General features: G+C 32.6%; 50 protein-coding genes and 1 tRNA gene (2 of these 51 running past the window's edge). 25 read left to right on the top strand and 26 right to left on the bottom strand.

The genetic code is table 11. The features are described from left to right. The 3 genes from ACQ654_RS09875 to ACQ654_RS09885 form a co-directional block, all read left to right on the top strand. A protein-coding gene (locus ACQ654_RS09875) for a lysylphosphatidylglycerol synthase domain-containing protein (RefSeq protein WP_430410164.1) crosses the window boundary here: on the top strand, window positions 1-955 show its 3' portion. Its footprint begins 29 nt before the window's first position; only the last 955 of its 984 coding nucleotides appear in the window; the start codon falls outside the window, past its left edge; it ends in the stop codon at window positions 953-955. A 41-nt stretch (window positions 956-996) separates the two neighbouring features. Continuing rightward, window positions 997-2,085 carry a glycosyltransferase family 2 protein gene (locus ACQ654_RS09880; protein ID WP_430410165.1) on the top strand — a complete coding sequence of 363 codons (1,089 nt, stop codon included), beginning with the start codon at window positions 997-999 and terminating at the stop codon, window positions 2,083-2,085. 95 nt (window positions 2,086-2,180) lie between these two features. After that, entirely contained in the window at window positions 2,181-3,458 is a 1,278-nt protein-coding gene (locus tag ACQ654_RS09885; protein WP_430410166.1) for a hypothetical protein, read from the top strand. A 5-nt stretch (window positions 3,459-3,463) separates the two neighbouring features. Here ACQ654_RS09885 and ACQ654_RS09890 read toward each other — a convergent pair whose 3' ends face one another. Further along, the gene (locus ACQ654_RS09890) at window positions 3,464-3,928 is read right to left on the bottom strand and encodes an RES family NAD+ phosphorylase (protein ID WP_430410167.1); all 465 of its coding nucleotides are present in this window, start codon (window positions 3,926-3,928) and stop codon (window positions 3,464-3,466) included. Next, on the bottom strand, window positions 3,928-4,341 hold the full coding sequence (gene parS / locus ACQ654_RS09895; protein ID WP_430410168.1) for a type II RES/Xre toxin-antitoxin system antitoxin: 414 nt from the start codon (window positions 4,339-4,341) through the stop codon (window positions 3,928-3,930). Before parS ends, ACQ654_RS09890 begins: the two co-directional genes overlap by 1 nt. 102 nt (window positions 4,342-4,443) lie before the next feature. Between parS and ACQ654_RS09900 the strand changes: the two genes are divergently transcribed. Continuing rightward, on the top strand, window positions 4,444-5,190 hold the full coding sequence (locus ACQ654_RS09900) for a Bax inhibitor-1/YccA family protein (RefSeq protein WP_430410169.1): 747 nt from the start codon (window positions 4,444-4,446) through the stop codon (window positions 5,188-5,190). Window positions 5,191-5,195: 5 nt separating this feature from the next. Here the strand turns inward: ACQ654_RS09900 and ACQ654_RS09905 are convergent, their stop codons facing one another. From ACQ654_RS09905 to ACQ654_RS09920, 4 genes are read right to left on the bottom strand one after another with little or no spacing between them, the layout of a single operon-like run. Continuing rightward, complete coding sequence (locus tag ACQ654_RS09905) at window positions 5,196-5,675, bottom strand: hypothetical protein (protein ID WP_430410170.1); 480 nt, start codon at window positions 5,673-5,675, stop codon at window positions 5,196-5,198. Window positions 5,676-5,734: 59 nt separating this feature from the next. Further along, a complete protein-coding gene (locus ACQ654_RS09910; RefSeq protein ID WP_430410171.1) occupies window positions 5,735-6,883 on the bottom strand; it encodes a tetratricopeptide repeat protein in 1,149 nt (382 codons plus the stop codon). A 9-nt stretch (window positions 6,884-6,892) separates the two neighbouring features. Next, on the bottom strand, window positions 6,893-8,371 hold the full coding sequence (locus tag ACQ654_RS09915; RefSeq protein WP_430410172.1) for a M56 family metallopeptidase: 1,479 nt from the start codon (window positions 8,369-8,371) through the stop codon (window positions 6,893-6,895). Further along, complete coding sequence (locus ACQ654_RS09920; protein ID WP_430410173.1) at window positions 8,368-8,736, bottom strand: BlaI/MecI/CopY family transcriptional regulator; 369 nt, start codon at window positions 8,734-8,736, stop codon at window positions 8,368-8,370. Before ACQ654_RS09920 ends, ACQ654_RS09915 begins: the two co-directional genes overlap by 4 nt. A 134-nt stretch (window positions 8,737-8,870) precedes the next feature. Here ACQ654_RS09920 and ACQ654_RS09925 point away from each other — a divergent pair, with 134 nt between their 5' ends. Then, on the top strand, window positions 8,871-9,371 hold the full coding sequence (locus tag ACQ654_RS09925) for a DUF456 domain-containing protein (RefSeq protein WP_430410174.1): 501 nt from the start codon (window positions 8,871-8,873) through the stop codon (window positions 9,369-9,371). A gap of 78 nt (window positions 9,372-9,449) precedes the next feature. Here the strand turns inward: ACQ654_RS09925 and ACQ654_RS09930 are convergent, their stop codons facing one another. Then, a complete protein-coding gene (locus ACQ654_RS09930) occupies window positions 9,450-9,749 on the bottom strand; it encodes a hypothetical protein (RefSeq protein WP_430410175.1) in 300 nt (99 codons plus the stop codon). A 166-nt stretch (window positions 9,750-9,915) separates the two neighbouring features. Here ACQ654_RS09930 and ACQ654_RS09935 point away from each other — a divergent pair, with 166 nt between their 5' ends. Beyond that, window positions 9,916-12,771 carry a histidine kinase gene (locus tag ACQ654_RS09935; RefSeq protein ID WP_430410176.1) on the top strand — a complete coding sequence of 952 codons (2,856 nt, stop codon included), beginning with the start codon at window positions 9,916-9,918 and terminating at the stop codon, window positions 12,769-12,771. Beyond that, entirely contained in the window at window positions 12,761-13,480 is a 720-nt protein-coding gene (locus ACQ654_RS09940; protein ID WP_430410177.1) for a LytR/AlgR family response regulator transcription factor, read from the top strand. The genes ACQ654_RS09935 and ACQ654_RS09940 overlap by 11 nt, the downstream gene beginning before the upstream one ends. Before the next feature lie 3 nt (window positions 13,481-13,483). Here the strand turns inward: ACQ654_RS09940 and ACQ654_RS09945 are convergent, their stop codons facing one another. The 6 genes from ACQ654_RS09945 to ACQ654_RS09970 all read right to left on the bottom strand — a co-directional run bounded on the left by ACQ654_RS09945 (window position 13,484) and on the right by ACQ654_RS09970 (window position 17,420). Beyond that, on the bottom strand, window positions 13,484-13,783 hold the full coding sequence (locus ACQ654_RS09945) for a hypothetical protein (RefSeq protein WP_430410178.1): 300 nt from the start codon (window positions 13,781-13,783) through the stop codon (window positions 13,484-13,486). Window positions 13,784-14,235: 452 nt separating this feature from the next. After that, a tRNA-Asp gene (locus ACQ654_RS09950) sits at window positions 14,236-14,309 on the bottom strand. An 86-nt stretch (window positions 14,310-14,395) separates the two neighbouring features. Further along, window positions 14,396-15,325 (bottom strand): DUF58 domain-containing protein, encoded by a 930-nt coding sequence (locus tag ACQ654_RS09955; RefSeq protein ID WP_430410179.1) that lies wholly within the window; start codon window positions 15,323-15,325, stop codon window positions 14,396-14,398. Window positions 15,326-15,477: 152 nt separating this feature from the next. Continuing rightward, window positions 15,478-15,798, bottom strand: coding sequence for a thioredoxin (trxA, locus tag ACQ654_RS09960; protein ID WP_430410180.1), 321 nt, complete (start codon window positions 15,796-15,798; stop codon window positions 15,478-15,480). Between the two features lie 171 nt (window positions 15,799-15,969). Next, window positions 15,970-16,989 (bottom strand): transglutaminase domain-containing protein, encoded by a 1,020-nt coding sequence (locus ACQ654_RS09965; protein WP_430410181.1) that lies wholly within the window; start codon window positions 16,987-16,989, stop codon window positions 15,970-15,972. 26 nt (window positions 16,990-17,015) lie between these two features. Next, window positions 17,016-17,420, bottom strand: coding sequence for a carboxypeptidase-like regulatory domain-containing protein (locus ACQ654_RS09970; protein WP_430410182.1), 405 nt, complete (start codon window positions 17,418-17,420; stop codon window positions 17,016-17,018). A 255-nt stretch (window positions 17,421-17,675) separates the two neighbouring features. Between ACQ654_RS09970 and ACQ654_RS09975 the strand changes: the two genes are divergently transcribed. After that, window positions 17,676-18,101, top strand: a complete 426-nt coding sequence (locus tag ACQ654_RS09975) for an SRPBCC family protein (RefSeq protein ID WP_430410183.1) — start codon at window positions 17,676-17,678, stop codon at window positions 18,099-18,101. Next, a complete protein-coding gene (locus ACQ654_RS09980; RefSeq protein WP_430410184.1) occupies window positions 18,091-18,417 on the top strand; it encodes an ArsR/SmtB family transcription factor in 327 nt (108 codons plus the stop codon). The genes ACQ654_RS09975 and ACQ654_RS09980 overlap by 11 nt, the downstream gene beginning before the upstream one ends. 16 nt (window positions 18,418-18,433) lie before the next feature. Here the strand turns inward: ACQ654_RS09980 and ACQ654_RS09985 are convergent, their stop codons facing one another. Together ACQ654_RS09985 and dnaE are read right to left on the bottom strand one after the other, a co-directional pair. Further along, window positions 18,434-19,090: an HAD family hydrolase gene (locus ACQ654_RS09985; RefSeq protein ID WP_430410185.1), complete on the bottom strand. Its 657-nt coding sequence runs from the start codon at window positions 19,088-19,090 to the stop codon at window positions 18,434-18,436. A 291-nt stretch (window positions 19,091-19,381) separates the two neighbouring features. After that, window positions 19,382-23,764, bottom strand: a complete 4,383-nt coding sequence (gene dnaE, locus ACQ654_RS09990) for a DNA polymerase III subunit alpha (RefSeq protein WP_430410186.1) — start codon at window positions 23,762-23,764, stop codon at window positions 19,382-19,384. 325 nt (window positions 23,765-24,089) lie between these two features. On the opposite strand from dnaE, the gene ACQ654_RS09995 reads away from it, so the two are divergent. Beyond that, entirely contained in the window at window positions 24,090-24,593 is a 504-nt protein-coding gene (locus ACQ654_RS09995) for a 30S ribosomal protein S16 (RefSeq protein ID WP_430410187.1), read from the top strand. Between the two features lie 68 nt (window positions 24,594-24,661). Next, window positions 24,662-25,189, top strand: a complete 528-nt coding sequence (gene rimM, locus ACQ654_RS10000; protein WP_430413020.1) for a ribosome maturation factor RimM — start codon at window positions 24,662-24,664, stop codon at window positions 25,187-25,189. 64 nt (window positions 25,190-25,253) lie between these two features. Here rimM and ACQ654_RS10005 read toward each other — a convergent pair whose 3' ends face one another. The 7 genes from ACQ654_RS10005 to ACQ654_RS10035 form a co-directional block, all read right to left on the bottom strand. After that, window positions 25,254-25,448 (bottom strand): hypothetical protein, encoded by a 195-nt coding sequence (locus ACQ654_RS10005; RefSeq protein WP_430410188.1) that lies wholly within the window; start codon window positions 25,446-25,448, stop codon window positions 25,254-25,256. A 275-nt stretch (window positions 25,449-25,723) separates the two neighbouring features. Next, on the bottom strand, window positions 25,724-26,089 hold the full coding sequence (locus tag ACQ654_RS10010) for a hypothetical protein (protein ID WP_430410189.1): 366 nt from the start codon (window positions 26,087-26,089) through the stop codon (window positions 25,724-25,726). A 125-nt stretch (window positions 26,090-26,214) separates the two neighbouring features. Then, window positions 26,215-28,410: a peptidase domain-containing ABC transporter gene (locus tag ACQ654_RS10015; protein ID WP_430410190.1), complete on the bottom strand. Its 2,196-nt coding sequence runs from the start codon at window positions 28,408-28,410 to the stop codon at window positions 26,215-26,217. Continuing rightward, window positions 28,407-30,818 carry a DUF5916 domain-containing protein gene (locus ACQ654_RS10020; RefSeq protein WP_430410191.1) on the bottom strand — a complete coding sequence of 804 codons (2,412 nt, stop codon included), beginning with the start codon at window positions 30,816-30,818 and terminating at the stop codon, window positions 28,407-28,409. Before ACQ654_RS10020 ends, ACQ654_RS10015 begins: the two co-directional genes overlap by 4 nt. A gap of 128 nt (window positions 30,819-30,946) precedes the next feature. Continuing rightward, window positions 30,947-31,111 carry a hypothetical protein gene (locus ACQ654_RS10025; protein WP_430410192.1) on the bottom strand — a complete coding sequence of 55 codons (165 nt, stop codon included), beginning with the start codon at window positions 31,109-31,111 and terminating at the stop codon, window positions 30,947-30,949. Window positions 31,112-31,168: 57 nt separating this feature from the next. Beyond that, on the bottom strand, window positions 31,169-32,485 hold the full coding sequence (locus ACQ654_RS10030; RefSeq protein WP_430410193.1) for a hypothetical protein: 1,317 nt from the start codon (window positions 32,483-32,485) through the stop codon (window positions 31,169-31,171). Window positions 32,486-32,488: 3 nt separating this feature from the next. Beyond that, window positions 32,489-33,763: a hypothetical protein gene (locus tag ACQ654_RS10035; protein ID WP_430410194.1), complete on the bottom strand. Its 1,275-nt coding sequence runs from the start codon at window positions 33,761-33,763 to the stop codon at window positions 32,489-32,491. Between the two features lie 357 nt (window positions 33,764-34,120). Here ACQ654_RS10035 and ACQ654_RS10040 point away from each other — a divergent pair, with 357 nt between their 5' ends. Together ACQ654_RS10040 and ACQ654_RS10045 are read left to right on the top strand one after the other, a co-directional pair. Next, on the top strand, window positions 34,121-34,834 hold the full coding sequence (locus ACQ654_RS10040; RefSeq protein WP_430410195.1) for a tRNA1(Val) (adenine(37)-N6)-methyltransferase: 714 nt from the start codon (window positions 34,121-34,123) through the stop codon (window positions 34,832-34,834). A 104-nt stretch (window positions 34,835-34,938) separates the two neighbouring features. Continuing rightward, entirely contained in the window at window positions 34,939-36,117 is a 1,179-nt protein-coding gene (locus ACQ654_RS10045) for an acyl-CoA dehydrogenase family protein (RefSeq protein ID WP_430410196.1), read from the top strand. Window positions 36,118-36,931: 814 nt separating this feature from the next. On the opposite strand, the gene ACQ654_RS10050 is transcribed toward ACQ654_RS10045, so the two are convergent. The 4 genes from ACQ654_RS10050 to ACQ654_RS10065 all read right to left on the bottom strand — a co-directional run bounded on the left by ACQ654_RS10050 (window position 36,932) and on the right by ACQ654_RS10065 (window position 39,856). After that, window positions 36,932-37,195, bottom strand: a complete 264-nt coding sequence (locus tag ACQ654_RS10050) for a hypothetical protein (RefSeq protein ID WP_430410197.1) — start codon at window positions 37,193-37,195, stop codon at window positions 36,932-36,934. 283 nt (window positions 37,196-37,478) lie between these two features. Next, entirely contained in the window at window positions 37,479-37,670 is a 192-nt protein-coding gene (locus tag ACQ654_RS10055) for a hypothetical protein (RefSeq protein WP_430410198.1), read from the bottom strand. Window positions 37,671-37,736: 66 nt separating this feature from the next. Beyond that, window positions 37,737-39,392 carry a helix-turn-helix domain-containing protein gene (locus ACQ654_RS10060; RefSeq protein ID WP_430410199.1) on the bottom strand — a complete coding sequence of 552 codons (1,656 nt, stop codon included), beginning with the start codon at window positions 39,390-39,392 and terminating at the stop codon, window positions 37,737-37,739. A 221-nt stretch (window positions 39,393-39,613) separates the two neighbouring features. Continuing rightward, window positions 39,614-39,856, bottom strand: coding sequence for a hypothetical protein (locus ACQ654_RS10065; protein ID WP_430410200.1), 243 nt, complete (start codon window positions 39,854-39,856; stop codon window positions 39,614-39,616). Window positions 39,857-40,292: 436 nt separating this feature from the next. Between ACQ654_RS10065 and ACQ654_RS10070 the strand changes: the two genes are divergently transcribed. The 12 genes from ACQ654_RS10070 to ACQ654_RS10125 all read left to right on the top strand — a co-directional run. Then, window positions 40,293-41,252, top strand: coding sequence for a polysaccharide lyase family 7 protein (locus tag ACQ654_RS10070; protein ID WP_430410201.1), 960 nt, complete (start codon window positions 40,293-40,295; stop codon window positions 41,250-41,252). A gap of 11 nt (window positions 41,253-41,263) precedes the next feature. Next, window positions 41,264-43,096 (top strand): T9SS type A sorting domain-containing protein, encoded by a 1,833-nt coding sequence (locus tag ACQ654_RS10075; protein WP_430410202.1) that lies wholly within the window; start codon window positions 41,264-41,266, stop codon window positions 43,094-43,096. A gap of 81 nt (window positions 43,097-43,177) precedes the next feature. Further along, on the top strand, window positions 43,178-45,487 hold the full coding sequence (locus ACQ654_RS10080) for a chondroitinase-B domain-containing protein (protein ID WP_430410203.1): 2,310 nt from the start codon (window positions 43,178-43,180) through the stop codon (window positions 45,485-45,487). A 12-nt stretch (window positions 45,488-45,499) separates the two neighbouring features. Then, on the top strand, window positions 45,500-47,767 hold the full coding sequence (locus ACQ654_RS10085) for an alginate lyase family protein (RefSeq protein ID WP_430410204.1): 2,268 nt from the start codon (window positions 45,500-45,502) through the stop codon (window positions 47,765-47,767). A 4-nt stretch (window positions 47,768-47,771) separates the two neighbouring features. Beyond that, complete coding sequence (locus ACQ654_RS10090; protein WP_430410205.1) at window positions 47,772-48,119, top strand: cupin domain-containing protein; 348 nt, start codon at window positions 47,772-47,774, stop codon at window positions 48,117-48,119. A 256-nt stretch (window positions 48,120-48,375) separates the two neighbouring features. Then, window positions 48,376-51,453, top strand: coding sequence for a SusC/RagA family TonB-linked outer membrane protein (locus ACQ654_RS10095; RefSeq protein ID WP_430410206.1), 3,078 nt, complete (start codon window positions 48,376-48,378; stop codon window positions 51,451-51,453). A gap of 29 nt (window positions 51,454-51,482) precedes the next feature. Beyond that, window positions 51,483-52,910, top strand: a complete 1,428-nt coding sequence (locus tag ACQ654_RS10100; RefSeq protein WP_430410207.1) for a RagB/SusD family nutrient uptake outer membrane protein — start codon at window positions 51,483-51,485, stop codon at window positions 52,908-52,910. A gap of 15 nt (window positions 52,911-52,925) precedes the next feature. Beyond that, entirely contained in the window at window positions 52,926-53,930 is a 1,005-nt protein-coding gene (locus ACQ654_RS10105; protein WP_430410208.1) for a PKD domain-containing protein, read from the top strand. Window positions 53,931-53,939: 9 nt separating this feature from the next. After that, window positions 53,940-54,839, top strand: a complete 900-nt coding sequence (locus ACQ654_RS10110) for a polysaccharide lyase family 7 protein (RefSeq protein ID WP_430410209.1) — start codon at window positions 53,940-53,942, stop codon at window positions 54,837-54,839. A 169-nt stretch (window positions 54,840-55,008) separates the two neighbouring features. After that, the gene (locus ACQ654_RS10115; RefSeq protein WP_430410210.1) at window positions 55,009-55,710 is read left to right on the top strand and encodes a FadR/GntR family transcriptional regulator; all 702 of its coding nucleotides are present in this window, start codon (window positions 55,009-55,011) and stop codon (window positions 55,708-55,710) included. Between the two features lie 200 nt (window positions 55,711-55,910). Then, on the top strand, window positions 55,911-57,200 hold the full coding sequence (locus ACQ654_RS10120; RefSeq protein ID WP_430410211.1) for an MFS transporter: 1,290 nt from the start codon (window positions 55,911-55,913) through the stop codon (window positions 57,198-57,200). A 37-nt stretch (window positions 57,201-57,237) separates the two neighbouring features. After that, on the top strand, window positions 57,238-57,671 hold the 5' portion of the coding sequence (locus ACQ654_RS10125) for an SDR family NAD(P)-dependent oxidoreductase (RefSeq protein WP_430410212.1). 331 nt of this gene lie beyond the right edge of the window; 434 of the gene's 765 nt are visible here — the first part of the coding sequence; it begins with the start codon at window positions 57,238-57,240; its stop codon lies beyond the right edge, outside the window.

The raw sequence follows: 57,671 nt of genomic DNA on the forward strand, positions 1-57,671 counted from the left end.
GCAATTCTTAGCTTTGGTCATAAAACTCGCTATTGTTATTGGAGCAGCTTATTTTATATATAATAAGTTGAATTATAACGAACAATTAGATTTTGAGACGTTTGTTGCGCAACTGAAAGCCATAAAACTTACTAATATACTTGTTATTTTGACACTTTTTTTAGCAACATTTTGCAATTGGTTTTTAGAAATTTTAAAATGGAAAACACTTGTTTCTCATTGCAAACAAATTTCTATTTGGGAAAGTACCGCACAATCGTTGGGCGGACTTACCGCTTCACTTTTGACACCCAATAGAGTTGGCGAATATGGCGCTAAAGCATTGTATTTTAAAAAATCTGAACGCAAATATATTGTTGGGTTAAATTTTCTTGGAAATACAGCCCAACTCATTACTACATTACTTTTTGGTGTGCTTGGATTTTCTTTTTTTGTGTATCAATTTCATATTGAATTGCCTTGGACTAAAATTGCTCGCATGAGTGGATTTTTAGGAATATTTGGACTCTTATTTTTCTTGGTCACAAAACAGAAGCGTTTTCAAATAAAAGGATATTCTTGGAAAAACTTGAAGAATTTTGTTCAAAATATTTCAACAAGTATTCATCTTAAAAACCTTAGTTTTTCCATACTTAGATATTTAATTTTTTCGCATCAATTTTACTTTTTAGTACTCCTTTTTGGAACTGAAATTTCTTATGTAACTATGATGAGCGCAATTATTGCTATGTATTTGATTACTTCGATTATTCCAATGCTTTTTATTTTTGATGTCATTGTAAAAGGAAGTGTTGCCGTTTGGCTATTTGGCTATTTACAAATTCCCGAATTACATACTTTAAGTGTTGTAGCATTGATGTGGGTTTTAAATTTTGTGATTCCAAGTATCGTTGGAAGTTATTTTGTATTGAGTTTTAATCCTTCGAAAAAAGAAGATAATGTAGCATCAGTATGATAGATATTTTTTTGTGTACTATTATCACGCTATACATAATTATGATTGGTAGTTTTGTATTTGGTTTTTGGAAGCAACCAACTATTAAACAACAACAACATATAAATCCAGTTGTAGATTTCTCAGTGATTATTCCTTTTCGGAATGAAGCAACATATTTGCCAACATTGTTAAATTCAATAACACAATTACAGTATCCTAAAACGAAGGTTTCTTTTTGGTTTATTGATGATGATTCAGAAGATAACTCAAGTGAAATTATTCAACAATTTAGCGAACAACATCCAAGCATTACGATTACAATTCTAAAAAATAAACGCGTTTCAAGTTCTCCAAAAAAAGATGCAATTCGTACAGCAATTAAAGAAATTAAAAGTCATTGGATTATTACTACAGATGCAGATTGTTTGTTTCCACCAAATTGGTTGCAACTATTCAATCAAGAGATATTTTTAAAACGTCCAAGAATGATTGCGGCGCCTGTTACATATACAAATATTACATCATTTTTTACATATTTTCAATTACTTGATTTTTTAAGTTTACAAGGTGCAACTATTGGAAGTTATGGTTTGCGAACGCCTTTTATGTGCAATGGAGCCAATTTAGCGTATCAAAAAGAAGCTTTTTTAGAAGTACAAGGGTTTGCCGGAAACGACACAATAGCAAGTGGTGATGATATTTTTTTATTTGAAAAATTTATCAAAAAATGGCCTAATAGAGTACATTATTTAAAATCTAAAGACGCTATCATTCACACGTTTCCTGTAAGTTCGTTTCAAGAATTAGTTGCGCAACGTGTTCGTTGGGCTTCCAAAAGTGCCAAATATAATTTGGTGCGAGGAAAGTTTGTTGGAGTTATCGTAATGTTGATGAATGTTGTGTTTTGTTTGCTTCCTATTTTATTGTTTCTCACAACTATTTCTTGGAAATTAATCGTATTCGTAGTGCTTTCAAAATTTATTATTGATGGTATTTTACTATATCAAACTTTTCAATTTACTGAACAAAAATTTCGTCTTCATTATTTTATAGTAAGCACAATCATATATCCGTTTTTTACTGTATTCATATTCTTCAATTCGCTATTCAAGTCATACACTTGGAAAAATAGAGAGTTTACGATGTAACCTAAAAAAGTTAATTCTACATAAAAACAGCAATACCCTACCGATCTTTACAAAAAACATATTATTTTTAAAGTAATAACCAATCAATTTACCACATGCAAACTACTACCACTTGGTCTTTTATAGAAAAAATTGGCTTTAGACTGTTCTTTGTTTACTGCTTACTATTTATACTTCCTTTTCCACTAAACACGTTTGATTTTTTATCAGATATCACACTATTTTACGATGATGTTACCTGGAAAAAAATTGTTTCTCTAGTCAGTGAAAACGTCTTTAATATTCCGTTTGATAGCTTAGCAATGCCGCGCGGAAGTGGCGACACAACTTATAATTATATTCAACTATTTTGTTTTGTAATAATCTCGGTTTTAATAACAGTAATTTGGTCTATTCTTGATCGAAAACGAAAAAATTACAGTCGATTACTTCAATTTTTCATCATATTTATAGCCTATTACTTGATATTTATCATGTTTACCTACGGATTTATTAAGGTGTATAAACTTCAATTTCCAGATCCATATTTGGCACGATTAATTCAACCTTACGGAGAATCATCTCCTATGGGAATTGCTTGGACCTTTATGGGCGCTTCCAAAGCGTACACATTTTTCTCTGGACTTTCCGAAATTATTGCAGGTTTATTGTTAATCTTTAGACGTACACGAACACTTGGCGGATTGGTTTGTTTTGGTGTCATGCTCAATATTTTTATGATGAATATGTGTTATGATATTCCTGTAAAAATCTTCTCTTTTCACTTAATGTTATTTGCGTTTTTCATTTTTATGCAAGACTGGAAACGCCTGTTTAGTGTTTTCTTTACGGCTTCTTCAGTTCCACCTAAAAGTTTTCCTAGTTATTTTGAAAAGCCCGAATTTAATATTGCAGCTATCGTGATTAAATTTCTTGTTATCGCCTTCTTTTTATATTCAAATATTTCAAGTGCAATCATACGAAACAAAGCTCGTGGACCATATGCCAAAAAAACAGCTCTATATGGAATATATAATGTAAATACTATTGTAAAAAATCAGGATACAATTCCATTACTCGTTACTGATGAGAATTTGTGGAAGAGAATTTTGATACAAAGAGCTAATTACATTTCAATCTATAATTTTAAAGATAAACGTACTCGATTTAAACTAAAATTAGATACTTTAACTAATACAATGAATTTTGAAAAACGTGAGGATTCTACAGATATTTATAATTTCACATATACATTAAAAGATAGTATTCTTACACTAAAAGGAACACATTTAAATGACACACTTCTTATTGAAGCAAAACAATTTGATTTGAAAAAGTTTAAGTTAATGAACAGAGGTTTTCATTGGATTAACGAACATCCATACAATCGATAAAAGTGTTATCCATCATGATATAAGCGTGAATCAAATGTGAATTTTTGAACCTTTATCACTTTAATCTGATGAAAATCAATATGTCTTGGATTCAAAATATAATTACATTCATCTCTAACAATTGCGGAAGGAACTTTTAAAACTGCATGGTTATTTTCTTCAACAAACTTTGTGAAAATTTCTTGCGTTTTACTGTTATAAGGAAAGGTATTCCAGTTTTTGGGTAGTTTTTTTAATTCATACACCGAAATTTCATCTGGTATTTCTACATGAACTAAAATTCGATCACTTGGTAAATCTTCAGTAATGTCTAAGTGCATTACAACTTCTAAATAGGAAAGGGAAATGTGTTGTGAAGTATATATGGCGCGCGTTCCGATTTCATTCCATCGACCGCCAATTTTTTCTGCGCCAATTCCTGAAAGCAAATCATTTTTACGCTTTGCTCTGTCTATTCTGTATACAATCATTAGGCAAAAATTCCGTAATCAATACGTCTAATTTCGTCAATAACTAATTTTACACCGTAACTTGTATCGAGTAATGAAAAAGGTGTTTGACTGCCTAAAACTTTGCTTTTTTTATTGAGCCATCGTGTAAATTTTTTTTCATCACCAAAAACTTCAAATCCTTTTGAATATACTTCGGCAATTTCAAATAAACGTTCGCTAACTTCTTTGTCATAACTATTTTTTTTAGATAATGTTGAGTACGAAGCAGGAACTATTTCTGATATCTTTGTCAAAGGTAAAGCGACTCGCAAGCTAAATTTTTTTAATTGTGAACGCGTAACGCCTGTGCGTGTTGCATGAATGATTTTTAGCTTATTTTGCGGGGAATCATTTCTATTATTTATATAGCTAGTTAAGGTTAGCGCTTCCATATTTTGAGTTATTTTACCTATAAGTATACGTAAATTTACGAATATTTTTTCGGAGTGTCGCCATTTGCTACATTTTTTTATTATTTTTAACAAAATTAACATATGAGTTTATTTGGGCTATCTACTTCAAATCCTGCTTTTACAGGTTATTTCTGGAATAATTCCGAAACGAAAAAAACTCAAGGAAAAATGACGCTTATTGGTGTTGTATTGAAGTCTGTATTTTGTTTACTACTTGTTTCCGGAGCTGCCGCCATTACTTGGAAACTCTATTTTTCTGGTGTCGATATTAAATGGTATACTACTGGCGGAATTATTGTTGCAATTATCTGTAGTATTTTAATTTCTGTGCGCCGTAAATGGATTGCTTGGCTTACAATTATATATGCCTTCGCAAAAGGACTATTTATTGGTGGATTTAGTGCTTATATGCACAAGAGCTATCCAAATTTACCAATACAGGCTATCATAATTACCTTCGTCACATTTATAACGATGTTGTTACTTTTTGTCTCTAAAATTATAAAAGTTACTCAAAAGTTTAGAAGTGTTGTCATTACAGTTACCACAACAATTTTCATTATTTACATTGTATCGTTTATTTTAACCTTTTTTGGAATTCAAATTTCGTTTATATACAATACATCTTGGTTTGCAATTGCATTTAATATTGTTGCCGCAATTTTTGCCGCGTTGAGCTTACTGCTCGATTTTGATTATATAAATCGTTACATGGGAAAAGCACACAAATCATATGAATGGTTTGCAACTTGGGGATTGTTAGTGACGATTATTTGGTTGTATGTAGAAGTATTACGCTTGTTGCGAAAACTTGCAATTCGATTCTAAAAAAATTACTCTTCAACATTTAAAATAATTGGCAACATAAACTTTGTTGCTACAGGAATGCCGCGTTTATTAGCGGGAGAAGCTTTTGGCAAACTGTTAATACTTGCATGAAGCAAACTATCTAACAACGGTAATTGTGCAGAAGTCAATTTATTTTTTTGAATAGCTTCAATTTTAATAATTCCTAATGTATCAATATATAAAGAAACTTGAATTGTATCACGAATAGTTTTGGAAACTACTAAATCATTTGTAGATAAACGCTCGTAAATTTGATCTGTAAGTGTTTGAAAAAAACAGTTTTTCTGTGCTTCTTTCTCTAAATAATCACAACTTTCAAACGAAGGGAATTCATCAACAGTATCCAAATTGATACTCTTCTTTTCTTCTGCTACAATAGTTTCTTCTTTTACAATAGAACCATTGATGTATTCACATGAAACACACACAAACAACAGTAGACAATATTTCCAAAGGTTTTTCATTCGTACAAATATCATGAAAAATACAACTTTTAGATATTTTGCAATAATTTTCTATTGGATTATTCTGATTTTAAGTGAATTTCCTCCTTCAACTCACGAATTCGAGTCTTTACAATTTTGATCATGTCTGTTTTTGCGTTGGGAAACTTCTTTAAAAAACGTTCATACATTTTAAGTTTTTCTTTTAAATCCGAATACAAATTATCTGCACATAAAGCCATCTGAAATTGTGCCGCATCGTAATCTGGATTTTCTTTTAAAGCTATTTTAAAATACTTCATCGCTGATTTATGATCTTTCTCATCAAAAGCTACCAAACCTAAAATATAATAATCGCCAGACGTATCTAACATTTTTGCCGCAATTGCTTGTGATGCGTGATGTGCAGCCTTTTTAATAACACCATCTTGATAGTATAACTTTGCCAATTGCGAATGATGAAAATAGTTGCCAGGATCACGCTTTAATGCTTCATTATAATAAGCAATTGCTTTTAAAATTTTTCTAACTCTGTACGCCGCAAAAGCAGCTTTTTCATATACATATTGAGTTGCTTTATTGCGCTTGATAATTTTTTCAAACCAAAATAACGCTTTCTTATATTTTTTTAATGCGTAATACAATTGTGCATTAAACCCTATAATTTTTAAATCTTCCGAATTATTTTTTAAACCAACATTGATAATATCTTCAACTTTTTCAAAATCTTTTTGCTGTAAATGATATACAATCAATTTATAAATACTTTTTTGATGTTGTGAATCGAGTTGAAAAGCCGTTTTATACGAATCAACATAATCATCAATATTAAGAGCTTCTTTTGACAAACCAATTTGATAATGAAAATTAGGATTGAGCGTATCTTTAGCTTTTAATTTTTCAAAAATTGTTAACGATTGTTCGTACTTACTCGTTGTAAAAAGTAATTTTCCATAATCGTACAATACAAGTGTGTTTAACGAATCAGTATGCAATGATTTTTCATAATTTTCAATTGCTTTTTTACTATTTCCTAACGCTTTATACGCTTTTGCAATTTGTATGGTTGCATACACTTTATTGTTTGATTGCTCGTAGACTTTTATTGCTTTTGAATAATTTCCAACACGATACAAACTATCAGCTACCGATACAGACAAAGTCGAAGATTGCGCTCCGACTTTGCTTGTTATTATACATGTGATGAATATAATAAGTACTCTATTCATAGTGTAAACTTATTGTACTTTAAATACGATTGGTAACATATATTTTATACTTACAGGACTTCCATCTTTCTCTCCTGGAGTAACTTGCGGTAACAATCTAAGTACACGTGTTGTTTCTTTTTCCAAATCTGGATGTGGTGCTCTTACCAAAACTTCTGATACGTTACCATTTTGATCAATGATAAATTTTGCGTAAATTTTATTGACACCAGTAAGTTTTAAATCTACCGCCAACTTTGTATTAAAGTTTTTATTCACATGTTTTTGCACATTTAGGTTGAAACAATTTTTTGAGTCTTCAAATGTTCCCGAATTTTCACAGCCTGGATACACTGGAGATGTATCAAGCATTTTAAAATCTACAGCTTCTTTTTCCAGTTCGCCCATAGCTATTACTTCTTCTTTACTTTTCTTTACCGAAGCTACATAATCCTCATAAGATTGTTGGACAATCTTACTTTCTTTATTCTGATCAAATAATTTTGAAGCTTCTTCATACAACGCTGATTGTCTATTAAATTGATCTTCTGTCAATATCCCATTTGGTTTCTTTTCTTCATGAATGGCGCTTATTTTATCCATAATGATTTTAAACTGCTTCTCCTTACCAAGTTCACTTACGGCTTCCGTTTTATCTTCAGAATCGACAATGGTAGTATCTTCACAAGACGTATAAAGCAGTGAAAGGACTAGTACTGGTACTAAAATTAAATACTTTAGTTTTAAAATTTGACGGGATTTTTGTTTTGTTAACATAATGATTCGTTTTTTAATTAATGAATGTTTAAAGAATTGATTGGTAAACGAAAAATGTTGTGTTTGAAAAACTTCAGCCAACAATTTTTCATAATAATCGGAGTTGTTATTTTCGTTTGCTACAGAAGCATCAGCAATATATTCATGCACTTCTGAAATTCGTTTTTGATAGATATATACTAACGGATTGAACCAACACAGAATGCGTAAAAGTTCAAAATATAATAAGTCAAGAGAATGTTTTTCACGAATGTGAACCAATTCGTGCGAAAGAATATCTTGTAGTTTTTCTTCGTTAATGTCATTTCCAATAAATACATATTTGAAAATTGAAAATGCCGCGCTACTATTCGGAATTTTGATAATTTTATAATTTCCTTGGTGCACAATAATTCCTTTTAATTTTAATCGAATTAATTGTACTATTTTATAAATAAACAATGTACTACTCACTGCAATTCCTATAATTAAATACCAATTCCAAGATGGTGCAATAACTTCAACCGCTTTTTCAGGAGTTAACACAATTTCTGGTAATAGAATGATATATTCTTGCGGAACAGCATTTTGAAAGCTTTCAATTTTAACAAAAGGCAATAAAAAAGAAATCAATGAAGAAAAAATTAAGTACATCCTGTTCCATTGAAAAAAGGTTTCTTTCTTAAGAAATAAATCGTAGGCCACTAAAAATAGCAACTGAAACGCAACAACTTGTATGAGATATTGTATCATGATTTCTTGTTATTTTTTTCAACTTCTTTGAGAATATCCTCTAATTCGGAAGTACTGATATCATTTTTTTCCATAAAAAACGAAACCATACTTTTAAACGATCCTTGAAAATAACCATTGACCAACTTTGAAATGGATTGGTTGCTATATTCCGATTGTGCAAGCAATGGAAAATACACATGTCCTTTTCCAACTTTTTCATAGCCTACAAATCCTTTACTTTCTAAAATCCGTACAATTGTAGAAACCGTATTATATGCAGGTTTTGAGCCTTTAAAGTTTTCTATGATGGTTTTTACATTTGCCTTTTCTAGTTTCCACAGAATTTGCATAATCTCTTCTTCTGCCTTCGTTAATTGCTTCATTTTTCAACTGTGTTTTTTCAACTAAACTCTTAGTTCTACGGAACAAATATAACTAAAATTTTAGTTTAAACTAATTTATTAGTTATAAAATTGTAACATTTTCCAATTGCTTGCGTCTTACAAAAAAAATAGCAATGGATATTTTATTTACCGTTATTGGCTTCTTTTTAATGCTTTTGGGAATTATTGGTAGCTTCTTACCTATCATCCCTGGACCCGTTACGAGTTGGTTCGGATTGCTATTTTTATATCTTACTGATGCTGTTCCAAATAATTGGACATTTTTAGGAATTACATTTGCAATCGCAATTATTGTTTTTGTGATGGATTATATCATACCAGCAATAGGAACTAAACGTTTTGGCGGAAGTAAGTACGGAATTTACGGAACCACAATTGGCTTGATCATAGGCTTGATATTTATGGGGCCTTTCGGAATTATTATTGGTCCGTTTCTGGGCGCTTTGATTGGTGAGTTGGCATTTGCAGATAAAGATGCTGATAGCGCCTTAAAAGCCGCTTTTGGTTCTTTCTTAGGCTTCTTATTCTCTACGTTATTGAAGTTTATTGTAGCAATTATTTACTTAGGATTTTTTATGCGTGATTTCTGGGAATATAAGAGTGTTATTTTTTAAATCTTAGCTTATAAAAATAAAAGCCAACAACCATAAGGTCATTGACTTTAACGTAAAAACTAAATATGTACTATTATATTATCCTTGTCCGTGATACATTCCGCTTGGTTCATCGCCATACGCACACGTATTGTATAAAACTACAGATGCGCATGAATCGCTGCAATCTCTAGAATAATTACAATCGGCAAATCCTTCGGGCATGCTTAACTGCCTAATGGTTTCTTTAGGATCAAACGGATTAATGCTTGCATTAACAGGCAAACACGTTGTTCCGCAAGTATGCGTTGCCCAAATTCCACCTTTAACGCTATCTAAATTTGCAATATTCTTTTTGCGTAGACTCAGTTTTTTTAGTGTCAGGTTTTTTTTCTTCATGGTATTGATTGTTTTTAAAGGTTTAGTGCTATGAAATTCATTCACTACACTTTCAAAAACAAGCTAAAAAGAGAATTCGCTTCACTTTACTGAGAATTTGCACACTACATTTACAATTAACAAAAGAGTTGTATCTTCTTACATTAAATTTCATTGTATTACCAATATGCTTCGTAAACTTCTTTTTTTACTTCTTCCATTAAGCCTTTGTGCGCAATTATCTGGTGTAAAAAATTATTATCATGATGAAGGACTATTTTGCAAAACTGTGTACAATTTGGCGCAAGATGCAAATGGAATTATTTGGATAGGAACTGATAACGGATTGTATGCTTTTGATGGTAAAACATTTGAACCATATGACGGAAGTTCAGCACTAAAAGACACAGAAATATTAACCAATTTTTCAATAGATGATGAAATATTTGTCATGACTTTGAATGAAAACTATGCCTATTTAAAAGATGGAAAATTTATTACTAAAAAAGAAAATCCTGAATTAAGAAAAATTCTAGTTAATGGCATTTCAGGCATTATACATGATACTATTTCTAATAAAGTAGCACTGTTTAAAAGCCATAATACGAAACATATATATACGTACGAAAAAGGAATTATTGAAAAAAGGCACTTTACAGATTCTGTAAAAATAATTAACTATCATGATGATATTGTATGTTTTTTTAATTCCGAAAATGATATTATCAAGCTTAACTTAAAAAATAATACACGTACAAAAGTAGCAACTCCCGTAAAACCGAATTCAGCTTCAGAAATTGTTTCTTTTGGTGAAAAAAATGTGGCTTTTGCGTTGGGAAATGAAATGGCGATCTATAAAATACAAAACGATTCATCTTTGGTATTTCTTGATCATAAAAAAACATCAAAAATCATTAAAAACATCTATTTTCTAAATGATAATGAAATTTGGTTGACAAACCATATCGGAGGCATTACATGTTATAACATTGATTCTAAAAAAGAAAAGGAGGTTTTTAGCGATTTCATTATTAACGATTTTTTTAAAGATAAAGATCAAAATGTATGGTTTTCCACAAGAAATCATGGATTGTTTTTTTGGAGTAAATCCAAGTTTCAACGTTTTCTAAAAAAAAGTATAACAACGACAGAAGGTGAAAATATTCAAAGTATTGATGGGCGAAAAGACAGTATTTATTTTGGAATGAATGCTTCAAAAGTTGGAAAGATACTCAACAAGTTGCAATACAAATTTATCGCGTTAGACGGAATCATACGTGTACATGCGTCAAAGAATCAATTATTTTTCGCAACGATAGGTACCATAGACACGTACGATAATCAATTCAATTTTATTGATAAAATAAAGATCGCTGGTGCTTTAAAAAATATATCAGAATTTGACACAGAATATCTTATTATCACTGCTTCTGGATCTGCAAATTTATTGCACAAAAAAACACTTAGCATCACACCCATTTTTTCAGAAAGATCATACGATGCAATCCCAATTGACGAAAATCATGCTTTTATCTGTTCCGCGAAAGGCTTGTTTAAAATAAACATTAACAATTGCGAGTATACATCACTAATTTCTGAGTATCTATTTTTTAGTGGTAGCAAAGCCTCAGACAATTGTTATGCTTTTGGCACAAATGCTGGAGGAATTTTTATTTTACACAATAATGAGCAACAACGATTGACAAAAGATAATGGCTTGTTGAGTAATTCAATCACCAAAGTAATTTTTGAATCGCCAACGGTACTTTGGGCAATAGGAAATAGAGGAATCAACCGAATTGCATTTAAAGATAATTATAAAACATACACAATTGACTCTTTTACAGAAGCTGACGGAATTCCGCTAGCTACATTAAACGATTTTTACCTGTACAATGGTTTTATGTATCTCGCAACTTCAAAAGGATTGGAGATTTTTAAAACAACGGATTTATTAGTACAAAAACAACTAGAGGAAAACACAAAACTTGTTTTAAATCATATTCAATACCAAGATTCTATTTTCAAAAACACACAAATAAAAATTCCGTATACCAAAAATTCGATAACCATAAATGTGAGCTATCCTGATTATAATTCGTACGGAAACACGTCATTGAAGTATAAACTTGACAATCAAGAACACTATTCGGTGACGAAAGCTTCTGATATAATTTTGTCTTCGTTACAGCCTGGAAAACACACCTTGTCTATTTACGGACTCAACAGTAGTTATACTGCTAGCAAAGATAATTTGATCATTTCCATAGATGTGATTCCGCTATTTTGGCAAACTTTATGGTTCAAAATGGTTGCTTTTGCGGTATTGATTACGTTAATTTATACAATTCTGATACGTATCTATATCAATAGAAAAAAACGCATACAGGAGAAAATTCAAACTAAAAAAAAGCTTACCGAATTAGAAGTGGAAGTAATAAAATCACAAATGAATCCGCATTTTATTTCAAATTGTTTGAATTCTATCAAGTTATTAAATTACAAAAAAGATTATGCCAATTCACAACTATATATTGATCGTTTTAACAGAATGTTGCGTTTCAATTTGATGTATTCCAACAATACATTTGTGAAAATTAAAGATGAAATTACATATTTGAACGATTACTTAGAATTAGAAAAATTACGCTTTGGAGAACTATTCGATTATATAATTACACACGATTCAACAATTGAAAATCTTAAAATTCCATCATTTTTAGTGCAACCTTTTGTCGAAAATGCAATCAAACATGCTTTTGTAGAAATGCCTTCTCAAAAAGGGACAATTCGCATTCATTTTCAAGTACACACGGATGAAACTATTGAAATCACCATTAAAGATGATGGAATCGGAATTGAAAATCTTTCAAAATCAACACAAAAAAAGCAATCAAAAGGAATTGATTTAATTCGTAGGCGCATGGAATTGTATCGTCAAATTTTCAATATCTTTAGTACACTTTCGCTTATTGACATGAAAGAACAACACCAAAAAGGCACCAAAGTTCAACTAAAAATAAACCATACACATGCGATTTAAAGCTGGAATTGTAGACGATGAAGCCAACGGACGCGAATTTATATCGTTGCTGTTAAAAAATGAATTTCCACAAATTGATATCATTTTTGAAGCGGCTTCTGTATTAGATGTTGATATTGCTTTGAAAAAGTATTCGGTTGACGTATTGTTTTTAGATATTCAATTGAAGAATAAAACTGTTTTCCAATCACAGTTTTTAAAACGTTCTAACGCCGCAAAAATTTATGTTACCGCGTATGACCAATATGGTATTGAAGCCATTAAACACAATGCAGAAGATTATCTTTTAAAACCTATTAACGAGCTTGAATTTGTAAATACGGTTCAAAAAGTTTTATTGTCTAAAATAAATCAAATACAACAAAAAACAATTGCTAACGATTTTATTGATATTCCAACTTCACGTGGTTACCAACGATTAGCTATTCCTGAAATTGTCCGATGTGAATCTACTAATAATTACACCATCATTTTTTTAGAAAATAAAAAGCAATTTGTTGTCACCAAACCATTAGCCGATTTTGAAAAACAATTATGCATGTCAAATTTTTGCAGAGTGCATCAAAGTCACCTCATCAATTTGAGTTATGTAAAAGAATATGTAAAAGGAAAAGGTGGCGATATTATTTTAAAAGATGGTTCAAAAGTAGCTGTTTCACAACGAAAAAAAGCCGATTTTTTAAATCGACTTTCGTTTCTTTCTGCATAAAATTTATCCAGGATAAATATCAATATTATTTGGCGGATTCACTTTTATAGCTCCTGTATCTTTAGCACAAGCATAATCTGCGTTCATACTATTACAGTCTGCTAAACCATCCAATGATATACACTGTCCATTTTCAGAAAACGGGTCGATACAATTTCCGACGTAGGGAAAAGTTTCTGGCGGATATACTATAGCACCAGTACTACAGTTAGTTGCTACTTCTCCTCCTTTGATATTATTAAGACTTGAGATCACGTTTTTTTGTAATAGCAATTTCCCTAATGGCTTCTTTTTGTTTTTCATGGTATTAGTGTTTAAAATTAATAGCCGTAAAAGTATTTGGAAACAGAGAAACAATAAAGTGTAATAGAGAATTCGCAGGTAAGTTTTTGGAATTCGTATGAAGTGAGTTTACTGTAAGAAATCAATATGTTACTTCGAGCGCAATCGAGAAACTTTAGAAAACAAATATTTCAATTAAATCTAATACATTCTTCAGATTTTAAATGTGAAGTTCTTAAGATTATGAAGAATAAAATAACTTTTGGGAAACATTCGTAAGATCCAGTTTAACTCATATTGAGTTGAACTAAAATAAAAAAGCATCCCAATCTTCTTTGAAAGAAAAAAGGAAAGCTTTTCATTGGTTTAACTACTAAACCAAAGGTAAATCAAGGACTTACCTTAAACAACACAACTAAATCATTTTGCCAAAAAAAGCTTCCCACTTTAGGAGAAGCTTTTTGCAATTTTAGCGGTCTGGACGGGATTCGAACCCGCGACCCCATGCGTGACAGGCATGTATTCTAACCAGCTGAACTACCAAACCGTTGCTTTATTGCGGTTGCAAATATACACCACAATTCTATTTATGCAAACATATTTTGATAAAAAATTAAACTTTTTTTCATAAAACTATGCAAACTTTTGTCTTTCAACTAAATACGTGAGTAAAATTTTTTCAAAATTTTTCGTAATATCTGCTGCAACATACTTGATTTTGTATTGTGCGCATTTCATTTTTAATTGTGAAAAATAATCAGAAACAGCTTTTTGATAATTTTCTTGAATTGAATCAGCATATAAATCGATATGTTCTCCAGATTCTACATCAATAAATCGTTTTGGCTTGTTGTCAAAATCAAAATTTAACTCTTTTTCGGAATCAAAAACATGAAATAAAATAACTTCATGCTTGTTATATTTTAAATGTTGAAGCGCTTCAAATAGTTTTTCGTCTTCTACTCCATCTTGAAACATATCTGTAAATAGAAAAATAAGGCTTCTACGGTGTATTTTTTCCGCAATTTGATGCAGATAGGTATATGTGTCCGTTTTTTTGTTAATTCGCTTTGTAATGACCGTTTTATCAAGTGCATTCAATAACAATTGATGATGACGTTCACTTCCTTTTTCAGGTGCGTAAAAATCGTAATTATCCGAATAAATACTTAAGCCAATTGCATCACGTTGTTTTTTAAGAATATTCATCAATGAAGCAGTTGCCAAGACAGAAAAGCCTATTTTATTTAAATTCTCAATTGATGGCGAAGTTACTTCCGGATAGTGCATGGAAGAAGAATTATCTAGAATGATATGACATCGCAAGTTGGTTTCTTCTTCGTATTTTTTTGTATATAATTTGTCCGTTTTAGCAAAAAGCTTCCAATCAATATGTTTGGTACTTTCGCCAGCATTGTAAATTTTATGTTCTGCAAATTCTGCAGAAAACCCGTGAAATGGACTTTTATGCATTCCCGAAATAAAACCTTCAACTACTTGTTGTGCAAGCAATTCTAAATTTTTAAATCCTGAAGTTTTATTGAATTCTTGTTGTAAGTTCACAAGCGTTTTCTTTAATAATGTATATTTTTATGAAATATACTGATTTTTAGTGTTTCATGACAACACTTTACGTTAAAGTAAAAAGTTACCAAACACAAAAGGTTTGACATATAGCCAAACCTTTTTTATAATTATATCAAATAATTTATCTCTTATGCTAATAACTTGTCAATAGCGTCTGTGTATGCACTTTTTGGAGCAACTCCTACTTGACGTCCTACTAATTCTCCGTTTTGGAAAATTAATACTGTTGGAATGTTACGTACTCCAAATTGAGCAGCATATTGTTGGTTAGCATCAACATCTAACTTTCCAACAACAGCTTTTCCTTCATATTCATCAGCAATCTGATTTACTACAGGACCTAACATTTTGCATGGTCCACACCAAACTGCCCAAAAGTCAACCATTACTGGTTTGTCGCTATTCATTACTATTTCTTCAAAGTTAGCATCTGTGATTTCTAAAGCCATAATATATGTGTTTTAATTTTTAATTATTTTTTTGTTTATATGCAATATTAGTCAAATATTCTGCTAAAACTTACAAAGCAAGTATATGTTTTGATTATACAACAATTGTTTTTTTTTATTATAATTTTTAATACGATCATTCAACAGTACAGAAATAATGCAAGTTGCGTTTTATTTTTTCACGTTAAAAGAGTACGTAGAAATTAAATCGTCTTTGATATATAAATGAACATCATAATGTCCTCTGGATTCAAATGTATGATTTATTACCAATTGTTGTTTCGTAATTGTAATTAATTTTGGCTGAATTTCCTTTTCATTATCATTTTTTTCAAACACAAAACGAATGTCTTTTTTATTGATAGGATGTAATAATTGAAACCTAAATATAACCGTATCACCTTGTTTTATAGTATTGTCTAATTTTTTAGGCTGTATGTGATTCCCGAAATATTCATAGGCTTTTCCATAAATAACTGGCGCTTCTAAAAACATGTCAAAAGTCGGTTTTTCAGTATGTAACAGAAACCATTTTTCATCTACAGGATGATGATTTATAGAAAACATATTTGGATCGGATAAGAAGAATCCATCATTAAATTCAAATTGAAATCGATATGTAATTGGATTAGGAATTCCGCTCGCCCAAGTTGGATCGCAGAGATACCATTTGTCGTTTAGCTTTACCGCATTCCACGAATGATTTGGCGCATCAACAGTTAAGTTTTCAATATTTATCGTACTTGTACGCGCATTTCCGTTTACAATTTCACATTCAATACTGGCTAAGTTTGCCAATTCTTTAATGAGATATGCGTAACCTGTGCAAACAGTTCTATTTTTTTTTAGGAGTTTTTGAAACGCTATTTTCTTGAATTTATCATTCCATTCCGCAAATTTTATAGTATCATCTTTATAGCGTTTGCGCTTTCGCATGTTTCTTGAATACATGTCGTAATCATTAGCAATATTACTGCAAACCCATTTAAAAATAGCTCTAAAACGTTCAACATCGGTTGTTAGCTCATGAGTAAGTTTATAGGACAATTGAGGTAAATTGGAAAGATTTTCACCTTTGTATTTCAGTGCAATTTTATCTGCTTTTTCAAATTTAACAGTTTCGAAATCAACTATTTGCGCATTGGACTGAAATACAAAAATGAATAGAAAAATATACGTTTGTATTTTCATTAAAGTAAGTGAACTATCATCATCAACTAATTGGAACGCTTGGATTTGTAGCGCTTATTTGAATTTGGCGCGCCCGTAAATTCAAATACTTCTTCATAAATAGTTAACTTGATAAATGTCGTGTTTTCTTTGATTTTTACTTCTCTAGTTTTGTAACCAATGTAACTAATTATCAAAACGTCACCGGTACTCAATGCTACAGGAAATGTAAATTCTCCTTTTTCATTCGTTACAACGCCTGTTGCCGAATCTTTTAATATCACATTTGCTCCATTTATAGGGCCGTTTTCGTTACTAATAATTCCTTTAATGGTTTTTCCCTTTTGAGAAGTTGCATTTGATTGTCCAAACATTGGATTAAATGCAAAAATGGCAAATACTAACAAGGTAGTATACCATAACTTTCGAGTCAATTTTAACTGTGCTTTCATAATTTCAAATATTTTATAATATCAAATCTATTGTTATAAATAGTAGTAGTAAACCTTAATTGAGTGAACATTCATTTTGAATGAGTGAATACCCTATTTTTTTCAATTTCAACTGAATAAAAACAAAATGTATATAAAAATAGTGAATTTCTGCTTCATAATTTTGTTAAAAATATGCAACTAAAAAGTTGCTTATTGAAAAATAAGTATTAATTTAGCAACCAATTAGTTGCATTATGATTAAAAATTAATATTATGAAAGACGTTATTAAAAAAGAAAAACTATTCAAACATCCAATCAATGTGGTATGGAATGCTATTTCCAATGGAGCCGAACTCTCAACTTGGTTTATAAAAGCAGATTTTAAACCTGAGGCTGGTTATCAATACACATTTACATCCGATAAAGACGATTGTGTGCCGATAACTGGAGAAGTGAAAAGCGCTAATCCCTATACACTTGTATATACTTGGATTGTAGAAGGCACAAAAGTTGAAACTACTGTAAGTTGGAGATTAGAAACTGTAGCGGAAGGCACAAAATTATACTTAGAACATTCAGGAATTTCTACATATGAAGGCGAAAATGCTATTGCTATGTTTGAAAGTTTTAATGGCGGCTGGGACAATTGCATCAATCAGTTATTATCCTATTTAAAAGAAAATGTCCATGCAGCATAAAATTACACGTTTATTTAAAGCGATTGCAGATCCGACAAGGCGTGATATTTTTCACGCTTTGGTCATTGCAAGTTCGGCGTTATCAATTTCACAAATTTGCAATCAATTTGAAATTACGCGACAAGGAGTTACGAAACATATTAAAACACTTGAAGAAGCTGGTTTGGTATATATTGAAAGTAAAGGCCGCGAGCGTTTTTGCAATGCGGATGCAAAGCCATTGCAAGAAGTTACCAAATGGTTGAAATTTTACGAACAATTCTGGGATGATTCACTAGACAATTTAGGCGATTATTTAGATAGTAAAAATTCGTGATTACTTTTTGGAATACTTACAGAATCGTTTCATCAAATTCGAGAAAATTTTCAAAGTGATGTTGAGCGCCAACATTTTTTAGTTTTTCTTTATTATTGACTCCAATTCCGATGAACTCTAATCCTAAATTATTAGCAGTTTTTACATCCCAAATTCCATCACCTATTGAAATGATTCGTTTAAAATGGTTTACGTTGAAATAGTTTTTTGCTTTCGCGATGGCGGAATTGACAATTTCTTCTCGTGTAAAATAATTGTTTGAAGCTTCCAACACTTTTTGATTGTACTCAATTCCTGCACGCGTTAGTTTTAACTTTGCAGGCAATAACATAGAACCTGTAGCAAAGCAAACTGCATAATTAGTTTCTGTACTAATTTTTTGTAAAAAAGCATTTGCACCTGCAATTTGTGTTACGTTACAATCACGAATTAACTTCATAAATGCAGCTTCAAACTGTAGCAACATTTCTTTTGAAAACCCACGATTTACATCACTTTCATAGTTTTCTTTAGCGATATAACTATCCGTTAAATGTGTATAATTTTCCCAATCAGTATTTACAAATTCAACACCTATTGCATGTAATGCATTTACAAATCCTGTTTGATGTACGTTTTCACTATCGAGCAAGGTTCCGTCAATATCAAAAACGAGGAGATTTTCTTTTTTCATAGGTTATTTTGTAAATCTGTATTCTAAATAAAAAAGTTAGCACGAATTCACAAATGGTTTTTCGGTTGCTATACAATTTAAAAATTGACACGAATTCAATTATAAATCTCCAAATGTCAGATCGATCGTGATTTTTCAAAGTAAAACAAAGAAAAATTGTATCGAAATCTCAAACACCTAAATACTCACTACAAAACCTCAATACTAAAAATCCAAGATCCCGCGCTACAGCTGGATTAGTTCAACTTACAATTTGAGTTCGTCGTACTGGCTTCTCAAAATCTAGTTTCACTAATTAATCTTATACTTCACATCTTCAGCGGCTAACGCATCTAGTAATTCTTGTGTAATATTTACTTTTCGCTTTTTACTTGGCGATTGTAGTTTTATTTTTTCTTTGACTTCGTACAACGTAAAATGTAATGACTTATCACCTTTGTGCGTTTCTAAAATTTCATTTATAAAATCGAGTGTTTTCTCTTCTAATTTATTGACATCTAACTGAATCGTTAGTTTTCGAGCGGCAGTTCCCATGACATCTTGCAACAATTGCATAGAATTGAATTGCAACCTTGGATCGCCTTTTTTACCTGTATCACGGTTTACCCAACCTTCTTTAATGAATGCTTTAATGTACACAAATGAATTCGGCACAAAGAAATGCCTGAACTTTAAATATTCTTCTCCGAAAATTCTAAATTCGTGCGATTCTGAGTAATCTTCTACCGTAAATAATGCCCAACCTTTTCCGTTTTTAGAAACTCTGTGTTGTACATCTGTGACAACGCCGCCAAAAGAAATTTCACGATTTACGTAGGTTTCCATTTGTGAAAAATGTGACAACGTTCCATTACAGAAATAATCCATTTCCGCTTTAAAATCGTCCAATGGATGCCCAGAAATATAGATTCCTACTACTTCTTTTTCACGTGCTAGTTTTTCCATCGTTCCCCATTCTTCACATGGTGGCACTTTTGGTTCTTCAATCTGTACTTCGCTTGCTTCTCCAAACAAACTTACTTGTGCAGAGTTTTGATTTTCTTGAAACTTAGCACCGTATTTTACTGCTTTTTCTAAAAAGGTAATGGTATCATTTTCAGTGTGAAAGTATTGTGCACGATGTGTATCTCCAAACGAATCAAATCCGCCAGCTAAGGCTAAATTTTCAAAGGCTTTTTTGTTCGCGGCACGCAAATCAATTCGTTTTGCAAGATCGAACACAGATTTGTATTTTCCTTCCGAACGTTCTTTTACAATCGTTTTTACAGCGCCATGACCAACACCTTTAATTGCGCCCATTCCGAAACGTACAGCTCCTTTATCGTTTACAGTAAATTTATAGAACGATTCGTTCACATCTGGACCCAAAACGTCTAATTTCATCCGTTTACATTCTTCCATAAAGAAAGTAACCGTTTTAATGTCATTCATGTTGTTGGAAAGTACAGCCGCCATATATTCCGCAGGATAATGTGCTTTTAAATAGGCAGTTTGATACGCAATCCAAGCATAACAAGTTGAGTGCGATTTGTTGAAGGCATACGCCGCAAATGCTTCCCAATCTTTCCAAATTTTTTCTAATTTATCTTCCGCATGTCCTTTTTCAGAAGCTTGCTTGATGAATTTTGGCTTCATCTTATCTAGTACAGCTTTCTGCTTTTTCCCCATCGCTTTACGCAAAACATCGGCTTCACCTTTGGTAAAATCTGCCAATTTCTGCGAAAGCAACATCACTTGCTCCTGATATACTGTAATTCCGTATGTTTCTTCTAAATATTCTTCACACGCATCTAAATCGTATTCAATATCTTCTTCTCCATGTTTTCTTCGAATGAAACTCGGAATATATTCCATTGGACCTGGACGATACAATGCGTTCATTGCAATTAAATCGGCAAACGTTGTTGGTTTGAGCGATTTCATGTGTTTTTGCATTCCGGGCGATTCGTATTGGAACACACCTACGGTTTCTCCACGCTGGAATAATGCATAGGTTTCTTCATCTTCCAACGAAATATTGTCAATATCGATATCAACATCATGCTTATATTTTACAAGCTTTACCGTATCTTTTATTAAGGTTAGGGTTTTGAGTCCTAAGAAATCCATTTTTAGCAGACCAGCATCTTCCACAACCGAGTTATCAAATTGTGTACAATACATTTCTGAATCTTTTGCCAAGGCTACAGGAACGAATTTCGTAATATCGTCTGGTGTAATGATGACTCCACAAGCGTGAATTCCGGTATTTCGAACTGAACCTTCTAACACGCGCGCCATGTTTACAGTTTCTGCTTCCAAACCATCTTCTTCCGAAATATTAACTAATTCGTTGATTAATAATACTTCTTCTGAACGGAATTTTTGCTTGAGTTCTGCTTCTGATTTTCCAAAAATCTTCGCCAATTTTGCATTCGGAATCAACTTGGCAATTCTGTCTGCGTCACTTAATGGTAAATCTAACACACGTGCAGTATCACGAATAGACGATTTTGCCGCCATGGTTCCATAGGTAATAATTTGTGCTACCTGATTTTCACCATATTTATCAATTACATATTGCATTACACGACCACGTCCTTCATCATCAAAATCAATATCAATATCGGGCATGGATACACGATCTGGATTTAAGAAACGCTCAAAAAGTAGATCGTACAACATCGGATCAATATTTGTAATCCACAAACAGTACGCAACTACCGAACCTGCGGCAGATCCACGTCCTGGACCAACCGAAACGTCCATATTTCTGGCTTCGCGAATGAAATCTTCTACAATTAAGAAATACCCAGGATATCCTGTATTTTCAATAGTTGCCAACTCAAAATCGAGTCGTTCTTCAATTTCTGGCGTAATTTCTCCGTATCGTTTTTTTGCGCCTTCGTATGTTAAATGACGTAAGTATTTGTTTTCTCCACGTTTTCCGCCATCAATTTTATCTTCTTCAAATTGAAACTCTTCTGGAATATCAAACGCAGGTAGTAATACATCACGTGCCAATTGAAAAGGTTCAACTTTGTCTATTATATCTTGAATGGAAAGAATGGCACTTGGCAAATCTTTGAACAAGGTTTTCATGTCATCAGGCGACTTGAAATAGTATTCCTGATTTGGCAAACCGTAGCGATATCCACGACCACGACCAATTGGTGTTGCTTGTTTTTCACCATCTTTTACACATAATAAAATATCATGTGCATTTGCATCTTCTTGTGCAATGTAATAGGTATTATTTGTAGCAACTAGTTGAATTTCGTGCTTTTTTGCCAACTTTACCAAGACATCATTTACACGATTTTCATCTTCTTGATTGTGACGCATGATTTCTACATAGAGATCATCTTGAAAAGTTTCTTTCCACCAAAGTAATGCTTCTTCGGCTTGTGCTTCTCCAATGTTTAATACTTTATTTGGAACTTCTCCGTAGAGATTTCCTGTAAGTACAATTAAGTCGTCTTTGTATTGTTCTATTACTTTTTTATCAATTCTTGGGACATAATAGAATCCTTTTGTATATCCTATGGAAGACATTTTTGCCAAATTGTGATACCCGTTTTTATTTTTGGCTAAGAGTACAATTTGGTATCCGTTGTCTTTTCTTGTTTTGTCTAAATGATCTTCGCAAACAAAAAATTCACAACCGATGATAGGTTTTAAAATGTTTTCAGTAGTTGTTTCTCCTTTTTCTGCTGCTTCCGCGATACGTGCCTTAACACCTTTATTATGATTACCAACAGCTTGCACAAAGTGAAACGCGCCCATCATGTTTGCATGATCTGTAATAGAAACTGCTTGCATGTTATACTTGCTCGCCGCTTTTACTAAATCGGGAATGCTGGATGTTGATTGTAATACAGAAAATTGTGAATGATTGTGTAAATGTGCAAATTCAGCATTTTGCAACGCTTGAAGGTTTTCTGCAATTTCTTCTTTGGATATTCCGCTTCCGCCTTGTTCTTTTTCTAAGCGTTTGCGAATTTTTTCAGATGCTTTTTTTAGGTTGATGTGTTTCAACCCGATCATTTCAATCGGTTGCGGATTGTTTTCTGAGAAACGCTCAAAATAATCTGGCGCAACATCTAGCTTCTCAATTGTGTATTCTTTTCTTCGAATCAATTCTAAGAAACAACGTGTTGTTGCTTCCACATCGGCAGTTGCGTTGTGCGCTTCACCAAAACCAACTCCAAATAGATATTGATGTAATTCGGTTAGTGTTGGTAGTTTAAATTTCCCAAATCGTCCACCTGGCAATTGACATAAACTCGCGGTAGCTTCCGTACAGGTATCTAAAACTGGTAATTCTTGTAATTTATTAGCAACATCCTCACGGTAGAATTCCGCGCCCATAATATTGACATCAAAACCAACATTTTGTCCAACAATGAATTTTGTTTTGGAAAGTGCAATGTTGAATTTTTCAAGAACTTCTGCTAATGAAATTCCTTGCTCAGCGGCAAGTTCGGTTGAAATTCCGTGAATTTTTTCGGCATCATATGGAATATTAAAACCATCGGGTTGTACCAAATAATCTTGATGTTCGAGTAGGTTTCCTAGTTCGTCGTGCAATTGCCAAGCAATTTGTATACATCTAGGCCAGTTATCAGTGTCTGAAATAGGTGCGTCCCATCGTTTTGGTAATCCCGTAGTTTCGGTATCAAATATTAAGTACATATGTTACTTTTGTGTAGCGAAGTTTGAAAGCATAAAATTACGAATTTCTTTTCTGTTTTTAGTACTGAGTTATCAACATAGCACAAAACCCGTATTAGTGACTGAGCGGCGTGTTGGAGCTCTTTTTAGTAAAACTAGCTAGCAAAAATTGTGAAGTTATTAACCAATTGCGTTTTACTAAAAAAGCGACTAGCGAAGGCACGACCGCACTTTTTTGTGGGGAAATACCAAAAAAAGTAGTTTTAAGTAGTTGTGTTTCAGAAATAATAGTATTTTTGCAAGCTCATTAATAACAGAGGTCGAGAACCTCACAAATTAATTATTTATGCCTGTTAAAATTAGATTACAGAGACACGGTAAAAAAGGAAAACCTTTTTACTGGATTGTTGCCGCTGATGTGCGTGCAAAAAGAGATGGTAGATACTTAGAAAAATTAGGTGTTTACAATCCAAACACGAATCCTGCAACTATTGAGTTGAACCTTGATGGTGCTGTAGATTGGTTACAAAACGGTGCACAACCAACTGATACTGCACGTGCAATTCTTTCTTATAAAGGTGCAATGTACAAGAATCATTTGATTGGTGGTATTCGTAAAGGTGCTTTAACTCAGGAACAAGCTGATGAAAAATTCAACGCTTGGGTTGCACAAAAAGAAGGACAAGTACAAGGTAAAGTACAGAGTTTAGCAGAAGCACAAGCTGCTGCAGAAGCAAAAGCTTTTGAAGCAGAAAAAGCTGTAAACGAAGCTCGTATTGCCGCAAACGCTCCTGTTGTAGAAGATGCAGTTGAAGATGCTGGAGAAACTCCTGCAAGTGAAGAAGAATAAATTATAATTATATATAATTTTTAGCCTAGTAAATACTAAATTTGCTAGGCTTTTTTTATGATATTGATATGCGAATTGAAGATTGTTTTTATTTAGGGAAAATTGTTAAGAAGTACAGTTTTAAAGGTGAATTGTTAGCAAAGTTAGATACAGATCAGCCAGATTTGTACGACGATTTAGATGCCGTTTTTATTAAGCTTGGACGCGAGTTTTTGCCGTTTTTTATTGAAAAATCGTCATTACACAAGTCTGATTTGTTGCGATTGAAGTTTGAAGATATTCAGACAGAAGAAGAAGCTGATCAATTACTGAAATGCGAGTTATATTTACCATTAGAATTTTTGCCAAAGTTAGAAGGTAACAAGTTTTATTACCATGAAATTATAGGTTTTACAGTAGAAGATGCTTCTTTTGGAGCCGTTGGAAAAATTACAGGTGTTAATGATACCACTTCACAACCATTGTTTGAGATTGAACGCGAATCGATTGAAATTTTGATTCCGATTAATGATGCGATTATTAAAAAGGTAGATCGCGCCAATAAAACCATTCATGTTGAAGCACCTGAAGGTTTGATTGATTTGTATTTGGAATAACCACACGTTTTCTATTTCAAAAACTTTTTTGAACACGCAACGTATGCAATGTATGTTTCGCTGATTAATCTGAGATTTCAATTCCTTTACGTTTATATAAAGCATATAGAAGTTTGAAAGTTGCATCGTCATTCCAATCGATAAGGAAATCCTCTTTTATTTCTTTGACAGTAGATACATTTCCATCATTGAGATGATTTATGAAAGCGATCACATTCGTGTTTGTTTGCATTCTAAATTTTTCTCCTCTTATAAACATTGTAAGATTATCGTTTTCCTCATAGAAGAAAATTTTATAAGAGTTTACTAGTTTTATGGATGTGTCAATGTTTATTTTTTTGAATTCTTTTTCACCTTTCTAATATCAACATAAGGAGGTAATGTGAATCCTTTATTGTTTAATAAGGTATATTTATGATTTTTGTATGTGGTTTTTATAGACATAGTTTTCGATTTACATAGCTTATTAACATGGAAATAATTATAGAAGTGAACTTTTATAAAAAGTAGGCTAACTATATAGTACAACGTTTTTTATTTTTGATTCAACTTCGTAATCTTTACTATTAACTTTAGTATTTTCTTTCTGCTTTCTGATTTCTTTTTAGTTCCAGAATAATCAATTTTAATAGCATTTTCTTTTAGAGATATTACGTAGTGATCTTTTGCTTCAGCATCACTTTCCCATGTCATCATATCTTTTTTGCCTTTCGATGGTTTTCCTAATTTTTTCTCAATGATTGAAAACACTTTTTTATAATCATCTACAGCAATATCACTTTCATATTTAGCGCTTACCGTATTTGCTGATTTTTTCGTTTGTTTGTCATCTTTATTTATGATTGTAGATGAATCTTTTTCTGAAAATGTAGTAGATTGTGAATGTCTTTGAGCTTCCATAGTCTGTAGATTTAGTGATAGAACTAATATTAATAGCAGGTATTTCATGATTAATTACTTTACTTAAAAGTAAGATATTTATATCATGATTGAATATGGTTTAACCATAAAAATAATGCCACTATTTAGTTAATCGCGTCTAATTCTAGCTGATTTTTGACGAGTTCAAAGTAATTGCCTTTCGATTCAATTAATTCGTCATGCGTACCGATTTCTTTTATTTCTCCTGTTTCAGATAATACAATGATTTGATCAGCATTTCTTACCGTACTTAATCGATGTGCAATGAGCATTACTGTTCGTTCGGAAAAGAATTGGTTTAAATTGTTTGAAATGGCTTTCTCGTTTTTTGCATCTAGTGCAGAAGTTGCTTCATCAAAGAAAATATATTCAGGATTTCGGTAAATTGCTCTCGCCAAAAGTATTCGTTGTTTCTGACCAGTACTGACCTCAACACCTTCGTTTCCAATTTTTGTTTGAAATTTCATCGGGCATCCAGCAATGAAATCGTAAATCATTGCCATTTTAGCGGCATATTCTAATCTTTCTTCATCAAGCTCTTCCGCTAGTACAATATTTTTTTCAATACTGTCATTGAAGATAAAGCCTTCTTGTAAAACAACTCCACATTTTTTTCGCCAATCATCATGTCTTATACTATTGAACTTGGCATTGCCTACAGAAATAGTTCCATCGGTAACATCATAGAATTTTAAAATGGTTTTAAGAATCGTTGTTTTTCCGCAACCACTTGGCCCAACCAACGCCGTTATTTTTTTGTATGGAATTTTAAAACAAAGATTTGATAATACGTTTTTGGAAGTTCCGCTGTATTTAAAAGAAACATTATCAAAAACAATATCGCCTGTTAAGTCGTGATTAGCTGATACCATGTTTTCAGATTCGTCATCTTTATGGTGAATTTCAGATATTCTACGTAGTGCTAATTTCACATCTTGAATATCGTTTGCAAAAGTTACGATTCGTTCAATTGGAGCATTTAAATGCCCAATAATATAAGAAATTGCAAGTAATGTTCCGAAAGTAATACTTCCGTCAATAACCATTAATGAAGCAGATAGTATTAGTAATAAGTTTTTTAGTTGACTGATGATAGAAGCGCCATCAAGTTGCATTTGCTCCACCTTTAAGCTACTCATATCTCTTTGAAAAAGCTTGGTTTTAATGGTTTCCCATTCTTCCACTTTATTGCCACTATAATCATTTAATTTAATGTCTTGCATTCCATTAATCAATTCGATCAACTTGCTATTTTCTTTACTTTTTAATGAAAAATATTTAAAATCTAACACTTTTCTTTTGTCAAAAAAGAGCATAGTCCAAGAGATATGAATGATGGTTCCTACGAAGAAAATGAAGAATAATTGTTGATCGTACCAAAAGAATAATCCACTGAAAAGAATCACATTAAAAAACGAAAATAAAGCACCTATGGAACCTGAAGTTAAGAAGCGTTCTAATAAATCATGATCGCCAACTCTTTGAAATAAATCTCCCGTAAGGCGCGAATCGAAATATGAAATCGGTAATGAAATTAGTTTTTTTATAAAGTTTGATATTAGTTTGATATTAAACTTCATACTCAACTTCAAAATGATCCAGTTTCTGACAATTTGCGCTAGCTTAAACCCTAAGAATAATACTGCATACGCACCACATGCCATGTATACAAAATTGATGTCTTTGTTTTGTACACCTGAATCGATGATTTGCTGTGTGATGTATGGAAACACAAGTTCTAATGCACTTGTACACACAAATAAAAGGATGATTTTTAGAAATGTAAATTTGTAACTAAATAAGTGATTTTTTAGAAACGTAACTACTTTATTTGTTTTTCTTTCTTCAAAGATAATTTCCTTAAAATCTGGGCTAGGTTCAAGTGCTAATATAATACCTTCTCCATCAATGGAAGCTTCTTCATTATCAAGCCAACCTTTTAGGAAGTTTTCAATGGTATAGTTTACTCTTCCTAATTCTGGATCAGATACGTATACACGTTTTTTTGTGATTTTATATACAACCACAAAATGTTCTTGATTCCAATGTGCGATACACGGCAACGGAATTTCTTCTTGTAATAGAGTAAAGTTTTCTTGTGCGGCAACTGCTCTGAATCCAATTTTTTCGGCAGCCAATATAAGTCCCGTTAACGATGTTCCCGAACGCGTAGTTTCGCCTAAAGATCGCAATAATTCTATACTTACTTTCTTTTTATAGAATTGTGAAACGATTTTTACACAAGATGGCCCGCAGTCTTTAGCTTCAGATTGTATGTATATTGGAAACCTATTGATCATAAAGTTTTCTTTATCGTATTATAATCTAAAAAGTAAACAATTTTAAATGAAAATGTATCTATTCCTCTGTTATTAAATGTACTTTTTATGTTTCGTCCAAAATTAGTTTCAAGCATTGTATCATTTCCTGTAATCGATTTTTGCCAATTGATAGAGAGTTCACTTCCTGGTGTAAATTGCCAACGAAAGAGAAAATCCAAATTGAATAAGTTATAATTAATTTGACTGCTTGCTAAATCAACTTCCAATGAATTAGGCTCATAATTACCGCGTTCATCTACTAAAAATAAGTTTTTATTTTCAACATACGCCCAAAAATGTCTTAATTTTAATGATAATCCCATAGTATTTGTAATGAGATAGTTTGTATTGATATTTGTCGTTAAGTTGTAAATATCTCTTTGAACATAGTTAATACTATTGTCATCATTTATAGGACTTCCGTTTAAAAAAATTACACCCATGTTGGAATCTAAGAAACTTAAATCTTGATTCAAGTTTACGGTAAGTCGCGTTCCAAAAACTTTGTTTAATTGATATCCCAGTCTAATTTCATGATTATATGGATCATCAGAATAGTTCTTATAAAAACCGTATAGCTGTGCAAAAAAATCTTTATTTGTGTTGGAAATAAATTCTATATACGGTTCTATAAAAGGTGAAATTCTGGAAAATCTGTCCACAACTCTAGGTTCAAAAAAATCTTTTCCTTCTAACCGAAAGTTTGATCCTATGTTAAATGTATGATTTTTTTTAGTCACGGCTTCAAAATTTATTTGACCAATTGAAGCTTCACGTATTCCTAACGATTTGTAGTAATTTTGACTGTAAGAGAGTGAAACTGAAAATCGGTTCAGTATCCAAAATGGATTAAATTTTGTATAACTGACTGATCCGTTATAGTTACTTAAATTATTCCTGGTAAGAAATCCAAAGTCGTTTGGGTTAAATTTTTCATCGTAAGCCTCATGTGAAATACTGGCTCTGTATGAACCACTCGATTTACTTGCTGTAACTCTGTAGAAATATCCTAATGTTGTATCGTCTGCTGCATAGTTTTGTGAGAGAGAAACATCTGCATCAAATGTATATTTTTGTTCTTTTGTAAATTGTCTGTAACGCAGTTCGGATAGATTGAAATCAGCGACATCTCCTTCACGTATGACCGAACTGTTTGCAAAATAGATAAAGGAATTATTTTTTAGTACTTGTTCCATTGCAATGGAATTGTAGTTTGTGTATGGATTTACCAATTCTTCACGACCAGAAGCATATTTTGCAAATTCTCTGTTTACAAATCCGTTTAGTAGACTTAGTCCAAATCCGTTTTTTGTTTTTGCCGTCAGTTTTACCAAATTTAAAATTTGTGCAGATCCTGGATCTTCCACAAGTTCATCGCCTTCAATAAATGGAGCAAAAAAGTAAGGACTTTCTCCTATTCTTCTGGAATAGAAAAAGTTACTTTTATTTAAAATTTCTGTTCCTTCTGTGAAAAATTGCCTGTTTTCGTCAAAACGAATTTCAAATGCAGAAAGGTTTAATACAGCATTGTCAAAAGTGGTTTGACTAAAGTCTGGAATGATGGAAGCATCCACCGTAAAAGCATTTTTGTAAACATACTTAATGTCTAATCCGCCAGCAAAATCTAATTCTGTTGTGTTTTCTATATTGTTTTTATCGATGAGTAGATTGGCAAATGGTAAGAATGTTAAGTTAATTGGTGGTGCAATATCTTTGATTCCTTTTAGGTTTCCAAACTGATTTAGAAATCCTGGTTGCGTTGCATCAATTGGAGACCACCATGCTTGCTCGTTAACATTACTTCTAAAGGTTACAATGTTAAACTTGAAGTTGTCTAAATTATCTTTATCAAATCTTAAAAAATTGAAAGGAATTTTCATTTCTACGCTCCATCCAGTTTCTGTAATTATAGTTTCGCTATACCAAACGGCATTCCATTCGGAATATTCAGATCCGTCGCCTCCGTATTTACTATCGTATTGTACACCACTTGGAGTTAAAATAAAGCTGTAACCTTCGGTAGCTAATCCAAAAGGATCTAACGTTAACCCGAAATAGTCTGTATTATTCAAAGCATCTCGAAACGTCATTGTATTGTTTATTTCTTCGGCACTATTTACGTGTACTTTTGCAGCTAAATACAAGTATATTTCGTCATATTTAATGGAGAGTTGTATAGGACTTTTGCTAGGTTCACCGTTATCTGGTACTGTTTGTGTAAGATAATATTCTTTTAAATCCCAAGCTGTTTCATCAAGTTTTCCATCGATCTTAATCTTTCCTTTTAATTTACTTGTCGTAAAAGTATTGGATTGAGCATATAAATGATTGTAACTTAGCAACGTAATTAAAATAAATGGGAGAATACATTTAATGGATTGATTCATTTAAAATTGTGAAATTTAGCTTATCTCCAAAGAATTATTAGTTAAAGTATTTCTATTTTAGAAGCTATAGGTTAATAATAAAAAGAATTCTCTCCTAATATAATATGTAATAGGAGAGAATATAAAAATTAGTTTAATACTCTTACTACTCTTACTACTACTACTACTACTACTTTTACAACTACAACGACAGTAACAACATTTTTAGCTGCTGCACCTCCGTAGATGATGTCTGTGTTTAACGGTGACTTTGTTTTTTTTCCTAAAAACTTGTCAAAACTTTTTTTACTCATAATTTTGTTTTTTAATGGTTAATAATGAAAATATAATTAATAGCTATAATTATCTAATTATTGCAGGTTTGTAATTTCTACAGCCCTGAATTTGTATGCGAGTTTAATTAGTTTTTGAATTCCTGATAATTGCCAATTATCTGATTCAGTTAACGTTTTCCAAGCGATGCTGTTCCCTTGATTTAGTTTATCAATCATCTCATTTATGAAATTAGATTGCTTAACTACTGTTTTTTGTCCTCGCATGAACAAATATGTTTTATCATCTAGCGAATAATATTCAATTTTTAATTCGCTCTTCTTTAATTTTATTTTAGCATTGTCCGAAATAGTTCTAAATGCTGTATCTACCGCTTTGTCTTCTATGTATTTAACAGATCCAACGAAACCGCCGTTACTTCTTCGTACATAAGAAATGTCTTTAAAACTTTTCTTCAATAAGTCACGCATTGAAAGGCTTAAATCATTGCCAGTATATTTTAAGTTTTTTAGCATTTCTTGTGTAAACTCGTCGTGTTTATTTGTATCATATACAGGTAAAATATTGGCTTCTTTTCCATGGACTTCAACAGACATTGTTGCAGATGCTAAACCCAATAACATCTCATGCAGTAGTTCTTCTTTAGTCATATCTCCTAAACGAATTTGTATTCGGTGATAAAACCCTTCATATTTAGCTATATACATTCCTTGGTTTGAAATTACTGCCATTTCATCCTCAGCTATTTCATTTTTTTCTGAGTAATTATCCAAATAATCCATGAAGTTTTGCATTTTGCCTTTCTTCATTATCAATCCGCCAAGTTCTTCCTTCTTTTTTGGTGTCCACTCGTATACTACTTGTTTGGTCTCCCCAATGTTTATCATTAGTTTATTTTTGGGAGTTACATCTTCTTCCAAGCCATAAGGTGACCATTCGTGATCTCCAAACTCAAATGATACGGCAATACCTCCTAGTGGAATACCACTTGATTCTAATAAAGGAAGTAAAAAATTATGCAGAGAAGAATGTAGTTCATTAGTTGGTATCGTACTCGCACCCAACCTAATAACTAATGATCTATTTGGCAAAATTCGATTTTTCCAAGTTTTCAAAGTTTCTGAGATATCCTTTGGATGATCAGTTAAGTATCGGAGTGCGTCTGAAATAATTTCACCGTCAATATAAATTTTTACTTCAACGGTATTGTTTGGCTTATTGACAAATTCTTCAATTGCTGAAAGCGAATTATTTTTTAGAGCAGCATAAGATGGTGTGCTCGTTGACAGTTGAAAAACAGTTGAGTTTTGCAAATTGTTAGACTTATCGATGATCTCATCCCAAGTGAAAGCATCTTTACGTTCTAAGACGTTATTTTGAACTTGATTTTTCATTTTCTACTTATTTTCCATTTGTAATACACAATTTTCTACAAAAATCTCTACTATACGTTTTCCAATTCCTTCTGGCCAATCAGAAAAAAGTCCCTGAATAAGGTTTTCCACAGTATCAATTTTCCGTTCGTTGATTCGCTCTATAAGCGATACAACATCTTCATGATAAGCAAGGTCAATTTTATCTGCACGGTGAAATATTTTCAAAACATCATTGTGTTTTACATAGCGCATTGGTGATATAATAAGTGATACTTTTTGATCATCCGGAAGGTCATATGCCAATTCCAATTTTTCCTTAATGGCACCTCTATCATACCAATCATTACTTATTAATGCATTTGTATAATCTTGAATTTGATCTTCCATAAATTCTGAAAACGTGCTGTTTAGTACGTCTTCATCAACACTTTGCAAAAGATTTTCTATTTGTGCATCAAGTTCACAATCTTTATAGTTTTTCAATTGTACAATCTCATTTAAAGTAGGGTCTTCAATGTCACTAATGATTTCTTTGATACCACTACTGTAAATCCCATTAAAAAGCCCGTCTACTGTTGTATAATTAAACCAAACCGTAAGTCCGATAGAAATTTCTTCCGAACGTCCTACATGGTAAAAATTCCATGGCATGAAGAAGATATCTCCACTTTCAAATGAATAATCATAACTCGTAAATGGTAAATATTGCTCTATTTCCATTTCATTTTCCCTACCATTGAGCGTATTTTTATAATGTTTTTGTTCCCACATAAACATTTCCTTAGTTCCAGGCCCCAAGTGTAAATGCATTACAAAAGAGCCTGTATGATCTTGGTGAATTCCTATTGGTGTCCACCCATAATTACCTACAAATATTGAGAAGTTGATTCCTCCAAGTGGAGGTTTTTTTTCAAGAATTGGCTCAAAGTATTTAGAGACCAAATCTCTTGTTTTTTTACTGTATCGTTGTCCGTCATTTAAAATGATCCCAAACTTTTTATCTCCAAAATTTCGCTGACACCATGGTGAAAAATCAGCTTCACTCTTCATTGGATCTGCAACAATTTGCTTTTCCAAATCAGGATTAATTTCTCCATCAAGCCAAACACGCCAAGCCAATGCTTCTTTTTCGTGTTTTAAATTTTGAAACATTTCAAAAATTGATTCTCTTAATTCATCAATATCATTATTAAAAATTCTTTTTCTGATGACAGGAAAGGACATATTTCCAGTATTATTTTTAAAATTCTCCCACCATTCTACTGAAAATGGTTTTGTTTTAACATTCGACTCCATAAAAGCAAGTTATATTTTATCAAATATAGAGTAAATAATCTGAGTTATTTTAAAGCATAAACTTACACTATGTAAGGTTAAAACTTATTATTTAATTTTTTTTACATTTATTTTACTTAAAATATTACTCAATTTAATACAGATTATTCTTTCAAAAAATTTAAAGTAAGTAATTGATTAGAAGCTAAGAACGTAGTGTTTTTTTAGCATTAATAGCTTTGATGAATTCAAAAAATTTATAAATAGAAACAAGTAAGTATAGTAAGATTCAATTAGCATCTAATAATTTAGAATTATTTTCTAAGTACTCTCCAAATGATGTAATATCTTTGATGCAAAACGTAAGTCGTCCACTTTATGAGCAAACCTTTTCGATTTAAAGAATTTACAATTCATCAAGATAAAACTGCGATGAAAGTTGGTACCGATGGCGTGTTACTTGGTGCTTGGACTTCCGTAGAAAATAATCCATTTGCAATTTTGGATATTGGCGCTGGCACAGGTTTGATTGCTTTACAGTTAGCACAACGTTGTCATTCGGAAGTGATTGATGCTATTGAAATTGAAGACAATGCGTATGAACAGGCTGTTGATAATTTTGAAAATTCTCCGTGGAGTGATCGTTTATTTTGCTACCATGCTGGTTTAGATGAGTTTGTAGCTGAAATTGAAGATACGTACGATTTAATTGTTTCAAATCCGCCTTTTTATACTGAGAAGTATAAAACAGAAAGTATTCAACGTGATACGGCTCGTTTTACAGATTCGCTTCCGTTTGAGGAATTAGTGGAAGGTGTTTCAAAATTACTAGAACCTACAGGAACTTTCTGCACAATCATTCCGTTTAAAGAACATGCGCATTTTATCAATCTGGCGGAAGCTAATGGATTATTTCCACAGAAAACATGTCATGTAAAAGGAAATCCTGAAGCTGATTTTAAGCGCAGTTTGTTATCATTTTCATTTAAAAAAACTGAAAATATTATAACGGAATTAATCATTGAAACCAAAAGACATCAATATACAAATGCTTATATTTCCTTGACCAAAGACTTTTATTTAAAATTATAACAATTTGTCTTTGTTTTGTGAGATTTCATTGGTTACTTTTGTTATCACTATTTACGAACTTTACGTAAATTATAGGTCTAAAAAATGCTATTAAAATACAATCAATGAAACCAGATTTATTCCAAGCTCCAGATTACTACAACTTAGATGAGCTTTTAACAGAAGAACATAAATTAGTAAGAGACGCCGCCCGCGAATGGGTAAAAAGAGACGTTTCGCCAATTATTGAAGAATATGCACAGCGTGCGGAATTTCCAAAACAAATTGTTGATGGTTTAGCAGGAATTGGTGCTTTCGGACCGTATATTCCTGAAGAATATGGTGGTGCTGGATTGGATCAAATTAGTTACGGATTAATTATGCAAGAAATTGAACGCGGAGATTCTGGCGTTCGTTCTACAGCTTCTGTACAATCTTCTTTGGTAATGTATCCTATTTGGAAATATGGAAATGAAGAACAACGTCAAAAATATTTACCAAAATTAGCTTCTGGTGAATGGATGGGATCATTTGGTCTTACAGAGCCTGACCACGGAAGTAATCCTGGTGGAATGACAACAAATTTTAAAGATAAAGGTGATCATTATTTGTTAAACGGTGCAAAAATGTGGATTTCAAATTCTCCATTTTGTCAAGTAGCAGTTGTTTGGGCAAAAAATGAAGAAGGAAGAATTCACGGGTTGATTGTTGAACGTGGTATGGAAGGTTTTTCAACACCTGAAACACACAACAAATGGTCATTAAGAGCTTCTGCAACTGGAGAGCTTATTTTTGATAATGTAAAAGTTCCTAAAGAAAATTTATTACCAAACAAATCTGGTCTTGGAGCGCCACTTGGATGTTTAGACTCAGCACGTTTTGGGATTGCTTGGGGAGCTATTGGAGCTGCAATGGATTGCTACGATACAGCATTGCGTTACAGTAAAGAACGTATTCAGTTTGGAAAACCTATTGGTCAGTTTCAATTACAACAAAAGAAATTAGCAGAAATGATTACTGAAATCACAAAGGCACAATTATTAGCTTGGCGTTTAGGAGTGATGCGTGAAAATGGTACGGCAACTTCTGCTCAAATATCTATGGCAAAGCGAAATAATGTAGATATGGCGTTAAAAATTGCGCGTGAAGCACGTCAAATGTTAGGTGGTATGGGAATTAGTGGCGAATATTCAATTATGAGACATATGATGAACTTGGAAAGTGTAATTACCTATGAAGGAACACATGATATTCACTTACTAATTACAGGACTTGATGTTACTGGATTAAATGCTTTTAAATAAAAACTAAAAAGCTGTTAAGAAGCTTTTTTTAATAAATCAAACAAAGGGCAACGTTTACAGCGTTTGCCCTTTTTGTATTTTTTACAGCATTTGCTTTTACAATTTTTAACGGGCTTACTAGCGTGCTTTTTCGATTTTTTCTGAATTGGCTCTAAATCAATTAACAAAGACATAAACAACTGTTATATATTTCGGATGCAAATATAATTATTTAAATTTAATCTAAATAAAAGCCGTACATTTTTTTGTGCAGAAAATTTTTAGGAGGATTTTCAAAACTTTAAAAGTTTGGGAAATCCCATTTTAGGTTTAAGGAAGTTATTTTAACTACTAAATGAGACCCCCTAATTTCTCAATTTAATACATAACTAACTTTTATATTTCTCTAAGTTTCCTCAGCAACACTAAAAAAAAGGGAGTAGTCACAAGAATGATCTCCCTTTTATCTAATAGAATAATACTATTATAATGAGATTCCCCTAAACCTCAATATGTTTGATGCTAAATTAAGATATATCCAAAAAGCATGATATATATAAACAATACTTATGTTACGGTAAAACCGTAATTATAATAAGTTTTACAGTTATAAAACTTCAAAATACTAATTACTAACCGTTTACACTTACTTAAAAAGCTTGTTTTTTGGAGTATTTAAAGAAATATGCTGTGTTTTGTTAGCAAACATGTCTAATTTAATCAATTTTAAAATTCTAGATTACGGTTAAACCGTAATTACATGAAAATAAAAAAGCGAGCATGAGAGCTCGCTTAATAAAAAGTGTTATTGATCGTACTTTTTTTAGCTTCTATACTATAAATCCATTTGAAGTGGAGCTTCTAAAGCTGCTGGCTCCATTGGTGCTTGATGCGCCGGTGGACAATAGTAATAAGAAGGGCAACCTCCTAAACGAGAATCGCACATATGGTTAGAACAACCAGCATTTAATGTGTTTGTTGGACAACCATTTGTTACACATAGCATGTTACCACTAGCCAATCCTCCTGTAACTTCATCTGTAAGATTAGAAACTAATTTCTTGTTTAAGCTTAAGCTTTTTAAATTCTTTTTTTTCATGATTTCTATTTTTAATGTTTCGATAGGGCAAATCTAGCTTTAGGAATCACAGAAAAAGGAAAGCTATTCACTGGAATTGCTAGGGGATTTTCACGGTATTAAAAAAAGGAAAAACTGGTAATCTTACATTAAAATTACTATTCACAAAAAATCTGATCCATAGAATATCTTTCAAAATCACTTAAAATGCACGTCTACTTTTGTTCTTATGACACTTTTTCTATTGGTGTTGACGTATAAATGTGTTTCCAGAAAGAAGTAAGTAAATTACATTGCATAAGAGTTAACATAGTCCACCTATGATAGAATGTTCATTACATTCATTCACAATTGTTCTTGTTTTTACTGTTGGATTGCATTTTATGGATTCTAGACTCGCATCATGATCATTAAGACCTCCTGCTTTAATAGTTGTACAATTATTCAGTTTTGTAATATTCAATTTTCTTAGTGCTAGTTTTCGTTGTTTTTTCATTATAGTAAAATTTAAGTTAGATTTTTTTGGCTCAGAAAAGAATAGCATTCATTATATGTAAGTAAATTATATATTCTTCTCTTCTTCCAATATATCAAGATTTTTAATGTAGTAAGATGGATAAATTCCTGTCTTTTTTTTAAATGCTTTCGAAAAGGATTCAGACGTATTGAATCCTAATTCCGAAGCAATAGATTTTATATCATAAGTTCTGAATTTAGAATCATTTTTCAGCTCTTTTAGTGCATAATTAAGCCTGAGATCTGTAATGTACTGAACAAATTTTTTCTGCTTGTGCGATTGTAATGTTTTTGATAAATACGTGCTATTTGTATGAATTCTTTTCGCCACATAATTCAACGTACATTTTTTATGGAGAAATAATTTCTTTTGTTCAAACTTCTCTAAGCCTTTTAAAATTTTCTGTACATTGTCATCCGTTATAATATACGCTTGTTTATTTTTTTCTGGAATAGCATTTTGTGTTTCTTCCATTATTTTCAATTCTTCTAATACGGCTTCAAAACGTTTTTTCTGTGTTTGTTCGCGTTTTTTATAATAGTAAAAACCAAAAACTGAAAGTATGGATAGAAATAAACATACATAGGCTAATCTTCTAGATTTTAATTGCTCGCGTTGCGATTCATTTCGAAGTTTTTCAATTTTATTTTTAAAAGAGGGAATATCATATTGTTTGTATATATTCTCAGATACATTCCGAATTAAAATATCATTCTGCGCATCTTTCTCTTCAAACAGTTTAAGATACTTCAACGCTTTTTCTGTATTATTTTTCTTTTCATAACACTTCGCTAATAAAATATAGGTTTCTTGAACTGACGGCGAATTTGTTTCCTTTTGAGCCTCAATTTCAACCACTTTCAATAAATAGGTAATCGCATTGTCATAATCTTCTTGCAAAAAATAATTTTTGCCTTCATACAAGTATAATACTGATAATTGATTCTGAAAACCTAACTCATTAATCTGTTTTTCAGCCGATTTAAAATTGAGAAGCGCCTGCTCAAAATTTCCTTTTTTCTGTTGAATTATAGCTTGTAATGTTAGGAAAATAGAATTTCCTTCTAAATCATGCAACACTTCACTTTTCAGCAAGCCTTTTGAATTGTAAAATTGGGCTGAATCTAAATACTGTACTTTATCTTCAGGAAAACTATCTGCTAAATTTGTGTATGTATTACTTAAATTTAAAAGCGTGTTCAAATATTCTATTGGATACTTTTCAATAGTTAAAACTCTTTCATTATATAAATTGAGATTCATTTTTACCATTGCAACAGCTTGTTTTGGAAGACCAATTTGATTTTTAACCAACGCAATGCTGTGTCTAACTTCTGCTAATTTTGCAATATTATCTCCTTCCTTTATCAACTCATAAACTGTTGCATATAACTGACTTGCTTGATCATACATATCAGAATCATAAAAAATAGAACCTTTCAAATACAAGCTATTTATATACTGTTGCTGATTCTTCTGTTTTTTCGATTCCTTTATAGAAGTATCAATAAAATAATGCGCGCTATCCTTTTGCTCTAGCACGCTATAAATCAAAGCATTTATATATGTGGCATGGTATATATCTTCGTTATTTTTTTCTTGTACGGCTCTTTTATAATACGCCAATCCATATACTTTTGCATCTAAAGGGTTTGTATACCTATTAGTTTCCGCTAAGATTTTCAAAGAATCTGAAGACAAATTCCTCAGAGAGTTTTGTGTTATTTTTGTTTCATTCTGAGCATTCGTAAAAAAGGGGAACAATAAAGAAAAAAGTATAAAACGTAATATTTTCATAATTATTAAAAATACTATGTTTCGATAGAAAATTAATAGATTATATCAAGAAAATTTGAAGTAATCGCTTTTTAAATTAAGAATTGCCAAAATATAAAGTCTTGACAATTCTTAAAAAAATACATTTACTCTTGTCGAATATCTGCTCGACAAGGATGAAATATAACTGGTAACGAAATACAATCAGTCATTGGAACTGAAATATCACAACCTTGTTGCGTACATCCTATAGTCGGACAACCAACTACTGACCAACAATCTAAAATTAAAAGTGAAATTGCTTCTTGACCACCTACAGCATTACTTTTCTCTAAATTAGAAATTGATCTCTTGTTAAGTTTTAAATTTTTAAGATTCCTTTTTTTCATTATAATGTGATTTTAAAATTAAACATATCCAAACCTAGAGAACAAAGTCATGAAACGAAAGAAATTGTAGTCGTATTTATTTAAATACTTGTACAAAAAAATAAATTAAAATATTTACAATCAAATAGTTACATTTAAAACAACCTAATTCTTAACTACACCAATAGCAACTAATGCTTTTTGAAAATTTGTAAGTTTTAACACATTCAAAAATTATTTTTCTTTTCAAAATTGTACAATTTATCTTGTGGAAAGTTTAAAAAAATCAGATGTAATATCTTTCCATATTAAAAAAAATTAAGATACTATTTCCATGATTTGTACTAAAAATACACTCAAATTCCACTTTAAATACACTGAAAAAATCAACGAATAACTTGCATATTCAAAAAATATCTATATTTTTGGTAAACCAATCTGGTTAACCAATTTGAAAATGCATTCTATAAAACAGACTTTTAGTACTATAAAAAAAGGAATTATACTTTCGCTTTTATTCATTGTTTTTACAAATTGTTCAAATGATGAAGATTTGGACAGACCAACTTCTACAGTAACGCCTACAACACCAACAAACCCGACAACTCCAACTGAACCAACAACGCCACCAGTTGTAAATTATGCAGCTATTAATTTTTCAAACTGGAAAGTAACGCTTCCTGTTGATGAAAATAGTAATGGAAAGCCTGACGAATATCAACCAGCCGATTTGATCAATTTCGGATATCAAACGTTAGCGCCTGTTCAACCATTTATGTATGATGACACAGAAGACGAATCGTTAGTTTTTTATGCGTATCCAGAAGTATCAACAACAAATAGTTCGTATTCTCGTACCGAATTGCGAGAATTAATCAATACTTCAAACTCTAGAGAAAACTGGACTTTACTTGAAGGTGGAACTATGAAAGGACGTTTAAAAATAGCTTCTACATCAGAAGATAATACATCTAGCAATGAATTTCACAGAGTCATTTTTATGCAAATTCACGGAATTATTTCGGAAGAAGACATGACAACGCATGGTTTTTCATCGAACAATGGTCCGCCACTATTAAAAATTTATTGGAAAGACGGTTATGTTTGGTCGCACAAAAAATCACTGGTAGATGAGACTACTAACGGTGATGATTTATTAGATACTTCAAGCAGTACTTGGACAGATATCAAACAGAATCTTGGGTATGTTGGGTATGATGCTTTCGATTTTGAAATTATTGCATCAGATGCAAGATTGAGCGTTCAACTCAACAATGAAACTCCTTATATATACGAAGATGTAAGCCTGGACAAATGGCCTTATGAAAACTATTTCAAGGCAGGAAATTATTTGATTACTACTGATGCAAACGCTTTTTCTTATGTAAAATATTATAATTTATATCTAACTCATTAAAAATATATTCTATGAAAACAAAATTACTCTTAATAGCAATACTTTTTGTAAGTTTTGCGCATTCACAAACAACGCTTACGATAGGTACAGGAACATCTTCTTCAGCAACTAGAGGTCCTTTTCAACGTTCGGATAGCGGTTCAAGTTCTGTATATTCTCGTGCTAGTATGGTGTATACTGCAACGGAATTGGCAGACTTAACACCTTCAGCAACAATATCGCAAGTAAATTTTGATTTAGGTTCTTCAAATATTATTACAGCTTCAGGTGATGCTACCATGACAATTTACATGAAAAATTCTAACGCTACAGAAGTAATTGCTAGTGGTGGTGATTGGTCAGATGCAATAAATGGAGCTACTATTGTTGGAACCTATACATTTAATACATCAAATAACTTTCCTGGTGCCACAGGCTATGTAAGTTTTGTTTTAGCAACACCTTTCAATTACACTGGCGATACTTTAGAAATTGCTGTAGATTGGGATTGTGCTGCTTTAGTTCCAGCTGATGCCGGACAACCTAATGCATTATTTTCCGGTAACGGCTCATTAAATTGGCGTTGGGACAATACAGCGCACCAATCTCTTAATTACAGAGCAGGTTCTTCAGCTGCACCAACAACATTAACGAGTAGAAAATCACAACGTGTAAATACACAAATTGTTTATAGCGGTGCAACTACATCAGCAACTACAGGTCAAGTTATTGGAGAATTTCCCATTATGGATGGTGGAATGGAAAGTCAAACTGCAAATAATATGATGAGTTCTGCGGGAAGCGGTCAATCTGGTACTGCTCAAACAGAATGGACAGTTTCTTCAACGGGTAATGCAGCAGTTAGAGATATGACAGATAATGCAGCTTTAGCTAGATCAGGAGATTTTTCAGCGGCATTTCAAATTTCATCGGGTAATAGTAATTTAAGATTACAAAGCCCTTCAACTGTTGCTCCAAATCAATTACAAATCAATACACAATACACAATACAGTTTTTTTACAGTGCGAGTGCAGATCTTGGAAATGATTTAGATCCAGGTATTTATTTAAACAACACATCAGGAAGTAATACAACCAATAAAACAGATGTAACACCTTTTGTCGCTAATACGTGGACTAAAACGTACGGTACAGTAACAACAGGTGGCGCTATTAATGACTCACATTGGGCTGTTGCCAGAATGAGCGGTAGCAATTTAACAGCAGTTAGAGTAGATGATTTTGTAGTGTATGCAGGAGCTTATGATGACACAGCACCAAACGATCCAACTGCTGGCACGTATGCTAATAATTCTGGTATCGCTACAATTGGTTGGACAGCGCCTTCTGGTGGTGTTGACAATGGTGGTTATGTTGTTGTTAAATATACCTCAATGACTAATGCAGATAATGATCCAAGTCAAAATGGAATCTATCAATTTGGAAACACCATTACTAACGGAACAGGAAGTCTTGCAGGAACTGTAGCTTATATTGGTACAGATACAAGTTTTACAGACATTTATGCAGCAGGGAATTTTTATAAGATTTATGCAGTGGACAAAGCTTTCAACTATTCAAATGAAGTAGAAGTATCCGATGCAACTTTAGGAGTAACTGAAAATACAGTTTTAGATTTTAAATTATATCCAAATCCAGCTACAGATGTTATCACGATTCAGTCAGGAGATGTTAATGTCTCAGGAATTGAAATTTATGATATTTTAGGAAAAAATGTGATGAAGCAAAGCAACTTCACAAATACGAGTACTACTGTAAATGTTTCTGAACTAAAATCTGGTGTCTATTTTGTAAAAATTTATGCCAACACTAGTAGCTTAACAAAAAAGATTATCATTAAATAACTTACACATAAAAACATAAAAAAGCCGTATTATAAATACAGGCTTTTTTGTGTTTACAAACCATACTATATTTAACTGTTTATGAAAAAAATAACTTCCATACTTTGTCTACTCATTCTATTAATTGGATGTGGTAAAACAAAAATTACAGATGCTGTAACAGTAACAGATGCAAACGAGTTACAGACCGCTATAAAGAATGCAAAACCAGGCGATCACATTGTCATGGCTAATGGTGTATGGAAAGATATTCAAATTGAATTCATTGCAGAAGGAACAAAAGACAATCCTATTATACTCAAAGCTGAAACACCTGGAAAAGTAACAATTGAAGGTGTTTCTGATTTAAAATTTGGAGGAAAACATCTCATTGCTGAAGGATTACATTTCAAAAACGGGCATGCACCAGATGATGCAGTTGTAGCGTTTAGAGTAGATAAAAAAACAATTGCAAATTATTGTTCGTTTAAAAATTCTGTCATTGAAGATTTCAACAAAATGAAACGTGATGATTCAGATCGTTGGGTACAATTTTGGGGACAACACAACACACTAGAAAACTGCTACATTGCTGGAAAAACAAATCGTGGACCAACAGTTCGTGTAGATTTAAAAGGAAATGAACATATTAATAACTATCATCAAATTATCAATAATCATTTTGGTCCAAAACCTTCAAAAGGTGGTCCAAGTGGCGAAACAATTCAAATTGGAGATAGTTATTCATCTATGTCACCAAGTTACACAATGGTTTCAGGAAACTTATTTGAAGAATGTAATGGTGAAGTTGAAATCATTTCAAGTAAAACAAATTTCAACGAATTTAGAAACAACGTATTCTATAAAAGTGAAGGTTCATTGGTAACACGACACGGAAATTACTGTACCATTGATGGAAACTATTTTATTGGTGATGGTGTAAACAAAAACATTGGCGGTATTCGCATTATAAACACAGGACATTGGGTTACCAACAATTATTTCTACAATCTTATTGGTGAAAACTTTCGCAGTCCGTTGGCAGTAATGAACGGAATTCCAAAATCGCCACTAAACAGATACAATCAAGTAACCGATGTTGTGGTTGCGTACAATACATACATCAATTCAAAATCGCCTTGGCAATTTGGAGTTGGTACCAACATTGATCAAAAAGATGTATTGCCAGCTTCTGAAATTCGTTCGGCACGTCCGTTACGAATGTTAGTGGCAAACAATATTATTTACAATGAAAAAGGAGATAATTCTCCAATTATTGAACATGACAAAGCAGACGGTGTTACGTTTAAAAGTAATGTAATCAACAATCAAAATGTAGCTTTTAAAAACTATGATGGTTTACAAACGGCTGACTTCAACATAAAACAACTTTCCGATAATATTTGGGTTCCTACAGAAATTCCTACTGTAGAAGCATATCAAGGATTTGGGTTTGAATCCATTTCAAAAGATCTTTTTGGAAATTCAAGAGAAAATACAACAACCATTGGAGCAGTTACAAAAACGGAAACGACTGCGCCAGCTATTTTAGACAAATCAAAATACGGAACAACTTGGTATTCTAACGAAATAGAAGCAAAAGATCCAACAATAGCAACAGCTACAACAGAAAAAGGAAGTCTACAATCTAAAATAGCAGCAGCAGCAAATGGTGATATCATTTCGTTGGCTGCAGGAAACTATACAATTGATGCATCATTAATCATTAATAAAACAATTACGATTCAATCGGCAAGTGAAAAGGCAACAATTACTTTTTCAGGAAACGAAAACACACCTTTATTTGAGTTGCATCCAAAAGGAAAACTAACTTTAGAAAATGTAGTTTTAAAAGGAAACGATACGCAATTAGCCTTTGCGAGCTTGCAAAAAAATATGTTTACACATTTCGGCTTAACCGTGAAAAATTGTGACATTCAGAACTTCAACTACGTACTTAAAGTTTATAAAGAATCGTTTGCAGAACGCATTACTTTTGAAGGTACAAACATTACAAATTGCGCAAACGGACTGGAATTATCGGAAGAAACAAATGACAAAGGCGATTATAACTCTGAATACTTGACGGTGAACAATTGTACATTTGACAACGTACAAAAAAATGTTATTGATTATTATCGTGGTGGTTATGACGAATCAACTATTGGCGGAAATCTATTTCTAACAAATAGTACGTTTACCAATTGTGGCAAAAAAGAAGAAAATGGAATTCTGATAAACACACGCGGAATTATTAATGTGGATATTTCTGATAATACTTTCAAAAACAATTCGGTGAAGCTTGTTGCACTACTTTGGGGCGCAAAAAACAATTCACATGCTAACAATACGCTTGTAAATTCAGGTGAAATTAGAGTAGAGCAGAATTTGAAACAAAAATTAATGTACTAGAATAATAGTCCTATGAAACTAAATTTTAGCTTCCTATTCGCGCTTGTATTTATCCTAACATCTTGTAAAAAAGAAACGACAACAACTACGACTGAAAACGATACAAGCTCGTCGCATCCAAAGTTGATTCTTACAAAACAAGGCGTTTCAGACATCAGAGCACAACTCGGAACTATTCCGTTATTTGATGAAACGCTTGCCAAAACAAAAGCGGAAATTGATGCTGAAATTGCTTCAGGAATTCATGTGCCAATTCCGAAAGACTTATCGGGTGGTTACACGCATGCACGTCACAAAAAAAACTTTCTTGTCTTACAAAAAGCTGGTGTATTATATCAAATTTTAGATGATGAAAAATATGCCAAATATGTGCGTGATGTGTTAATGGCGTACGCCAAAATGTACCCAACGCTACCAGTTCATCCACAAACAAGATCGTATGCACGTGGAAAAATATTCTGGCAATGTTTAAATGATTCCAATTGGCTAGTATACACAAGTCAGGCATATGATTGCGTCTATGATTGGCTTTCAAAAGAAGAACGCGAAACGTTAGAAAATGATTTATTCAGACCATTTGCTGATTATATTTCGAAAGGAAACCCACAATTTTTCAATCGTGTACACAACCACAGTACGTGGGGAAATGTTGCTGTCGGAATGATTGCGTTGGTAATGAATGATGACGAATTACTGAATCGTGCCTTACATGGTTTAGAAGTAGACAACTTGCCTGCAGACGCAAAAGACAATGATGGTGGATTCATTAAAACGGAAGGTCAAAAAGTAGGTTTCTTAGCAAACTTAGACGAACCGTTTTCGCCTGACGGATATTACACAGAAGGTCCATACTATCAACGGTATGCAATGTATCCGTTTTTAATCTTCGCGCAAGCGTTACAAAATGTAAAACCCGAACAAAAAATATTTGAATACAAAGATGGTGTATTGCTAAAAGCTGTTGATGCACTTATAAATTTATCCGATGCAGATGGCGAATTCTTTCCATTAAATGATGGACAAAAAGGAATGTCGTACTATTCAAGAGAATTGGTAACGGCGGTTGATATTGCATACAAATATGGTGGAGAAAATCCTGAATTACTAAGTATTGCCGAAAAACAACAAAAAGTGGTGTTGGATGATACTGGTTTGGCAATTGCTTTAGGAATTAAAAAAGGAAAAGCAAAACCGTATATCAAAAAATCTATTGAACTACGTGATGGAGCAAACGGTGATGAAGGCGCTGTTGGAATTTTGCGAAGCGATCCAATGGAAATCGTTTTTAAATACGCCGCACAAGGATTAAGTCATGGGCATTATGACAAATTATCGTTTTCACTTTATGAAAATGGTACTGAAATCATTCAAGATTACGGTCTAGCCAGATATGTAAACATTGAGCAAAAAGGTGGTGGAAACTACCTCAAAGAAAACAAAACGTGGGCAAAACAAACCATTGCGCACAATACAATTACACAAAATGAAACGTCTCACTTTCAAGGAAAATATAAAATTGGAAGTAAAAACCATTCAGAAAAATACATTTTTGATGTGTCTGATGAAAATCTACAGATAGCAAGTGCTAAAGAAACTAACGCATATCCAGGAACAGATTTACAACGAACAATGGTGTTATTAAATGATCCATTTTTTAGCAAACCTATTGTGCTAGACATCATGAAAGTAACCTCAGCAAAAGCAAACCAATACGATCTTCCTTTTTATTACTTAGGACAATTGATTCAAACAAACTTCACCTACGAAGTTACAAATCCGCCAACAGAATTAGGAACAAAAAACGGTTATCAGCATTTATACAAAGAAGCGGAAGCAACGTCAAACGGAGAAAATGCTAAATTGAATTGGTTGTTGAATAATAAATTTTATTCGGTAACGACAACAACTTCGGCAAACGATGAAATCTTTTTAGCACGCATTGGTGCAAATGATCCTGAATTCAACTTACGAAAAGAACCGGCAATCATTATCAGAAAGAAAAATACAAAAAATGCGGTCTTTGCTTCTGTTATAGAATCGCACGGAACATACAGTCCTGTTTCTGAATTCGCGGTAAACGCGTATAGCAACGTCAAACATATTGAAGTTGTGTATGATGATGCTAAGTATACGGCAATTATAATTGAGACAACAGAAAACACTACGAAATTATTTATCATATCAAACAATACCAATTCCAAGGAAACGACGCATACGCTGTCAATTAACGAAAAAAACTACACTTGGAAAGGAACTCATACATTACAAAAAATCAATTAACATTATGAAAACATTTGGAGCAAGTAACGAATTTATTTTTGGCGATACCTTAGACTGGGAAGTTGTTGGAGAAGGTTTAAAACGAAAAATTATGGGCTATGATGACAAAATCATGCTTGTAAAGGTACATTTTGAAGTTGGCGCAGTCGGAATTATGCATGAACATTATCACTCACAAGTTACCTATGTGGAAAGCGGCGCGTTTGACGTTACCATTGATGGTGAGACAAAAACACTTGTTGGTGGCGATTCTTTCTACATTCCGCCACATATAATGCACGGAGCAATATGTCGTGAAAGCGGTGTACTTATTGATGTCTTTAGTCCTATCCGTGAAGACTTTATGGAATAAGTAAGAATTATTTTTATTTAACAAAAATTTAATATATATTTGGTAAACCAATCTGGTTAACCAGATTTCAGGTTACAAAAAAAGGACAGGTGCACGCCTATCCTTTAGGAAATTTACTTCTTTGGAGGGAAGTAAGATTACACATAATTACTTATCGTAACATGCATATCGCTAAAATACAAAAAAAATGAATTTTAACGCTAGAAATGTGTCTTTAAGTGATTAGTTGAATACTAACTAATTAAAAAAACTAATTATGAATTTAAAAACTAAGCTAACCTATATTGTAATGCTCCTCTTTTGCGTTTCAATGTATGCTCAGGAAGCCTTTACTATCAAAGGAACTGTTGTTGCCAAAGCTGACAACCAACCTGTGCCTGGTGTAAATGTGCTTAATGTAAAAACATCAAAAGGAACAACTACAAATTTTGATGGAAACTATGAAATTAAAGCCACTAAAGGTGATGTACTTCAGTTTTCATATGTAGGATTCGTAACACAAACTGTAATTATTGACGCTCAAAAAACACTAAATATCATACTAGTAGAAGACGCTTCTCAACTTGATGAAGTTGTTGTTATTGGTTATGGTACACAAAAGAAAAGTCACTTAACAGGAGCGATTTCAAAAGTAAAAAATGAGGATCTTGATCAAATTGCTGTTCCACGTGTGGATGAAGCATTAGTAGGTCAGGTTTCTGGTGTAAATATACAAGCAACTGAAGGTGAAGCTGGTTCTGCACCAACAATTCGTATTCGTGGTACAGGTTCTATTTCTGGTAGTTCCGATCCTGCCATTGTAGTTGACGGATTGGTAGTTGATAGTGATTTCTTAGGTTCATTTGATATGAATGATATTGAATCGTTTGAAGTATTAAAAGATGCTGCTTCTGCCTCAATCTACGGATCAAGAGGTGCAAATGGTGTAATTTTAATTACAACAAAACAAGGAAAAGAAGGAAAAACAAAATTCTCATACAACTCGTTTATGGGATTCAAAGAAGCGAGACAAAGTGATGATTATTACTTTACAGTTGCAGAAACTGCAGCGGCTGAATTAGCGGCAACAGGAACACTTTCTGATAGAACTCGTTACAAACAATTAATTGGTGTTGATAGAGATTGGCAAGATGTTATTTTTGATGGCGGAACAATTACAAGTCATTCATTTAACATGCGAGGTGGAAACAAAAAGACAAAATTTACAGCTTCTTTAGGATATATTCATGATGAAGGAGTTTTACTAACAGATGATTACAAAAGATATTCAATGCGATTGAAGGTAGATTCTAAAATAAGTGACAGACTTACTATTGGAGCTAACTTAACACCATCGTATACAAACAGAAGACGTTTTGATGGTTCTACACACGATATTTTACGTCAAACACCTTGGTTACCATTATATGTTGATGAAAGCAACATTCAATTTATAAACAGATTGAGAGATGGTGGTGCATATGCAGATGTGCAAATTGGAGATTATGCCGAACAACGAATGTTTGATAATTATGATTTAAATACAATGCAACCTGTTGCTTCTGGAGGAACAAGTATTAGTAATACATCTAACACAAACCCAGCGGCAAAAGTATTGGAACGTGATCGTAATGATTACAAATTTAAATTGGCAGGTAGTTTTTACGGAAATTACAAAATTACAGATGATTTAGCATTCAGAACTACACTATCTGGAGATTACCAAAATACACGAAGAGATCGTTGGCAAGGTGTCCTATCAAGTAGAAATGGTTCTGCGGCAACACAATTAGATATCTCTACACAAAATAGAATTCACATTGTAACTGACAATATTTTATCATTCAATAAAGTAATTGACAAACATGAAATAAGTGCTATTGTAGGTTTCTCAGCAGAAAAGTGGGACACTACTTTTGAAACCATTACTGGAGGTGGATATGATTCTGATTTAGTACAAACTATTGCTGGAGCTGATCCTACTACAGTACTAGGTAATTCATACAAATTCCCAGAACGCTTATTATCTTACTTAGGAAGAGTTAATTATGCGTACGATGATAAATATTTAGTATCACTAAGTATACGTCGTGATGGTTATTCAGCTTTTGGAGAAAACAACAAATATGGTAATTTCCCAGCAGCTTCTGTAGGTTGGATAGCTTCTAACGAAGACTTTTTAAACGAAAGTGAAGTCATTAACAACTTAAAATTAAGAGTAAGTTATGGTGTTACTGGAAATCCATTCTTCAATACAGGAAATGTATTGGTAGACAAATTTCCATACTTATCACTTTTAGAATCTTCTACAGCAATAGTTGATGGAACATCTGCACCAGGATTTAACCCAATTAACTTGGCTAATCCAGATTTAAAGTGGGAACGTTCTATAGAAATTAACCCAGGAATTGACTTTGGATTATTTAACAATATTGTAACAGGTTCTGTTGAATACTATAAAAGAACAAGTGATCAATTATTAATTGACAATCCAGTTTCTGTAACTACAGGATTTGATAGTGGATTGGTAAATATTGGAGAAGTTGAAAACTCTGGTTTCGAAATAGAATTACGTACACGTAACATTACCAGAGAAAACTTCCGCTGGTCTACAACAATGTTGGCATCTCGTAACAAAAACGAATTGGTAGACTTTGCAGACTCTAACGGACAAATTCAAAATGTTGATAGTAAAAGAGCGGCAGAATGGATTAACTTAGTAGGAAACCCTATTTCATCATTTTATGGTTGGGTTGTAGATCGTGATATTCCTTTAGAATTCATTACAGATCCATATCATCCAGTTGGTGGAGAAGCACAAGATGTATATGTGAAAGATTTAAATGGTGATGGAGTGATTGATGATGATGATAAAACAATCTTAGGAAATCCATATCCAGACTTAGTTTGGAGTATTACAAATGATTTTAGAATTGGAAATTTTGACGTAAGTTTTATGTTCCAAGGAAGTCACGGAGCAGAAATCAGAAACATGGGAGATCAGTATTTATTTAACCATTTCAACAGTTCTCAGGATTTCATTTCATCAACTCCTGATCAAGAATTTATCAAAGAAAAGATCTTTACAAGTGATATCATTCAAGATGCGTCTTATGTAGCATTACGTACCGTAAACATTGGATTTAACTTTCCAAAAAGCTTACTATCTAAAATATTCTTAACGAAAGCAAGAATATATGCAACTGGTCAAAACTTATTATACTTTACGGCAAGTGATTATACAGGATTCAATCCAGAATCAATCAATGATACATCACCTACAACGTACGGATATCAAAGAGCAGGATCGCCTATAAATAGAACAATAACTGTTGGTTTAAACGTTGAATTTTAATCTAACACATAACTAAAATGAAAAATAATATGAAACAAACAAAAATTGTAGCATTGTTAGTATTGCTAGTTACTGTGTTTTCTTGTGAGAAAGATTTCTTATCACCTGAATTAGAATCATTAGTAAATGCAGAAATCTACTATACAACAGAAGCACAACTTGAAACTGCGGCAATTAACATGTATGACGGTATTCAAGGTGTAAACTCAACATCTGCAAATGATTATCACTCAATACAAGTAGAATTTTATCTTACTGAAATGCGTAGTGATAATACAAGAACAAAAGCTTCCGAAGGAGAAGCTGCACAATTTGAAAACTATACCATTTCACCAAACAATGGTATTGTTGCCGATTATTACAGAAGTTTTTACAATGTAATATTTAGAGCAAATGTAGTATTAGAAAACTTGGCTGTAGCATCTGATGCGAACAGAGCAAAATTTGAAGCAGAAGCAAAATTTGTAAGAGCATATGCATATTTTAACTTAGTACGACTATATGGAGATATTCCATTGGTAGATAGAGTAATTGGAAACAGTGATACAGAAATCTCGTTTACAAGAGTAGCTTCAACAGAAGTATATGCACTAATTATAGATGATTTACTAACTGCTATTGACGGTTTAGACAATACGTTCAGAACAAGAGCTTCAAAGGCTGCCGCTCAAGCATTACTAGCAAAAGTATACCTAACACAAGGTACAAACTACTTAGATGCACAAATACTATGTGAGGCTGTAATGGGAAGTGGGTTTTCTTTAGAAACAAACTTTGAAGATGTTTTTTACAATGAGCAAAACAATGAAGTTATATTTGCAATAGGATACAATCCCGCAGGTGTAGATAGTCAAAACTTTTCTGCAGAATGGCTTAATGCCGTAGGAAGAACAAGTGGAGTAAATTATGTTACCAATGATGCAAAAGCCGCTTTAGATGCCATAGGTGGAAATAGAGGTTTAGATGTTTCATACCGTGTAGATATTTCGCAACCAACACAAAATCAAGTTCGTAAATACATTCCAAATGGAGAAGTTGATGCCTATGCTGGTGACGATTTCTTAATATCAGATCCAACACTAGCTGGTAATGACTGGATTGTATTGCGTTATGCTGATGTATTACTAATGCATGTTGAAGCGATCATGGCTGGAGGAAACAGTACTGCTGTACCTGCCGCATTGAACTCATTTCAACTTGTTCGCAACCGTGCAAGTCTAACTACATTGGTAACAAACATTACAAAACAAGAATTGTTAGATGAAAGACGTGTAGAATTAGCGTTTGAAAATCATCGTTTATTCGATTTAGTTCGTTTCGGTGAAGCACAAAATGTACTTTCTGCATTTTCAACAGCAAACGGGTACAACTATACTGCAACTGATTTATTATTACCAATTCCACAAAGAGAAATCAACTTAAGTAACGGTGTATTAACACAAAACCCTGGTTACTAATTAATATAAAAGATAATGAAAAAACAAATCAAAAAAATAATTGGGTTTACTACAGCAATTGTATTGGCGTTTGCATTCCAGTCTTGTAGTGATTTCGAAAAATTTGATCTTCCAGAAGAAGGATCAATTGCAGACCTTACACCACCTGAAGCTGACTTCACCTTTACACAAGGAGCTGGTCCAGATGAAGAGTGGAAAAACTATACGTTCGCAAACCTATCAACAAGTGCCACTACTTATAGTTGGGATTATGGAGACGGAAATACATCAACAGAAATAGATGGCGCAAACACGTATTCAGGAGAAGGCGTATATACTGTTACGCTAACAGCTTCAGATGCATTAGGTGTTGTAAGTACATCTACACAAACTGTAGAAGTAATTGAGCCAGAAGCTCCAGCAGTTCCGGATCCTATTTTAATCAATGCTGATTTTGATAAATTACCGAAAAACAATGGTGCTTCAAGTGACTGTTCTTGCTCAGGATGGGATAATGATGACATTGGAGAACAAGGAGAATCTAGTTCTGGTAATGGAGGTTCTGATAATGTAGTAAAATTTGACAATAACGAACCAGATCACGTATACCAAGAGTTTGCAGTAACTCCAAACGCAGATTATACAATATCAATAATAGTATCGCACAAAACTATAGCTAGTACGCCTGGTACTTACCCTGGTAGTATGCTTGAATTAAGAATTTTAGCCGGAGCTGGTTATGTAGCTGGTTACACACCAACTTATTATACAGCCGCTACAGATTTTCCAAGTTCAGGGTATGGCTACACTACTCTTCCGCAAGTAGAAGATGCCGCAAATAATTTAATGGTAGAAACCATAACTAATCCTGATGATGACGATTATTTCACTTACACATATACATTTAATGCAGGTGCTAATGATAGTGTTGCCCTATTCATCAGAGGCTTAGGAGGCGATAGTAGTGTTGGTAATTACGGATATACTAGTGGAGATGAAGAAATAAGAGCTGACTCCGTAACTATTACAGCTAATAACTAATATATAAATATGACCTTTAGAACCCTATTTATTCTCTTCTTTGCTTTTAGCCTAACAATTGGTTTTGCTCAGTCTAACGATACTGAAAAAACTGATAACGTTAAAAAGGAAAAAAAGAGAAAAAAGAAAAGGAAAAAGTACAAATTACCTAAAATTGATTTATCGCATTGGAAAGTGACAACGCCTGCGGGCAATGGAAAAAAACCGCAGGAAGTGTCACCACCAGAAATATTGGACTATGCTACCAACAAAGACTTATTGCCTTATATGTACAACGATTCTGTACGTGGTGCTTTGGTTTTTTATGCATATCCAAGTAAAGCCACAACAGCAAATACCAAATATTCACGTTCAGAATTACGAGAGCAAATGGAGCCTGGCAACAACAATGTCAATTGGACATTTAAGCAAGGTGGTAAAATGAAAGGTAAACTGGCAATGGATGCGGTTTCTCGTGATAAAAATGGTAAATATCATAAAGTAATCATCATGCAAATTCATGGCCGTTTAACTAATGAACAGCGTGATCTTATTGGTCAAAAAGACAACAATGCGCCACCAATGTTGAAAATATATTGGAAAGATGGAAAAATTCGTGTCAAAACAAAAGTCTTAAAAAACTTGAGCGCTTCCGGTGAAGAAATACTACATGAAGATGCTTGGGGAGATGATGAAGGATTTACATTTAAACAAAAAGTAGGCTTCAAAAAATTTAGACTCGAAGTACGCATAAGTGAAGGAAAAATGACAATCGTTCTAAACAATAATGAATTCAAAACCTATGAAAACATTCACATGAAAAAATGGGGAATCTTTGAAAATTACTTCAAAGCAGGAAACTATTTTCAGTCACGTGAAGAAGGGGCTTTTGCAAAAGTTCGTTATTATAGTTTAGAAGTAACGCATTAATAAAAAAGTTAATTTAGTTTGAATAGATGCTTTTCATTGAATTTTACTGATCTAAAGTAGGTCAGTAAGATTCAAGTAAAGATTTTTTTCAAGAAGTTTACACGTATTCTTTATTAATTTTATAAATTTAAACATACAACTCTGGTTAACCAATTACAGAATTCAAAGTATGAAATTAGATACAGTAACAAAGACAGAAACCCTCGATCTTCAAAAAACGATTATCTCCAAAATACGAGATTTAATCAACATAAAGAATTTAGAGCCAGGTGACAAACTTCCATCAGAACGTATGTTATCTGAAAAGTTTGAAGTCACACGTAGTAATGTTAGAGAAGCTATTCAAAAACTTGAATTCTATGGATTACTAAAATCAATTCCGCAAAGTGGAACGTTTGTCGCAAATATTGGCGTAACCGCGATGAACGGAATGATTGAAGATATTCTTCGTTTAGAAGAACCAGATTTTAAATCATTGGTCGAAACTCGTATTCTATTAGAACTCAAAACGGCTCGTTTAGCCGCCTTACGAAGAACTGATGAAGATTTAATTAAAATGAAAGAAGCGTTAGATGCTTATTCCGAAAAAGTAAATAATGGCGAAGACGCTGTTCAAGAAGATTTACTATTTCATTTAGCCATTGCAAAAGCTTCTGGTAATAGTACCATGAATACATTCATGCTAATTATTACACCAGAAATCATTACCAATTTTGAAAAATATCACTTTTGTGACAAAGGATTAGCGGAATCCGGAATTTTAGAACATCAAAGTATATTTAATGCAATTAAAAATCAAAATCCGCAACTAGCAAAACAAAAAATGAAAGAACATTTTGAAGTATTATATCAATACTGTTATAATATTTAAAAAAACATAAACTCATTATTGAAGATGCACGACTTCAATACTGAAACAACATACTGGAGGGAACGTAATTTTATATGTAGAAATCGTATTGCAATTTCTTCTCAAAACAAATTACACACCATATAACTGAGCAAATTTGCTCAAACAACTAATATACAAATGCTTGTCGTACAAGGATTCGTGTATACCATACACTAAATATGAAAATAAAAGGATTACGCTGGTGGATTATAGGGTTAATCTTTATAGCTACAGTTATAAACTATATTGACAGAACTGCTTTTGCACTACTCTGGCCTCAAATGGGCGAAGATTTAGGCATGGACAAATCAGATTATGCAACAATGCTTAATGTATTTTTAGCCTGTTATGCCGTTGGTAAATTTGCGTCTGGAAAACTATATGATACCATCGGAACTCGTTTAGGATTTACCGTTTCTATTATTGTTTGGTCGGTAGCCTCTGCATTTCATGCATTTGCAAGAGGGTTGATAACATTATCCATCTTTAGAGGTCTTCTCGGCTTAGGAGAAGCTGGAAATTGGCCTGGTGCAGTAAAAAGTAATGGAGAATGGTTTCCTGTAAAAGAGCGAGCAATTGCACAAGGTATATTCAATGCTGGTGCGTCCATAGGAAATGTAATAGCGCCTTTTATTATAGTATTTCTTTACACAAAATTTGGATGGCAAACCACCTATGTTATTTTAGGAGTTGTTGGAATACTATGGGTAATTCCATGGTTATTTTTAAACAAATCTACTCCAGAAAAACATCCTTGGGTAACCGAAAAAGAAAGAAATTTAATCCTTTCAAGTAGAATTGATAAAGTGGAGGAGAATACAGAAGTAAAAGCAAAAAGTTTAAGTGTTGGTAAAATACTTAGCTATAAAGAATCTTGGGGTGTATTAACCTGTCGATTTTTCATAGAACCAATTTGGTGGTTTTTTGCAGGATGGATGCCAATCTATTTAAATGATAAATTCGGATTGAGTATTGAACAAATAGCTGGTACTATGTGGATATCGTATCTTATGGCTGCAGCCGGAAGTATCTTAGGCGGAATGTTTGTAAAAGAATTAATAAAAAAATATACAGTTGATATATCGAGAAAAGCAACGATAGCTTTAGGAGGTTTGTTAGTCTTGATAGCTTTTGTATGCATCATTACATTGGTAAAAGAAAATAACTTTATGACATTCATATATTTTGCAGGACTTGCATTATTTGGATTTCAGTTTGCAATTGGAAACATTCAAACCATATCTAGTGATTTATTTAGAGGCCCATCAGTTGGTACGTTAGCTGGATTAGCAGGTACAGTAGCCGCAGTATCTCCAATGATCATGAATTGGTTTATCGGTCAAATCACTGCTGGAGGATCATATATTCCTGCATTTATTGCCATATGTGTTTCCGTAATCTTAGGAGTTATAGCAGTATTTGTTCTAATCAAAAATATTGGTCCAGTTAGAAAAACAATAGAAGCATAAAAACGAAAAAGTAAATTATAAAATAATCATACTTACTATGAGTAAAAATAAAGGAAAAATTGCAATAGTTACAGGAGCTACAGGCGGCATTGGTTTCGCAGTAGCAAAAAGATTAGGCGAAGACGGATACACTGTCATTCTAAATGGTATAGATGACGCTGCTGGAGCTGAAAAATTAAAACAACTTACAGACGCAGGAATTACTGCTGAATATTACGGTTTTGATGTTACGAAAGAAGATCAAGTAACAGAAAATATTACCAAAATAGGAGAAAAATATGGTAAAATTGATGTGCTAGTAAACAATGCTGGTGGATTAGGTGGACGTTCTCGATTTGAAGAAATGACTACAGATTTTTACAGATTTGTCATGGCACTAAATCTTGATTCTGTATTTTTTGCTTCAAGAGCCGCGATACCATTCCTTAAAAAAGGAGAACATCCTTCTATCATAAACTACACATCAAATGC

Origin of the sequence: Kordia sp. (assembly GCF_965283645.1) — a bacterium.
Lineage (GTDB): Bacteria > Bacteroidota > Bacteroidia > Flavobacteriales > Flavobacteriaceae > Kordia.

Excerpts from the sequence above, each read along its gene's own strand:
- ACQ654_RS09910 (WP_430410171.1), bottom strand. The coding sequence starts at position 6,883 with ATGAATAGAGTACTTATTATATTCATCACATGTATAATAACAAGCAAA.
- ACQ654_RS09995 (WP_430410187.1), top strand. The coding sequence starts at position 24,090 with ATGCCTGTTAAAATTAGATTACAGAGACACGGTAAAAAAGGAAAACCT.
- ACQ654_RS10075 (WP_430410202.1), top strand. The coding sequence starts at position 41,264 with ATGAAAACAAAATTACTCTTAATAGCAATACTTTTTGTAAGTTTTGCG.
- ACQ654_RS09930 (WP_430410175.1), bottom strand. The coding sequence starts at position 9,749 with ATGAAGAAAAAAAACCTGACACTAAAAAAACTGAGTCTACGCAAAAAG.
- ACQ654_RS10010 (WP_430410189.1), bottom strand. The coding sequence starts at position 26,089 with ATGGAAGCTCAAAGACATTCACAATCTACTACATTTTCAGAAAAAGAT.
- ACQ654_RS09940 (WP_430410177.1), top strand. The coding sequence starts at position 12,761 with ATGCGATTTAAAGCTGGAATTGTAGACGATGAAGCCAACGGACGCGAA.
- ACQ654_RS09905 (WP_430410170.1), bottom strand. The coding sequence starts at position 5,675 with ATGAAAAACCTTTGGAAATATTGTCTACTGTTGTTTGTGTGTGTTTCA.
- ACQ654_RS10070 (WP_430410201.1), top strand. The coding sequence starts at position 40,293 with ATGCATTCTATAAAACAGACTTTTAGTACTATAAAAAAAGGAATTATA.
- ACQ654_RS10085 (WP_430410204.1), top strand. The coding sequence starts at position 45,500 with ATGAAACTAAATTTTAGCTTCCTATTCGCGCTTGTATTTATCCTAACA.
- ACQ654_RS09915 (WP_430410172.1), bottom strand. The coding sequence starts at position 8,371 with ATGATACAATATCTCATACAAGTTGTTGCGTTTCAGTTGCTATTTTTA.
- ACQ654_RS10045 (WP_430410196.1), top strand. The coding sequence starts at position 34,939 with ATGAAACCAGATTTATTCCAAGCTCCAGATTACTACAACTTAGATGAG.
- ACQ654_RS10040 (WP_430410195.1), top strand. The coding sequence starts at position 34,121 with ATGAGCAAACCTTTTCGATTTAAAGAATTTACAATTCATCAAGATAAA.
- ACQ654_RS09900 (WP_430410169.1), top strand. The coding sequence starts at position 4,444 with ATGAGTTTATTTGGGCTATCTACTTCAAATCCTGCTTTTACAGGTTAT.
- ACQ654_RS10095 (WP_430410206.1), top strand. The coding sequence starts at position 48,376 with ATGAATTTAAAAACTAAGCTAACCTATATTGTAATGCTCCTCTTTTGC.
- ACQ654_RS10050 (WP_430410197.1), bottom strand. The coding sequence starts at position 37,195 with ATGAAAAAAAAGAATTTAAAAAGCTTAAGCTTAAACAAGAAATTAGTT.
- ACQ654_RS10065 (WP_430410200.1), bottom strand. The coding sequence starts at position 39,856 with ATGAAAAAAAGGAATCTTAAAAATTTAAAACTTAACAAGAGATCAATT.
- ACQ654_RS10110 (WP_430410209.1), top strand. The coding sequence starts at position 53,940 with ATGACCTTTAGAACCCTATTTATTCTCTTCTTTGCTTTTAGCCTAACA.
- parS (WP_430410168.1), bottom strand. The coding sequence starts at position 4,341 with ATGGAAGCGCTAACCTTAACTAGCTATATAAATAATAGAAATGATTCC.
- ACQ654_RS10080 (WP_430410203.1), top strand. The coding sequence starts at position 43,178 with ATGAAAAAAATAACTTCCATACTTTGTCTACTCATTCTATTAATTGGA.
- ACQ654_RS09980 (WP_430410184.1), top strand. The coding sequence starts at position 18,091 with ATGCAGCATAAAATTACACGTTTATTTAAAGCGATTGCAGATCCGACA.
- ACQ654_RS10120 (WP_430410211.1), top strand. The coding sequence starts at position 55,911 with ATGAAAATAAAAGGATTACGCTGGTGGATTATAGGGTTAATCTTTATA.
- ACQ654_RS09880 (WP_430410165.1), top strand. The coding sequence starts at position 997 with ATGATTGGTAGTTTTGTATTTGGTTTTTGGAAGCAACCAACTATTAAA.
- ACQ654_RS10005 (WP_430410188.1), bottom strand. The coding sequence starts at position 25,448 with ATGTTTATAAGAGGAGAAAAATTTAGAATGCAAACAAACACGAATGTG.
- ACQ654_RS10090 (WP_430410205.1), top strand. The coding sequence starts at position 47,772 with ATGAAAACATTTGGAGCAAGTAACGAATTTATTTTTGGCGATACCTTA.
- ACQ654_RS09945 (WP_430410178.1), bottom strand. The coding sequence starts at position 13,783 with ATGAAAAACAAAAAGAAGCCATTAGGGAAATTGCTATTACAAAAAAAC.
- ACQ654_RS10100 (WP_430410207.1), top strand. The coding sequence starts at position 51,483 with ATGAAACAAACAAAAATTGTAGCATTGTTAGTATTGCTAGTTACTGTG.
- trxA (WP_430410180.1), bottom strand. The coding sequence starts at position 15,798 with ATGGCTTTAGAAATCACAGATGCTAACTTTGAAGAAATAGTAATGAAT.
- ACQ654_RS09890 (WP_430410167.1), bottom strand. The coding sequence starts at position 3,928 with ATGATTGTATACAGAATAGACAGAGCAAAGCGTAAAAATGATTTGCTT.
- ACQ654_RS09970 (WP_430410182.1), bottom strand. The coding sequence starts at position 17,420 with ATGAAAGCACAGTTAAAATTGACTCGAAAGTTATGGTATACTACCTTG.
- ACQ654_RS09965 (WP_430410181.1), bottom strand. The coding sequence starts at position 16,989 with ATGAAAATACAAACGTATATTTTTCTATTCATTTTTGTATTTCAGTCC.
- ACQ654_RS10105 (WP_430410208.1), top strand. The coding sequence starts at position 52,926 with ATGAAAAAACAAATCAAAAAAATAATTGGGTTTACTACAGCAATTGTA.
- ACQ654_RS09925 (WP_430410174.1), top strand. The coding sequence starts at position 8,871 with ATGGATATTTTATTTACCGTTATTGGCTTCTTTTTAATGCTTTTGGGA.
- ACQ654_RS10115 (WP_430410210.1), top strand. The coding sequence starts at position 55,009 with ATGAAATTAGATACAGTAACAAAGACAGAAACCCTCGATCTTCAAAAA.
- ACQ654_RS09935 (WP_430410176.1), top strand. The coding sequence starts at position 9,916 with ATGCTTCGTAAACTTCTTTTTTTACTTCTTCCATTAAGCCTTTGTGCG.
- ACQ654_RS10030 (WP_430410193.1), bottom strand. The coding sequence starts at position 32,485 with ATGAAAAATCAAGTTCAAAATAACGTCTTAGAACGTAAAGATGCTTTC.
- ACQ654_RS10020 (WP_430410191.1), bottom strand. The coding sequence starts at position 30,818 with ATGAATCAATCCATTAAATGTATTCTCCCATTTATTTTAATTACGTTG.
- rimM (WP_430413020.1), top strand. The coding sequence starts at position 24,662 with ATGCGAATTGAAGATTGTTTTTATTTAGGGAAAATTGTTAAGAAGTAC.
- ACQ654_RS09920 (WP_430410173.1), bottom strand. The coding sequence starts at position 8,736 with ATGAAGCAATTAACGAAGGCAGAAGAAGAGATTATGCAAATTCTGTGG.
- ACQ654_RS09885 (WP_430410166.1), top strand. The coding sequence starts at position 2,181 with ATGCAAACTACTACCACTTGGTCTTTTATAGAAAAAATTGGCTTTAGA.
- dnaE (WP_430410186.1), bottom strand. The coding sequence starts at position 23,764 with ATGTACTTAATATTTGATACCGAAACTACGGGATTACCAAAACGATGG.
- ACQ654_RS09975 (WP_430410183.1), top strand. The coding sequence starts at position 17,676 with ATGAAAGACGTTATTAAAAAAGAAAAACTATTCAAACATCCAATCAAT.
- ACQ654_RS10055 (WP_430410198.1), bottom strand. The coding sequence starts at position 37,670 with ATGAAAAAACAACGAAAACTAGCACTAAGAAAATTGAATATTACAAAA.
- ACQ654_RS10015 (WP_430410190.1), bottom strand. The coding sequence starts at position 28,410 with ATGATCAATAGGTTTCCAATATACATACAATCTGAAGCTAAAGACTGC.
- ACQ654_RS10035 (WP_430410194.1), bottom strand. The coding sequence starts at position 33,763 with ATGGAGTCGAATGTTAAAACAAAACCATTTTCAGTAGAATGGTGGGAG.
- ACQ654_RS10025 (WP_430410192.1), bottom strand. The coding sequence starts at position 31,111 with ATGAGTAAAAAAAGTTTTGACAAGTTTTTAGGAAAAAAAACAAAGTCA.
- ACQ654_RS09985 (WP_430410185.1), bottom strand. The coding sequence starts at position 19,090 with ATGAAAAAAGAAAATCTCCTCGTTTTTGATATTGACGGAACCTTGCTC.